Here is a 56160-nt window from a genome sequence, read left to right as displayed (position 1 = left end):
TAGCTCAGCGGGAGAGCACTGCATTGACATTGCAGGGGTCACAAGTTCAATCCTTGTCACGCCCACCATCCTACCATTAAATTAGCCGATCTCCGCCAGTCGACCCCGAGCACACCGGCTAGGTATATTGCAGCCTCCGCCCGGCTCTGGTCGCGCGGGCACGTCAGGCTAAGCTCCTCCAGCGCCACTGTTGCCGCTGTGTTACAGCGCAACCCTGAAAGCCATGCTATCAACCCTTAGGTGCAATGGCGGATCGGGAGCGACAGGCGAATTATGAGGAAAGTTCTACTCACGTCGGCAATGCTTGTTGGGTTTTGTTCGTCAGCCTTTGCTGCGGATGCATTGTCGGTCGAGCCCACGTCCTACAATTGGACAGGCGCCTATATCGGCGCAGTGGCCGGCGTCAATTTTCTCCAGGGCGATGTGACGATCCCCAACAACGATCCTAGCGAATACGATGGTGATAGCACCTCGGCATCGGTTGGCGGCCAAGTAGGCTATCAATACCAGTTCGACAACAATTTCGTTCTCGGAGCGGAGGCCCGCCTGGTTGCGGTGTTCAACAAGAAGACGGTGCCGACAATCGACACTGAAACGTTCGAGACCGCTGCCGATTGGCAAGGCGATATCGTTGCGAAGGCCGGATATGCGATGGGCAATTTCCTACCCTACGTTAAGGGCGGCGTGGCCTTCCTGCACCTGCACGATACCGGATATAGCGTTCTCGGTTTTGGCGATACCAAGTTTGATAGGACTTATACCGGCTGGACGATCGGTGTCGGCGCCGACTACGCGCTCAATGACAAATGGGTTGTCGGCCTTGATTACGCCTACGCGCATTTCTCGGATCATAATTTCCAAGACGACAGCGCGTTGGTTGGTCCAACATTCGTCAAGCCCAGCACCCATACGGTTTCTCTGAGTCTGAACTACCGCTTTTGATCTCCCCAATGCAGCCGCGGCAAAGACCGCAGCGGCGGTCCCTATATTCGAATCCCCGCCTTCCAGAGTCGCAGCCGCGCCTTCGCCAGAGGACCGGACTGAGGCGTCGTCAATGGCCGTATGTGCCGTTTGATTCTCTTGAACAAGGCATTGGCCGGTTCCGCATCCAGCGACTTCGCAATCATCCGCAGAGCCGGCTTCACCTTCCCGAATGTTGCATGGAGGATATGCGCCGAGCACGCCGCGGCGTAGGGATGCCCCTCTGCGGCCGCCGCGAAGAAGGACTCGAAATCTTTCGACATGACATCGCCGCGCCATGTCCGGCAGACCAGCACGCCAATCGCTCGCAACGGCATTGCGGAAGAGGCTTCGAACTGTCTTGTCATGAGCGCCTTCAAAACGGCCTCGCCGGACCGGTAGTCGCGTTCGTGAAAAAAAGCCGCCGCGATTTTGAGCGGATAGACGTCGTTGGGCGGATCCAGCGCGTGAGCCTTTTCCAGGATGTCTCTTGCTCGCGCGGGATTGATTTGATCCTCGAGATCGAGAAACGCGGTTTGATAGCCGAAGGCCGCCTCGAGCGGGTGGTAATCGCCCTGATGTCGGCTGAGTTCGGCCAGAATCATTTCCGCGGCTCTCGAACCGTCGAACAAGGTTTTCGGATGGACGAGACCGACATCGCCCATCATCGATGCGACGGACGCATAGACGCTGCCGCCTGCATAGATTTTCTGGCACCGCGCCATCAGCCTCATCTCGAAGAATGCCTTGAGCGTCTCATCTGCGAATTCCGCCGATCCCAGATCGTCGCCCAGCAAGGCTCCCGTTTCCGACCGCAGATATTCGAGCGTTTCACGATCCTGACCGATCAGAAGAGTTGTCAGGCCTTTTGACGAAAGCTCCGACGCGACAGCCTTGACCAAGGTCGAGGCCACTACCTTGTCGCTGAAATGCAGCATGAAGCGATACTTGCCGCGCACGATGTCGCCGCTGCGAAGATGCACAGCGGCGATCGGCCCCGGAAATGGGCACCTGTCGGCGGCGTCGAGCGCCTGATTCACGGCCTTGGAAAAACCGAAACCCCGCAATGTCTCCGATCGTCGGACGAGTTGGGGTCCGCCCTGAAAATGATCCGGTATCCCAAACTCGTTGCAGATCCAGCCGCGAAACCTTCGCCGTGCCGCCGCGGCATCGAGACTGGCATGGCTAAAGGCTACCTCGTCCAGAACATCGAAACCCAATGGTTCGACCGTCTCCCCCAGCCAGTGCTTCTCGATGAAATCGGCGGAGAATATCTTGTCGACTTTCTCGACCGAGTGAAATTTGTCGTCATGGATCGGCTTCCAGGCAAAGCCGAAGCGATAGCCGAGCGTGTCGGCAAGCGCCTTGGCGTTGACCATAGCCAGAAGCCGGCCGCCCAAGCCGTCCTCCCTGGTCGCCGCGATGAGTTTCGATTGAGAATCATGCAGCGCCAAGACGGATATCGCCTTTCTCGACATGGTCGAGGAACCAGGCATAGGTCTGTTCCAATCCATCTCGAAGCGAATAGGCCGGCCTCCAGCCGGTCTTGAACAGGCGCGAGACGTCCATCAGCTTGCGCGGCATCCCGTCCGGCTTCGTCGGATCGAACGCGATCTCGGCGCCGGCGCCGACGACCGATACGACGGTGCCGGCAAGCTCCGCGATGGTGATGTCCTCACCGCTACCGACATTGACGTGGCCGTCGCCGGAATAAGTCTTCAAAAGCCAGACAAAGGCGTCGGCGGCGTCGTCGACATGCAGGAATTCTCGCATCGGCCGGCCCGAACCCCACACCTGCAGGGTCTTTTGATTGGTTAGCTTCGCCATATGCGCCTTGCGCATCAGCGCAGGCACGACATGACTGCTGTCGAGGTCGAAATTGTCGCCCGGACCATAGAGATTTGTCGGCATGGCCGAGATGTAGTCGACGCCATGTTGGCGCCGGTAGGCCTGGCAAAGTTTCAACCCGGCGATTTTGGCGACGGCGTACCATTCGTTTGTGGGTTCGAGCGGGCCGGTGAGCAGCGCGTCTTCCGGGATCGGCTGCGGTGCAAGCTTCGGATAGATGCAGGACGAGCCCAGGAACAGGAGCTTCTGCACCCCGCTGCGAAAGGCGGCCTCGACGACATTGGTCTGCACGACGAGGTTTTCGTAAAGGAAATCCACCGGGAAGCTGTCATTGGCCAGGATGCCGCCGACCTTGGCGGCCGCCATGATCACCGCGTCGGGCCGCCGGTCCTCCATCCAGCGGCGCACGCCGGCCTGGTCGAGAAGGTCGAGCTCGCTGCGCGCCACGGTCACGATCTCGCAATCCTCGCCGGCCAGGCGGCGCACCAGGGCCGAGCCGACCATGCCGCGGTGGCCGGCAATGAAAATGCGCTTTCCTTTGAGATCGAAACTCTTGTCCATAAGCGCAGGTCCTAGGTTGAACGGCCGTTGCGTCAAGTAGCGCCGGCGGCGCGCATCAGATCGGCCCGAACCATTTCCGCCACCAGGTCCTTGAAGCCGATGGTGTGCGACCAGCCCAAAACCTTTCTTGCCTTGGCGGCGTCGCCGACCAGCGTATCCACTTCGGTCGGCCGGAAGTAGCGCGGATCGATCCGCACAAGCGCGGCGCCGGTGGCTGCGTCGATGCCGACTTCATCGGCGCCGCTGCCCTGCCAGCGAATGCGATGTCCGGCCTCGGCGAAGGCGAGTTCCACGAATTCGCGCACCGCATGCGCCTCGCCGGTCGCGAGCACGAAATCGTCCGGCTCGTCATGCTGCAGGATGCGCCACATGCCCTCGACATAGTCGCGCGCATGGCCCCAGTCGCGACGTGCGTCGATATTGCCGAGATAGAGCGTGTCCTGCAGGCCGTGATGGATCGCGGCAACGGCGCGCGTGATCTTGCGGGTGACGAAGGTTTCGCCACGCGTCGGGCTCTCGTGATTGAACAGGACGCCGTTGGCGGCGAACATGCCATAGGCCTGGCGGTAATTGACCGTGATCCAGTAAGCATAAAGCTTGGCTGCCGCATAGGGCGAGCGCGGCCGGAACGGCGTGCTCTCGTTCTGCGGAGCTTCGACCGCATCGCCATAGAGCTCCGAGGTCGAGGCCTGGTAGAAGCGCACCGATTTCTCGAGGCCGAGAATGCGGATCGCTTCGAGAAGCCTGAGCGTCCCCAGCGCATCCGCATTGGCGGTGTATTCCGGCGTCTCGAAGCTCACCTGGACATGGCTTTGCGCGCCGAGATTATAGATCTCGCTGGGCTTCGTCTCCTGCACGAGGCGGATCAGATTGGTCGCGTCGGTCAGATCGCCATGATGCAGAAAGAAGCGCGCGGCGCTCTCATGCGGATCGACATAGATGTCGTCGACGCGCTCGGTGTTGAAGGAAGACGACCGGCGTTTGACGCCGTGGACGACATAGCCCTTGCCGAGCAGCAGCTCGGCCAGATAAGCCCCGTCCTGCCCGGTAACCCCGGTGACAAGCGCAACCCTGTTTGCCAGGGCGACCTTGTCTGCCGGGGCGACTTTGTCCGCCATTGCCATGTGCGCCCGCGCCTATTTTTCGGCAAGCGAATACGATTTATCGCCGAAACGCAAATCCCCGCACGGGGAACCGGCTTAAACGCTCGCGACCGCCAGCAGGGTCTTCATCCTGGCGATGGCAAGATCGGGGTCGGCCAGCAGCCCGGCCTGATCGGAGAGCCGGAAGACATCCGCGTAGTGGCATATGCCGCGCGCCGATTGCATGCCGCCCACCATCGTGAAGTGGTCCTGATGCCCGTTCAGCCAGGCCATGAAGACGATGCCGGCCTTGTAGTATTCGGTCGGCGCCTCGAAGATTTTTCGCGACAGCGGCACGGTCGGCGCCATCAGCGCGTCATAGCCGGTCTTGTCACCTTCCGCCAGCTTCGCCAGCGCGGCATTTGCCACCGGCGCGATGGCGTCGAAGATGCCGAGCAGCGCGTGCGAGTGTTTCCTGCCGTCGCCGGCGATCAGTGCGGGATAGTTGAAATCGTCGCCGGTGAACATCACGACGCCCTCGGGCAGCCGGTTGCGCAGCAAGACCTCCTTCTCCGCGTCGAGCAGCGATATCTTGATGCCTTCGACCTTGCCCGCATGCCGCTCGATGATGGCGACGACCGTGTCGAGCGCCGCGTCGAAATCGTTGCTGCCCCAATAGCCCTTGAGTGCCGGATCGAACATGTCGCCCAGCCAGTGCAGGATGACCTTGCCCGATGCCTGGGACAGCATGCGCTCATAAACGCGGACATAATCGTCCGGCCCTTTGGCCACCGCCGCCAGCGCGCGGCTCGCCATCATGATCGCCTTGCCGCCCTCGCCTTCGATGAAGGCGAATTGCTCTTCATAGGCGCCGATGACGTCGTCGAGCGTCTTGGCCGCCGCCGGCGCCAGGTGATCGGTCCCAGCCCCCGACGCGAGGTCGGCGCCCGGCACCGTTTTGGCTTCCGCAATCGAGCGGCGGATCAGCTCCTTCGCGCTCGCCCAGTCGAAACCCATCCCGCGCTGGGAGGTATCCATGGCTTCGGCGATGCGAAAGCCGAGCCGCCACAGATGATGACGGAACGCCATTGTCCTGCCCCAGTCGACCGCCGGCCGCGACCACGGATCGGTCATGGCGATGGGATCGGCAACGACATGGGCGGCGGCATAGGCGATGCGCGAAAAGCGTGCGCCCTCGATCGGTTCGACCGGTTTGCCGACAAGCCGGTAGCTGACGCGGTCGCCGTTTGCCGCAGGCAAGGTGATGTCCATGGAACTCTCCCGTGCGGTCGCTATAAATGGAACGTTCCAATAAATCAAGAACCTTTAGATCCACGGCATCCAAGCCGGAAGACATTGTGTCTCCTTTGGGATAGCCCTTGCATTTGTTGACGTTTTGAACCGCTCCAATCAATTTTTCGAATCTCGGCGGAATCGTGATTGACTCGGATTTGGATCGATGATTAGAACGTTCCAATAGATTTTCTCGAAACTTGGAGGACATGACGAGGATGGCCAGCCGGGCCAAGGCGACGATCCTGGACATCGCTCGCGAGGCCGGCGTGTCCAAATCGACGGTATCGCTCGTACTGCAGGGCAGCGGGTTGATCCGGCCTGAAACCGCGGTCAAGGTGCGCAAGGCGATCGAGGATGTCGGCTATGTCTACAACCGCGGCGCCGCCAATCTGCGCAAGGCCCATTCCAATGTCATCGGCATGGTGATCAACGATCTCACCAACCCCTTTTTCGCCGAGCTGGCGGTCGGCATGGAGCGCGTCTTCCAGGCGGCGGGCGTCGTCCCCTTCATCGCCAACACGGCGGAAAACCCGGTGCGTCAGGAAGAGGTGCTGAAGTCGCTGATGGAACAGGGCGTCGCCGGCCTGATCGTCTCGCCGGCGCGCGGCACCACGCCTGGTACCTTCCGCCGCATCGAGACGGCCGGCGTCCCGATCGTCTTCACCATGCGCAGGCTGCCGGACAGCCGCATTCCGGTGATCGCGCCGGACAATCATCGCGGCGCGGTGCTTGCCGCCGAACATCTGATCCGCAGGGGCCATCGCCGCCTGGCCTTCTTCGGCGGTTCATCCGATCTCGTTGTTTATCAGGAGCGCCTGGGCGGCTTCCTTGAAGCCTGCGAAACGCTCGGCATCCCAGCTTCCGACCGGCTGATCGTCGAGGGCGAAACCAGCCGCAAGGGCGGCATAGCCTGCCTGGAGACGGCCCTTGCCGTGCCGCAACCACCGACCGCGGCGCTGTGCTTTAACGATGCGGTTGCCTTCGGCGTCATGCTGGCATTGCGCAAACGCGGTCTCGAGGCGGGCGCAGACTTCGCCGTCGTCGGCTTCGACGACGTCGCCGAGGCCGAGCACTACAGCCCGGCGCTGACCAGCGTCGCCGTCGACACCGCGGGCCTCGGCGAGCGCGCGGCGCACGTCATGCTGAAGATGATCCAGTCGCGCACCACGCGCGCCGAGAACCATATCGGTGCCGTCAGCCTGGTCGTGCGGGAAAGCAGCGGCCCGGACCGCAACAGCCAAGTGGGAGACGCGGCGTGAGCGTGCGATGGGGACTGATCGGCGCCAGCACGATCGCCAGACAGTTCATGATCGATGCCATCCGCGCGCAGGCCGACGGCGAGGTCGCCGCCGTGATGAGCTCCAGCCCGGAACGGGCCGAGACCTATGCAAGGGAAAACGGCATCGCACGCGCCGTCTCGTCTCTCGACGCGCTGCTCAACTCGGATATCGACGCCGTCTACATCTCGACCACCAACGAATTGCATCTCGAACAGGGGCTTGCCGCGATCAAGGCCGGCAAGCATGTGCTCTGCGAGAAGCCGCTGGCGCTGACCAGCGCCGATGCGCGTGAGATGGTTGTCGCCGCGAAAGCTGCCGGTATCGTCTTCGGCACCAATCACCATCTGCGCAATGCCGGCGCGCACCGCGCCATGCGCGAGGCGATCGCCGCCGGCCGCATCGGCAAGCCGATCGCGGCGCGCGTCTTTCATTCCGTCTATCTGCCGGAAAACCTGCAGGGTTGGCGCATAACCAAGCCCGAAGCCGGCGGCGGCGTTGTGCTCGATATCACCGTGCATGATGCCGACACGCTGCGCTTCGTGCTGGACGACGACCCCGTCGAGATTTCGGCCTTCACGCAAGCCGCCGGCATGGCCGGCGGCGGACTGGAGGATGGCGCCATGTGCATCTGGCGCTTCAAGTCTGGCGTCATCGCGCAGTCGCATGAGGGCTTCACCACGAAGTTCGCCGGAACCGGCTTCGAGGTGCATGGCTCGGAAGGCTCGCTGATCGCCGCCAATGTGATGACGCAGAAGCCGGTCGGCTCGGTGCATCTGCGCAGCGCGAGCGGAGAAGAAGAGCTGAGCTTCGACCGCGAGGATCTATACACCCGCTCGCTGCGCCACTTCCATGCCGCGATCCGCGGCGAAGGCCGGCCTGCCGCCACCGGCGAGGACGGCGTCTGGTCGCTGGCATCGGCCGAAGCAGCACTGCAATCGTCGAACACCGGCAAGGCCGTCGCCATCGACCCGCAACTTGGGGGCATCGCGTGAGCAAGCTCGTCTCGGCGGCCTATGCCGCCAGCCTGATCAAGGACGGCATGATCGTCTCGGTGTCGTCGTCGAGCGGGCTCGGCTGCCCCGACGCCGTGCTTGCCGCGATCGGCGAGCGTTTCGAGGCGGAAGACCATCCGCGGGCGATCACCACGCTGCATCCGATCGCCGCCGGCGACATGTACGGCATCAAGGGCATCGACCATCTCGCCAAGCCGGGCCTGCTTAAGCGCACGCTCTGCGGCTCCTATCCGTCCGGCCCGTCCTCTGCCGAGCCGCCGCAGATCTGGAAGATGATCGGCGACAATTCGATCGCCGCCTACAACGTGCCGTCCGGCATCCTGTTCGACATGCATCGCGAGGCCGCCGCCAAACGTCCCGGCGTGCTGACCAAGGTCGGCCTCGACACCTTTGCCGATCCGCGCCACCAGGGTTGCGCCATGAACGCCGCGGCCAGCGAGCCGATCGTCTCGGTTGAGCAGTTCGACGGCGAGGAATGGCTCTATTTCCGCGCCATCGTGCCGAACGTCTCGATCATTCGCGCCACCACGGCCGACGAACGCGGCAACCTCACGTATGAGCATGAGGGCGCCTATCTCGGCGGGCTGGAGCAGGCGCTGGCTGCCCGCAACAACGGCGGCATCGTCATTGCGCAGGTCAAGCGCGTCGTCGAGAACGGCACGCTGAAGCCGCACGATGTGCGGGTGCCCGGCGTGCTGGTCGACCATATCGTGGTGGCGCCCGAGCAGTTGCAGACGACGCAGACGCCTTACGATCCGGCGATCTCGGGCGAGATCTTCCGGCCGCTGTCGACCTTCCGCACGCCGGAGATGAACATCCAGAAGGTGATCGCGCGGCGCGTCGCCATGGAATTGCGCGACGGCATGGCCGTCAACATCGGCTTCGGCATCTCGGCCAACGTGCCGCGCATCCTTCTCGAGGAAGGCCAGCACGGCAAGGTCACCTGGGTGATCGAGCAGGGCGCGGTCGGCGGCGTGCCGCTGCTCGACTTCAAGTTCGGCTGCGCCTCGAATGCCGAGGCGATCATGCCCTCGCCGCACCAGTTCATCTATTTCCAGGCCGGCGGCTTCGACGCCTCGCTGCTGTCCTTCCTGCAGATCGACCGCCACGGCTCGGTCAACGTCTCGAAGCTCTCGGCGCGGCCGCATGTGACCGCCGGCGCCGGCGGCTTCGTCGACATCACCGCGCGGGCGAGGAAGATCGTCTTTTCCGGCTTCTTCAACGCCGGCGCCAAGCTGTCGCTGGCCGGAGGCGCCATCCGCATCGACCAGGAAGGCAAGGTCAAGAAGGTGGTCGAGGAGGTCGAGCATATCTCCTTCTCCGGCAAGCGGGCGGTCACCCAAGGGCAGGACATCACCTATGTCACCGAGCGCTGCGTGATGAAGCTGACGCCGGACGGGCTGATGGTGACGGAACTGGCGCCCGGCATCGATCTCGAACGCGATGTCTTGGCGCAGGCCGAGATCCCGCTCGCTGTGGCGAACGACCTCAAGGTCACGCCTGCGGCGCTCTATCAGGACCGGCCGATCGGCCTGTCGCTCAATGGCGGCGCTTCGCTCGGAGGCGCGCATGGCTGAGCTTGTCACCTTCGAGCGGGACGACGCCATAGGCATCGTCACGCTGCGCCGGCCGGAAAAGTTCAACGCCCTCGATATCCCGATGCTGCGCGCGCTCGAGGCGGCGCTCGACGAAGCGGAACTGGCCGAGGGCGTTCGCGCCGTGCTCATCCGCGGCGAAGGCAAGGGCTTCTGCGCCGGCGGCGACGTCGAGGCCTGGGGTGCCATGAGCGCCGCCGACTTCCAGGTGCAATGGGTGCGCTACGGCCACCGCGTCTTCGACCGGCTGGCGCGGCTCAGGCAGCCGACCATCGCCGTGCTCTCCGGTCATGCGCTGGGCGGCGGGCTGGAACTGGCCGCGGCCTGCGATTTCCGCGTCGCCGAAACGCAGGTGAAGCTCGGCTTCCCCGAAACCTCGTTCGGCGTCGTTCCCGGTTGGTCGGGCACGCAGCGCGCGGTACGCCGCTTCGGCGCACAGATTGTGCGCCGGATGGCGATCGGCGGCGAGATTTTCCTGGCATCCGACGCGCTCGCGCACGGCGTCGTCGACCGACTGGTCGAAACAGGCAAGGCCTTCGACGAGGCTAAAGCCTGGGGAAAGAAGATCGCCGAGCGCGGCCCCCTGGCGACCGAGGCCGCCAAGCTGATGATCGGCATCGCCGAGGGCGAGGAAGATGCGGCGGCGACCGAGGCGCTGGCCAGCGGCTTCATCGCGCTGACGGCCGACCTCAAAGCCGGCGTCGACGCCTTCAAGGCCAAGCAGAAGCCAGCCTTTTCGAGATCCTAGAGAAGAGATGATGAACGCACCGCTCAACATTGCCATGCCGGCTGAGGCGTCCCAAGCGCCGAAGGCCTATAAGCTGCTGATCGACGGCAGGCATGTCGATGCCTGCGACGGCCGCAGCGTAGAGCGCGCCAGCCCAGGCCACGGCTTCGTCGTGTCCCGTTATGCGCAAGCGGGCGCGGCGGAAGTCGAGGCGGCGGTGCTGGCCGCGCACAGGGCTTTCGAGACCGGTCCGTGGCCGCGCATGAAGGCATCGGAACGCGCGGCGGTTCTGCTGAAGGCTGCCGACCTGATCGAGGCGCGGCTGGAGCAGATCGCGCGGCTCGACGCGCTGGAATCCGGCAAGCCGATCGCCCAGGCGCGCGCAGAGATCGGCGGCGCGATCGACATCTGGCGCTATGCCGCCTCGCTTGCCCGCACGCTGCACGGCGAAAGCTATGCCAATCTGGGCGACTCCATGCTGGGCGTGGTGCTGCGCGAGCCGATCGGCGTCGTCTCGATCATCACGCCGTGGAATTTCCCTTTCCTGATCGTCAGCCAAAAGCTGCCTTTCGCGCTCGCCGCCGGCTGCACGGCGGTGGTGAAGCCGAGCGAGATGACGTCCGCTTCCACTTTCGTGCTCGGCGACATCCTGCTCGAGGCCGGGCTGCCGGCCGGCGTCGTCAACATTCTCGCAGGCTACGGCGCCGATGTCGGCGCGCCGATGGTCGCCCATCCGCTGGTCGAGATGGTCTCCTTCACCGGCTCGACCCGTGTCGGCAAGACAACCATGGCCGCCGCTTCCGATTCCTTGAAGAAGGTTTCGATGGAACTCGGCGGCAAGAACGGCCAGATCGTCTTCCCTGACGCCGACCTCGAGGCCGCTGCGGATGCCGCAGTGTTCGGCGGCTTCTTCAACGCCGGCGAATGCTGCAATGCCGGCAGCCGCCTGATCGTGCAGGAGGCGATCGCCGACGACTTCCTCAACGCGGTCAAGGCGCTGTCCCAGAAGGTCCGCGTCGGCGATCCGCTCGACGACCGCACCAAGGTCGGCGCGATGATCTCGGCCGACCATATGGAAAAGGTAGCCGGCTATGTGACAGCGGCGAAAACCGACGGCGGCAGCGTTTTCGCCGGTGGCGCGCGGCTTCCATCCAACGCCGGTCAATATCTCGATCCGACCATCATCCGTGACGTCACGGAGGATATGGCGATCGCGCGCGAGGAAGTGTTCGGACCAGTGCTGTCCGTGCTCACTTTTGAAACGATTGAAGAGGCATTGCGCATTGCCAACAACACGCCCTATGGTCTGTCTGCAGGGGTGTGGAGCGCCGGTATCGACACGTGCATGTCGGTGGCGCGCGGCGTGCGTTCGGGGACGGTTTGGGTGAATACGTTCATGGAAGGTTATCCCGAACTGCCCTTCGGCGGCTACAAGCAGTCGGGTCTGGGACGCGAACTCGGCAAACGCGCTGTCGAGGATTATACCGAGGAAAAGACTATCCAGTTTCATCGCGGCCAGCGCACCGGATGGTGGGTCGGCTGAGTTGGGAGACCCCGGCGGACACCCGCCGGTTCTGTGAATGCAACAAGGGAGGTAGTACATGTTGCGCAAACTGCTTATCGGAACGGCTCTTGCGACGAGCTTTGCGTTCTCGGCGCACGCCGCGGACGTCAAGGAAGTGCAGATGCTGCATTGGTGGACGTCGGGCGGCGAAGCGGCTGCTCTGAACGTGCTGAAGCAGGATCTGGCCAAGGAAGGCTATGCCTGGAAGGACGTGCCGGTGGCCGGCGGCGGCGGCGATGCCGCCATGACCGCGCTGAAGGCGATGGTCGCGGCCGGCAACTATCCGACCGCCTCGCAGATGCTCGGCTACACCGTGCTCGACTATGCCGCCGCCGGCGTCATGGGCGACCTCACCGAGACCGCCAAGAAGGAAGGCTGGGACAAGTCGGTTCCGGCCGCCCTGCAGAAGTTCTCCGTCTATGACGGCAAGTGGGTTGCGGCTCCGGTCAACGTCCACTCCGTCAACTGGCTGTGGATCAACAAGGCGGTGATGGACAAGATCGGCGGCACCGAGCCGAAGACCTTCGACGACTTCGTGGCATTGCTCGACAAGGCCAAGGCCGCGGGCGTCATCCCGCTGGCGCTCGGCGGCCAGAACTGGCAGGAAGCGACTATGTTTGACTCCGTCGTGCTGTCGACCGGCGGACCGGAGTTCTACAAGAAGGCGATGAACGACCTCGACGAAGAGTCGCTCAAGTCCGACACGATGAAGAAGTCGTTCGACAACCTCGCCAAGCTCGTCAAATATGTCGACCCGAACTTCTCGGGCCGCGACTGGAATCTCGCCACCGCAATGGTCATCAAGGGCGATGCGCTGGTCCAGGTCATGGGCGACTGGGCCAAGGGCGAGTTCCACGCCGCCAACAAGACCCCGGGCACCGACTTCCTGTGCTACCGCTTCCCGGGCACCGACGGCTCGGTGATCTACAACTCCGACATGTTCGGCATGTTCAACGTGCCGGAGGACCGCAAGGCCGCTCAGGTGGCACTCGCCACCGCCACTTTGTCGAAGAGCTTCCAGTCGGCCTTCAACGTCGTGAAGGGTTCGGTCCCGGCCCGCACCGACGTGCCTGATACCGACTTCGACGCTTGCGGCAAGAAGGGCATCGCCGACCTGAAGAAGGCCAATGAGGGCGGCACGTTGTTCGGCTCGCTGGCGCAGGGCTACGGCGCCCCGCCGGCCGTCGCCAATGCCTACAAGGATGTCGTGTCGAAATTCGTCCACGGTCAGATCAAGACGTCCGACGAAGCCGTGACCGAGCTGGTCAAGGCGATCGACGACGCCAAGTAAGCCGTTGCTTGAACTCGGATCTCCCCGCTTCGGCGGGGGAGGTCTCCCGTCCACAAAAAGTGCGGGAAAGACCCTGGCGCGTTTCGCGCCGGGCGGTTTCCGACCAACCGGTACTGGACGAGCCTATGAGCACAGTTGCCGAAACCCGGATCAAGCTGACACCGGAGCATGACGCCCGTCCTGGCGCGTCGGTCCGGTCGCGGCTGCAGGACCTGCTGCCGAAGATCGTTTTGGCGCCGAGCTTCGCGGCGACGATCGTCTTCGTCTATGGCTTCATCCTGTGGACGATCTATCTGTCCTTCACCAATTCCAAGACATTCCCGTCCTATGCCGTCACCGGAGCCCGCGCCTATCAGCGGCTGTGGCGCTGGACCTTCGAGAGCGACCCGCCGTCGAGCTGGTACACCTCGATCACCAATATGGGCATATTCGGCTTCCTCTATATCCTGATCTGCCTGGCGCTCGGCCTGTTCCTGGCCATCCTGCTCGACCAGAAGATCCGCGGCGAAGGCATGCTCAGGCCGATCTACCTCTACCCGATGGCGCTCTCCTTCATAGTCACCGGCGTCGCCTGGAAATGGTTCCTCGATCCCGGCCTCGGGCTGGAACAGACGCTGCATCAGTGGGGCTGGACGAGCTTCCATTTCGACTGGATCAAGAACAAGGATTTCGTCATCTACACCGTGGTGATCGCCGGTGTCTGGCAGGCTTCCGGCTTCGTCATGGCGATGTTCCTGGCCGGCCTTCGCGGCATCGACGGCGAGATCATGAAGGCCGCGCAGATCGACGGCGCGTCCACCTTCCAGCTCTACCGCCGCATCGTCATCCCGCTGCTCAGGCCCGTCTTCCTGTCGGCCTTCATCGTGCTCGCGCACCTCGCCATCAAGTCCTATGACTTGGTCGTGGCGCTGACCAGCGGCGGGCCCGGCGGCTCGGCCTGGCTACCGTCCAACTTCATGTATGAGTTCACCTTCAAGCGCAACGAGATGGCGGTCGGGTCGGCCAGCGCGGTGATCATGCTGATGACCATCACCGCCATCATCGTTCCGTATCTTTATTCCGAGCTCAGGGAGAAGTCGCGATGAGCGCTGTCGCTTCACCCGCCGGCCAGGCCGCAAGCGGCGCCCGCGCCAGGACGCTCAACCGCATCGTCATCTACGGCCTGCTGGCGCTGTTCGCGATCTTCTATCTGATGCCGCTCTTCGTCATGCTGGTCACCTCGTTCAAGACCATGGACGAGATCCAGAACGGCAACATGCTGTCGCTGCCGCATGCGCCGACCTTCGCGCCATGGATAAAGGCGTGGAGCGAAGTCTGCTCGGGCCTGACCTGCGTCGGCATGAAGGGCTATTTCTGGAACTCCATCAAGATGGTCGTGCCGGCGGTGGCGATCTCGACGCTGCTCGGCGCGCTCAACGGCTATGTGCTGACCAAATGGCGCTTCCGCGGCCATACGCTGGTTTTTGCCATGATGCTGTTCGCCTGCTTTATCCCGTTCCAGTCGGTGCTGTTGCCGATGGCCACGATCCTCGGCAGCCTCGGCCGCTTTGGCGTCACCCTGCAGAACGCGACCGGGTTCAACTTCGGTCTCGGCAATTCCACCGTGAACCTGGTCTTCGTCCATGTGGTCTACGGCCTCGGCTTCACAACGCTGTTCTTCCGCAATTATTACGAGGCCTTTCCGACCGAGTTGGTGAAGGCGGCACAGGTCGACGGCGCGTCCTTCTTCCAGATATTCCGGCGCATCATGCTGCCCAATTCGCTGCCGATCATCGTTGTGACGGTGATCTACCAGTTCACCAACATATGGAACGACTTCCTGTTCGCCTCCGCCTATGCCGGCTCCGGCGACGTGATGCCGATGACGGTGGCGCTGAACAATGTCGTCAACACCTCGACCGGCGTGGTCGAATACAACGTCAACATGGCGGCGGCGATGATTGCCGCGCTCCCCACCCTGATCGTCTATGTCGTCGCCGGCCGCTATTTCGTGCGCGGGCTGATGGCGGGCGCGGTCAAGGGCTGACCACATTCGGAAGGAACGACCATGGCTTTTCTGGAAATTGATGGGCTGAAGAAGCGCTTCGGGAATGTCGAGATCCTGAAGGGCATCGATGTCGAGCTCGAAAAGGGCGGCTTCCTGGTGCTGGTCGGCCCTTCCGGCTGCGGCAAGTCTACGCTGCTCAACACCATTGCCGGCCTGGAGCAGATCACCGAGGGCGAGATCCGCGTCGACGGCCGCGCGATCAACGACCTGCATCCTTCTAAGCGCGACATCGCCATGGTGTTCCAGAGCTATGCGCTCTACCCGAATATGACGGTTGCCGGCAACATCGCCTTCGGCATGGAGATGCGCGGCGTGCCGGCGGCGGAACGCCAGGCGGCGATCGACAAGGTGGCGAAGATCCTGCAGATCGGCCATCTCCTCAACCGCAAGCCCAGCCAGCTTTCCGGCGGCCAGCGGCAGCGCGTCGCCATGGGCCGGGCGCTGGTGCGCGACCCAAAGCTCTTCCTGTTCGACGAGCCGCTCTCCAATCTCGACGCCAAGCTGCGCGTCGACATGCGCATCGAGATCAAGCGCCTGCACGCCACGACCGGCACGACCATTGTCTACGTCACGCATGACCAGATCGAGGCGATGACGCTGGCGACCAAGATCGCCGTCATGCGCGACGGCGAGGTGCAGCAATTCGGCACGCCGGCCGAAATCTACAACAACCCGACCAACATCTTTGTCGCCGACTTCATGGGCTCGCCGGCGATGAACCTGATCCCGGCCAAGATCGATGCTAACGGCAGCGGGCTTTCGGTGGTTCTGGACCGCGAAGCGCGCCAGCCGATCGTGCTGCCGATGCCCGGCGCGCCCACCGGCCTTGCGGCCTTCAAGGACAAGCCGGTGATCTTCGGCGTGCGCCCCGAAGCGCTGACCGACCCGGAAGGCGCCGAGCGCAATGGCTCCAATATCGCCACCGCCGACTGTCACATCGAAGTGGTCGAGCCGGCGGGTTCGGACACTTTCGCCGTCACCAATCTGGGCGGCAAGGGCGTGGTGGCGCGGCTGAGAGCTGATGCGAATATCCAGCCCGGCACCAGCACGCCTTTGGCTTTCAACCTCAGCAAGGCGGTGTTCTTCGACCCTGCGACCGAGAAGCGCATCCTTTAAAAAGCAATGGCAAATCCGGATATCGTCATCATCGGCTCCGGCATCGGCGGCGCCACGATCGCCTCCGGCTTGGCCGGCAGCGGCGCCTCGATCCTGATCCTGGAGCGCGGCGAGCCGTTGCCGGTGACGCCGCATGCGCGCTCGACGCGCTCCATCTTCATCGACGAGCACTACCGGCCGAAGGAAATGTGGCGCGAGGCCGGCGGCGCTGCCTTCAATCCGGGCAACTACTACTATGTCGGCGGCAATTCAAAATTCTTCGGCGCGGTCCTGATCCGTTACCGCAAGGAGGACTTTTCCGAGCTCGAGCATTTCGGCGGCGTCTCGCCGGCCTGGCCGTTTTCCTATGACGAATTCGAGCCCTGGTATTCGAAGGCCGAGCAGCTTTTTCGCGTGCGCGGCACGCTGGGCGAAGACCCGACCGAGCCGTTTCATTCGATCCCATACGCCTTCGAGCCGGTGCCGGACGAGCCACCGATCGCGCGCGCCCGCGCCGAGCTGAAGAGCCTTGGACTGCACCCCGCTTCGCTGCCGCTGGGCGTCGACATCGAGACCTGGCTGAAGGAAGGCAAGACGGGCTGGGACGCCTTCCCCAACACCGGCCAAGGCAAGATCGACGCCCAGACTGGACCGCTGGCGGCAGCGCTTACAGACAAGAACATCCGCCTCGAGACCGGCGCGCATGTCGACTGGCTCGAAACCACGCCGGACGGCAGGTCGATCGCCGCCATCCACTACACACAAAACGGCGCACAGAAGACGCTGTCGCCGAAGCTCGTCATCCTGTCGGCCGGCGCGATCAATTCGGCCGCCATCCTGCTGCGCTCGCCGTCGGCGACGGGCAAGGGCCTCGCCAACAGCTCCGACCAGGTCGGACGCAATTTCATGAACCACAATTCGAGCGCGATGCTGGCGATCGACACGCGCCGCCGCAACGATAGCGTCTACCAGAAGACGCTGATGCTCAACGATTACTATCTGTCCGACGGCAAGGGCGGCAAGCCGCTCGGCAATGTGCAGCTGCTCGGCAAGATCGACGGCAACATGCTGAAGGCCAATGTGAAGAGGATGCCGAAATTCGTGCTCGACTTCATGGCCGGCCACGCCGTCGATTGGTACCTGATGTGCGAGGACCTGCCCGATCCCGAAAGCCGCATCATGGTCGACGGCAAGGAGATCATCATGCAATGGCGGCGCTCCAACATGCAGTCGCTGGACGGCCTGACCAAGGTCATGCGCGAGAACCTTCGCGCCTGCGGCTATCCGATCGTGCTGTCGCGGCCCTTCGACAAGCGCACGCCGTCGCACCAATGCGGCACCGTGAAGATCGGCAACGACCCCGCAACATCGCCGCTCGACCCCTTCTGCCGTGCCTGGGACCATCAAAACCTGTTCGTCGTCGACGGCGGTTTCCTGCCGACATCGGCCGCCGTCAACCCGGCGCTGTCGATCGCCGCGCAGGCGCTGCGCGTTGCCGACTATCTCCGCAGGACGGAGCTTGCCTCATGACCCGCCCGGCAGCCATCGTCACCGGCGGCGCGCGGGGCATCGGGCTCGCCTGCGCCGAGGCGCTGGCGGATGCCGGCTTCGACATTTTGATCGCCGATCTTGCGGAGAAGCCTGCAGCCGGACTTGCCGAAAACATCAATACGCGTGGCGCGAAGTTCGCTTACGCCCAATGCGACATCGCTGATCTCGCAAGCCACCCTGCGCTCGTTGATGCCGCAACCAACGCCTTCGGCCGCCTCGATTGCCTGGTCAACAATGCCGGCGTCGGCGCCGTCGTGCGCGGCGATCTGTTGGAGCTGAAGCCGGAGAATTTCGACCGCGCTCTGGATATCAACCTGCGCGGTACAGTGTTCCTCAGCCAGGCCGTCGCCAAGGTCATGCTTGCGGCACCCGCAAACGCCGTCCGATCGATCATCACCATCACCTCGGTGAGCGCCGCCATGGCTTCGCCGGAACGTGCCGACTACTGCATCTCCAAGGCCGGGCTTTCGATGTGGGTGAAGAACCTGGCGCTGCGGCTCGCACCCGAAAATATCGGCGTGTTCGAGGTCCGGCCGGGCATCATCCGAACCGATATGACGGCTGGCGTTTCCGCCAAATATGACGCGCTGATCGAGGACGGGCTGGTGCCGGCAAAACGCTGGGGCGAGGCAGGCGATATCGGCACTGTCGTGGCCGCGCTTGCCTCCGGAAAGTTCGCCTTTTCGACCGGATCGGTCATCGATGTCGACGGCGCGCTCTCCGTGCCACGCTTGTGAGGAACCATGGCTGACTACATCATCGTCGGCGCCGGTCCGGCCGGCTGCGTTCTCGCCAACCGGCTGAGCGAGGATCCGGGCAATTCGGTCCTGCTTCTGGAAGCCGGCGGTAAGGACTGGCATCCGCTGATCCATATGCCGGCGGGCTTTGCCAAGATGACCAAGGGCATCGCCTCCTGGGGCTGGTCGACCGTGCCGCAGAAGCACATGAAGGACCGCGTCTTCTGGTACACGCAGGCCAAGGTGGTCGGCGGCGGCTCGTCGATCAACGCCCAGATCTACACGCGCGGCAATGCCCGCGACTACGACACATGGGAGAAGGAAGAAGGCCTGACCGGCTGGGGCTACCGCGACGTGCTGCCCTATTTCAAGCGCGCCGAAAACAACCAGCGTTTCGCCAACGACTATCACGGCGACCAGGGTCCGCTCGGCGTTTCCAACCCGATCTCGCCGCTGCCGATCTGCGAGGCCTATTTCCGCGCCGGGCAGGAAATGGGCATACCGTTCAATCCGGATTTCAATGGCGCCAGCCAGGAAGGTGTCGGCTACTATCAACTGACGCAGAAGGATGCGCGGCGTTCATCAGCCTCCGTGGCCTATCTGAAGCCGATCCGCAGCCGCAAGAACCTGACGCTCAGGACCGATGTGCTCGTCACCCGGGTCGTCGTCGAGAAGGGTCGCGCCGTCGGCGTCGAGATCGTCGGCAAGCCGGGTGGCGAAAAGACGATCCTGCGCGCCGAACGCGAGGTGATCGTCTCGTCGGGCGCGATCGGCTCGCCCAAGCTCCTCATGCAATCGGGCATCGGCCCGGCCGATCATCTGAAGTCGGTGGGCGTCACGCCGGTGCATGACCTGCCCGGCGTCGGCTCCAACATGCAGGATCATCTCGACCTGTTCGTCATCGCCGAATGCACCGGCGACCACACCTACGACAATTACGCCAAGCTGCACCGCACGATGTGGGCCGGCTTGCAATATCTGCTACTCAAGAAGGGGCCCGTCGCCTCGAGCCTGTTCGAGACCGGCGGCTTCTGGTACGCCGACCCGACCGCCGCCTCGCCCGACATCCAGTTCCATCTCGGCCTCGGCTCCGGCATCGAGGCCGGCGTCGAGAAGCTGAAGAATCCGGGCGTGACGCTGAACTCCGCCTTCCTGCGCCCGCGCTCGCGCGGCACGGTGCGACTGAAGAGCGCCGACCCCGCCGACCACCCGCTGATCGATCCGAACTACTGGTCGGACCCTTACGACCGGGACATGTCGATCAAGGGCCTGCGGCTGGCGCGCGAGATCATGCGGCAGAAGGCGCTGCAGCCCTATGTGCTGCGCGAGGTGCTTCCGGGTCCGAACCTGCAGAGCGACACCGACCTTTTCGACTATGCCTGCCGCAGTTCCAAGACCGATCATCATCCCGTCGGCACCTGCCGCATGGGCCACGACGCGATGGCCGTGGTGACGCCGGATTTGAGGCTGCGCGGCATCGAAGGTCTGCGCGTCTGCGATGCGTCGGTGATGCCGCGCGTTCCCTCCTCCAACACCAATGCGCCGACGATCATGGTCGGTGAAAAGGGCGCCGATCTCATCCTTGGCCGCGAGCCGCTGCCGCCGGCGGTGTTCAAGGGCAACCAGGCGGCATGAGGCATCAACGATGATCCGGCATTGCGTCTTTGTCCGCTTTCGCGACGACGTCCCTGAGACCGAGCGTGCGGCGATTCACGCCGATCTCGAAGCCTTGCGCGCCATTATCGAAGGCATGGACAAGGTGCAGTTCAGCGCCAATGTCAGCCCGGAGCCGTTCGGGCGCGGCTTCGACCACGGCTTCACCATCGACTTCCGCGATGCCGCCGCCCGCGACGCCTACCTCGTTCACGAGGCGCATCAGCGCGCCGGCGCGCGCCTGGTCGCCGCGCTCGAAGGCGGCACCGACGGGCTGATGGTCATCGATCTGGAGGTGACGCAAATGTGACCGCTCGCCGGCTCAAATCCGGCGGCCGTCCCGTTCTCTTTTGCCCGCCCTGGAACATATCGTGCTTTCGGGGGAAGCAAAAGGAGCACTGCCTTGAACCTCACCCCCGAGCAGAAGAAAACCGTAACCGCATCGTTCCTCGGCTGGACGCTCGACGCTTTTGATTTCTTCCTTCTGACATTCCTGCTCACCGATATTGCCGCTGAATTCCAGACCGACGTGCCGGCGGTCTCCAAAGCACTGTTCCTGACACTGGCGACGCGTTTCATCGGCGCGTTCTTCTTCGGCGTGCTTGCCGACAGATACGGCCGCAAGCCCATTCTGATGCTCAATATCGTCAGCTATTCGGTGATCGGCGCCTTGGCCGCCTTCTCGCCCAATCTCGGCATATTCCTGGCGCTGCGTGCCCTGTTCGGCATCGCCATGGGCGGCGAATGGGGTCTGGGCAGCTCGCTTGCCATGGAATCCATTCCGCCGAGAGCGCGCGGCACGGTCTCGGGCATTCTGCAATGCGGCTATCCGGCCGGCTATCTGCTGGCAGCGGTGGTCTACGGGCTGCTCTACGGACAGAAGATCGGCGACTTCACCTTCGGTTGGCGCGCCATGTTCCTCCTGAGCTTCCTGCCGGCGCTGATCGTGCTCTTCATCCGCTCGCATGTGCCGGAATCGCCGGCCTTCGTCGAAGGCCGCGCCCAGACGCGGCCCGGCCTTTTGGAAACGCTGCGGAAGCACTGGCGGATCGCGCTCTACGCCGTGGTGCTGATGATGTTCTTCGACTTCTTTAGCCATGGCACGCAGGACCTCTATCCGACCTTCCTGAAGAAGCAGCACGGCTTCGACACGCACACGGTGAGCTGGATCACCATCGTCGCCAATATCGGCGCCATCGTCGGCGGCCTGGCCTTCGGCGCGCTATCGGAAAGAATCGGCCGCATCAACGCCATCACGCTCGCTTGCGTGATCGCCCTGCCGGCAATCCCGCTCTGGGCTTACACGACCACGCCCTTCATGCTGGCAATCGGCGCATTCATCATGCAGGTCGCGGTGCAGGGCGCCTGGGGCGTCATCCCGGTGCATCTCAACGAATTGTCGCCAGGCTCGGTGCGGGCGACGCTGCCCGGCTTCATCTACCAGGCCGGCAATCTCGCTGCTTCTTATGGCGGTCCCTATCAGGCCGGTATCGCCGAAGCGCCGGGAGGCAGCTACGGCTATGCGCTGGCCCTGTTTGCCGGCGTGGTCGCCGTCTGCATCATCGTCGTCATCCGCTTCAGTCCGGAAAAGCGCGGCCAGGTAATGACCGTCCTCGGCTGAGGGTCTGTCTTCAACCCATTCTGAGCGCCGCGACGCCGGCAACGATGCCGAGCGCCGCGGCCGCGCGCCAGACGGTCATCTTCTCGCCCAGCGCCAGCACCGAGATCAGCATGGCGAACAGGATCGAGGTCTCGCGCAGCGACGCGACCGAGGCGATCGGCGCCTTGGTCATTGCCCACATCACGATCCAATAGGCCGCGCCGCTGAGCACGCCGGTGAACAGCCCGGCCTTCCAGTCGCGCGCCAGCACAGGCAGCGACCGCAGCCCGCGAAAGAAGATGCACAGCAAAAGCGCCCACGTCGCGTCGCAGACGAACAGCCAGGCCGCATAGCTTTGCGCGGTTGCCGCCAGCCGCGCGCCGCTGCCGTCGGAGAGTGTGTAGCTGGCGATGAAGATCGAGGTGCCGAGCGCAAAGCCGACCGCGCGCAGATTGAGCTTCTCCAGATGCGCCCCGCCCCGGAACGACATGACCAGCGTGCCCGCCGACAGAAGCACGATGCCGAGGATGGCGAACGGCGCCGGGACCTCGCCGATCAGGACGATGCCGCCGAGCGCCGAGAGCAATGGTGCGGTGCCGCGCGCCAGCGGATAGGTCTGAGCGAAATCGCCGGCCTTGTAGGCGCCGATCAAGAAAGTGCGGTAGCCCATGTGGAAGATCAACGAGGCGAAGATGTAGGGCCAAACTTCGGCCTTTGGCACCTCGACGAAGGGAAGCGCGATCAGCGCCGCAAAGCCCATGCCGAGCGTCATCAGTGTGATCGACAGGAAGCGGTCGAGATGCACCTTGACCAGCGCGTTCCAGATCGCATGCATGGCCGCCGCCGAAAGCACCGCCAGGACGACGAACAGCGTCATGCCTGCCTCACCTGACCGCCGGGCCGGAGGCGATGCCTGGCATTTCAAGATCGATATCGACCCTCAGCGGGAAATGGTCGGAAGCCACCTCGCCGATATCGGCGCTCACAGAACGCACCCGCCCGGCCAGCATGCCGCCGACGAAGCAATGATCGAGCCGTCGTTTCGCCAGCCTGCCGTCGATGATCTTTTCGTGCGTATGGAAGTCCGGCCCCGGCTCGCCGGCGACGGCCGCGGCATCGACGAATCCGTCGATATAGGCAGCGCCGCGATGGTAGGGCGTATCGCCGACGATGCGCCGGTATTCGGCGGTGCCCGGCTCCATGTTGAAGTCGCCCAGCCAGATCGCCGCCAACGGGTTTTCCGGTTCCGGCTGGCCGTTCGACCAGTTGCGCTGCGGCTCGTCGTCGACGCCGCTCCAGGGGCCGCCGTCGGACGGCGCGCGGCGATGCTCGGCAAGCAGATAGTCGATCTGCTCCAGCCGCTCCTCGGCCGCGATGTGAGCGAGATGCAGCGAGAAAAAACGCACTGGCCCCGCCGGCGTGCGGATCATGCATTCCAGCGCCGCGTTGCGGGTGTTGAGCGGCCTCAGCGTCCGCCGCTGCGGCAAAGTGTGCAGGCGCGACCAGACGATGGGCAGCTTGGACAGCACCATCGTGCCGAATTGCCGCCGGCGGTTGACGACGCGGCCATCACGCTTCTCGCTGGCATCCATGTCGAAGGCCGGGCCGTAGGCCCAGTAATAGCCGGGCAGCAAGCTGGACAGGATCTCGGGCTGGTCGTCCTCGTTGCTGCGTTGCCAATGCCGCTCGACTTCCTGCAGCGCGACGATGTCGGCGCCGTCCACCAGCCTGGCGCAGCGGCCGAGATCGTAGCGCCCGTCGCTGCCGTAGCCATACTGGATATTGTAGCTGATCAGCTTCATTGATTAACCGGCTCACTTGGTGATCGCAGTAGCGCCCCGCCCCTTGCGTTGCAATGGACCGGCGGGGCAAGCGGAATAGTCCAGTGGAAATCGGCGAACCGGCGCTCTAATAAGTCGTCAGCGGCTGGAAGCTTCCGGCGGGCGACGCCGCAAGTTCCGACCAGTCGATCTCCTCCTCCAGCCGGTGATAGGCCTCGTCGCCGATCGTGCCGTTGCTGCGCAGTTCCTCCAGCGTGTCGCGCTGCCGCTTGATGGCGTAGAGGCGCAACCGGTCGTATTCCGTCGCGGCCTGCGCATCGTCGGGATTTTCGGCGATCCGCCGCTGCGCTTCGTACTGCTCGCGCACGACGGCGGCAGCCGACGAGGTCTTGCGGCTCAGCACATCGAGCGCGGCCTGCATGATGGCGACGCGCGCTTCGGCCACCTCGCGATCGATCGTCGTATCGCGCGGGAAATTGAGCCAGCGCAGCAGAACCTTCAGGCTCATGCCTTGCATCACCAGCGTACCGAGCACGACCGCGAAAGCGGCAAGCACGATCGGGTCACGCCCGGGAAAGCCGGCCGGCAAGGCAATGGCGGCGACCAGCGTCACCAGCCCGCGCATGCCGCACCAGCCGACAAGCGCGGCACCGGCAAATGTCGGCGCATCCTGCTTTTCTTCCTCGCTGTCGTTGCGGGCAAACCATCGGATGATCGCGACATACCCCGCCACCCAGACGAGGCGCGCCACGATGACGACGGTAAGAACCGTCGCGGCGAAGACGAATGCCTCGCCTTGCCCATCGCCGGCCAGCCGGCCAATGATCGACCGTGCCTGCAGGCCCATCAGCACGAACGCCAGCACGTTGAGCACGAACACCGCCGATTCCCAGACCGAATAGGCGCTGACGCGGCGTCTGGCCGACATGCGGCGCGGCGTGGTGCGCGCGATGGTGATGGCATAGACGACGATGGTGATGATGGCGGAGAGGCCGAGCTTGTCGGCAATGATCCAGACGGCGAAGGTTCCGGCGAACTGCACCACGGTGCTGCTTGCCGCGTCCTCGATGCGTGTCAGCGTGAGCCGCGACACTCGGCCGAACAGATAGCCGGCGATAACGCTGCCGACCGTTGCAAGCAGGATGACGGGCACTGCGTCTTTGAGCATGAGTGTGCCGATGGCGGCTGAAACCGATATCCGGTAGATCAGCAGCGCCGTGGCATCGTTGAGCAGGCTCTCGCCCTGCAGGATCGCAGTCAGACGGTGCGGCACCTTGAACTGATTGAGCACCGCGCTTGCGGCGACTGCGTCCGGCGGCGCGACGATGGCGCCGAGCGCGATCGCCGCCGCGATCGGCAGGCCGGCCATCTTCCAGCCGACAAAGGCAACGACCACCGCGGTGAAGACGACCGCTCCAAGCGCCAGCAGGGCAAGCGACAGCCGGTAGCGCTTCAGGTCGCGCAGTGAAGTGTCATAGGCGGCATCGAGCAGCACCGGCGCGATGAACAGCGCCAGCGCCAGTTCCGGATCGATCTCGATCATCGGCGCGCCCGGCACGAAGGCAAGCCCAACGCCGGCAAGCGCCAGCAGCGACGGGTAAGGTACCTCCAGCCATCGCGATACCGCCGTCAGCGCGACGGCGATGAGCAGCAGGACAAGGGTGAGTTCGAACAGCGCCATGGCTCATCGTAGCGGCGAAGCGCGAAGCTTGTCAGTACCCTGAGACAGGATACTGTTGATTTATCCGGCAAACCCGCGCCGCCTCATAGGGGTGCTCGCAGGACATGCCGATGACGGCCGTATATCACCGAGAACCGTCTGGCATGTCTTATCGGCATCAGGACGGGCCAGAGCCGTCAATGCAGAACCAACATGTCGCCCGATGAGAAGGAGATGTCCGCCTTGTCGCCTACGGCAGGGGGCGGTGTCGCCGAGTTGTTGAAGGTATCGAGCGATACCGTGTTGCCGCCGATGCCGACGCGCACGCGGATGACTGAGCCAAGGAAATGCACTTCGGCGATTTCGCCCGACAGGCTGGTGTCGTGGCCGGGCTGGCGCCCCAGCGAGATGGCTTCAGGCCGCAGCGCCAGCGACAGCGTGTCGCCTGACTTCGAACCGTTGAGCTTGCCTTTCAGCGAGACTTCCTGCGAGTTGACTTGCACCTTGCCGGAAGCGGCGTCGGTGACCTTGCCCTCCAGCACGTTGAGCGTGCCGACGAAATTGGCGACGAACTTGGTCGCCGGCCGGTTGTAGATCTCGAACGGCGTGCCCACCTGCTCGGCCCTGCCGCCATACATCACCGCGATGCGGTCGGAGATCGACAGCGCCTCTTCCTGATCATGCGTGACGAAGATGGTGGTGATGCCGAGCTTCTTCTGGATCGAGCGGATTTCCTCGCGCAGCGATACGCGCACCTTGGCGTCGAGCGCCGACAGCGGCTCGTCGAGCAAGAGCAGCTTCGGCTTCGGCGCAATCGCCCGCGCGAGCGCGATGCGCTGCTGCTGGCCGCCGGAAAGCTGGTAGGGATAGCGATCGGCCATCTGCGGCAGCTTGATGATGTCGAGCATCTCGGCGACGCGCCTGTCGGCATCGGCCTTCGGCATGCCACCTACCTTCAGCCCGAAGGCGATGTTCTGCGCCACCGTCAGGTTCGGAAACAGCGCGTAGGCCTGGAACACCATGCCGACATTGCGCTGGTTGGGCTTCAGCCTGGTTATGTCCTTGCCGCCGACGACGATCTTGCCGGCCGAGGGCTCCTCGAAGCCGGCGACCATACGCAACACCGTGGTTTTGCCGCAGCCGGACGGCCCCAGGAAGGAGACGAATTCGCCCGGCGCGACATCGAGATTGAAGTCCTCGACCACTGTTGTGGCGCCGAAGGATTTTCGCACATGCTGGATGGAGAGGAACGGCTCGGCCATGGCTTTTTTCTTTCGATGCTCTTCGCTCAGTTGGGGCGGTTCGCCGATCTTGGCGCGAAACGCGACAGAATCTGGATTAGGGACATGCAGCCCCAGGTTATCACGAAGGCGATGATGGACAGCGCGGCCGGTTCGTAGGCGCGATTAGCCACAAGGTTCTGCAGATACGGACCGAAGGCAGGGCGATTGAGCAGACTGGCCATGGTGAATTCGCCAATGACGATGGCGAAGGTGAGGAACGCGCCCGACAGCACCGCGATCAGCACATTGGGCAGAATAACCCGAGTGATGATCGTACCCCAGCCTGCCCCCAGAATCTGCGCAGCCTCCGTCAGCGTGCGAACGTCGATGGTGCGAAGACCGGTGTCCACGGCCCGATACATATAGGGCAGCGCGAGTGCCGCGTAGCCGATGACCAGCAGCGCGTTCGCCCCCAAATTCGACCCGAGAAACGGCAGCGGCGAATTCGAGCCATACATTCTGATATAGCCGAAAACGATAACGATGGCTGGGATAACCAACGGCAACAAGGTGATAAACTCGACCACCGGGCGCAATTGGGGCAGGCGCAGGCGGATCCAATAGGCGGTTGGCACCACGATCAGCACACCCAGGAGAATCGTGAAGATGGCGACGACCACGGAAAATATGAAGGTAGCCTGAAACTGGCTGTCGCCCAGCACGACCTTGTAGGCATCGAAGGAATAGACACCGCGCCGCATGCGCAGCGAGAACTCGACTGTCGCGATCAGCGGTATGAAGAAATAGGCCGCGCCGAGGATGAAGACGGCCCAGGCCCAGAATTTGCCAGCCTTCATTTGAGCCACCTCTCCGAGCGGGTCCGAAACCAGATGTAGAAGATGTTGGCAAGCCCGGTGATGAAGATCATGCCGAAGGCGATCGCATAGCCGAGATGGGCATTGTGCAGCACGTCGCCGCGGATCTGCGCATAGAGCAGGATCGGAACAATGTTAAGCGACGAGCCGGTCAGCGCATAGGCGGTTGCGATTGCTCCGAACGCATTGGCGAAGAGCAGGATGACGGTGCCCAGGAAGCTCGGCCAAAGCACCGGAATGACCACCATGCGCCAATATTGCGCCTGGGTGGCGCCGAGCGTGGCGGCGGCCTCGCCCCATTCCCGTTTCAGCCCGTCGATCGCGGGCACGATGATGACCACCATCAGCGGAATCTGGAAATAGACATAGGTGATCGTCAGACCCCAGAACGATAGCAGGTTGAAGCCATGCGCGTAGAGGTTCAGGCCGACCAGCGTGTTGAGCAAGACAGTGACGAGACCGACCCGCCCAAGCGTCGCGATGAAAGCAAACGCGAGCGGCACGCCGGCGAAATTGGATGCGACGCCCGAGAAGGTCAGTGTCGCTGAACGTATCCAGTCGGGCAGCCCACCGCGCACGATGGCGATGGCGATGGCAAGGCCGGCTAAGGCGCCGATGAGTGATGACGCCAGGCTGACCTTTATCGAGATCCAATAAGCGGCAACGATGTTGGCTGAAAAGAGCGCGACGATGTTTGCGAAGGTGAATTCGCCTGCCTCATTCTGGAAAGCGCCCAGCATCAGATAGAGCGTGGGCAGGATCAGGAACATCACGGCGAAGATGAAGAAAGGCGTGACGCCAAGCCACTGCGTCGGCAGCCTCAGGCTCCGAGCCTCTGCCGGCGGCGCGGTCTTTCCCGCAATAGCCTTGTTGGAGAGCGAGAGATCGGTCATGCGCCGGTTACCGTTCTGAATCGAGGCCGGGCGGCTAGGGCCGCCCGGTCGATATCACCCTGTTACTTCACATTGGCGCCGACAGTGGCGTCCCAATTCTTGGTGATGGTTTCTTTGGCCTTCCCCTGCTCGTCGAGCGTCGGGAACACGGCGGAAGCGTACGACTCCGCCGGCGGCAGCTTGGCCAGCACGTCCGCCGGAATCTTGCCGTTCTTGGCGAGATCGTTGAAGCGGATCGGATGGCAGTAGCCCTTCAGCCAGCCGATCTGGCCTTCGTCGGAATAGAGATACTCCATCCACAGCTTGGCGGCGTTCGGATGCGGCGCAAAGGCGCTGATCGCCTGCACATAGACGCCGGCGACGACGCCGGTCTTCGGCACGATGACGTCGACGGGCGGGTTGCCCTTCAGCGTGTCGCGGCCCGAAAGCGCGTTGTAGTCCCAAGTGACGAGGATCGGCGTCTGGCCCTGGGCGAGCGTCGCCGTCTTGCCAATGACCGGCACGAAATTGCCGGCCGCATTGAGCTTCTTGAAGTATTCGAGGCCGGCGGTGCCCGCGGCTTCACCAGCAGCGGCGCCACCGGAAAGGCCTGCAGCATAAACGGCCTGAATGGCTTGGTTCGAAGCACGCGGATCGCCGGCAAGCGCGACCGAGTTGGCGAATTCCGGCTTCTGCAGGTCAGCCCAGTCGGTCGGCGATTCCTTGACCAGATCCTTGTTCACCTCGAAGGCGAGCACGCCGTAATAATCGCCATACCAGGCACCATCGGCATCCTTGGCGCTGTCCGGGATCGAGTCCCAGGTCGACACCTTGTAGGGCATCAGTAGGCCGTCTTTCTTGGCGGTCGGGCCGAAGGACAGGCCGACATCGATGACGTCAGGCGCCTGCGGGCCCTTGTTGTCCTTGTTGGCCTTGATCGCCTCGACCTCGTCGCCCGAGCCGGCGTCGGGATTGAGCTCGTTGATGGTGATCCCCGGATACTTAGCCTTGAAACCGTCGATCACTGCCCCGTAGCCACACCAGTCATGCGGAAGCGCGATGGTGGTGAGCTGGCCTTCAGCCTTCGCGGCCTTGACGAGATCGTCCAGCGAATCCGCGGACGAAATCACCGTCGACGCAAAGAGCGCCGCGGCCGAGAGGGAAAGCACTTTCCCCGTGAACTTGAACATGTGTTCTCTCCGTTGAACTGGCGCGTTTAAGCGCCTGCGATGCGGGTATCGTTTTCGTGTGACAGCCGGATGAAGGCTTTTTGAAACCCGATCCCCGCGGCGAAAAAAGTTAACTCTTTTTAACGGACTGTAGCAATTAGCCCGCGCTTAATTTTCCGGCTAATGGTTATTCACCTTGCCCTTTGCCCTCTCCCTTCCCCTTTGGAACGCCTCTTCAGTCGACTCTTCGGCATTGAAAGCCGGCTCTCAGACGGAGCCGGCGATCGCATTTTCGAGCAGCGTCAGCGCCGCCTTCTTGGTGAGCTTGACCGGGTTGCCGCCGGCAGTCGGGTCGACTACCGCCATGTCGGCGATCAACGTCCTGCGCTTCTTGTCCATATCGAGGCCCTTGATCAGGCCGGGCAACGCATGCGGCACCTTGAGCTCCTTGCGCAGCTTGACGATCGCCTTGGCGAAGCCGTCGAAGCCGCCCTTGATGCCGCAATAGGCGGCGAGCCTGGCGATACGCTCGTCGATCGCCTCGCGGTTGAAGGCCAGCACATAAGGCATGAACACCGCATTGGTCATGCCATGATGGGTGTCGTAGAGCGCGCCGATCGGATGCGACAGCGAATGGATGGCGCCCAGCCCCTTCTGGAAGGCGGCGGCGCCCATGGCGGCGGCGCTCATCATATGGGCGCGGGCGACCAGATCCTTGCCGTTGGCAAAGGCCTTGGGCAGGTTCTCGAAAACCAGACGGATGCCTTCCACCGCGATGCCGTCGGCCATCGGGTGGTAGCCCGGCGCGCAATAGGCCTCCAGGCAATGCGCAAGCGCGTCCATGCCGGTGCCGGCAGTGATGAAGGCCGGCATGCCGACCGACAGCTCCGGATCGGCAATGACGATCGCCGGCAAAAGCTTCGGATGGAAGATGACCTTCTTGGTGTGGGTCTCCTCATTGGTGATGACGCCGGCGCGGCCGACCTCGGAGCCGGTTCCCGCCGTGGTCGGCACCGCGATGATCGGCGCGATCGCATCCGAGTTGGCCCTGGTCCACCAGTCGCCGACATCCTCGAAATCCCATACTGGGCGCGTTTGCCCGGCCTGGAAGGCGATCAGCTTGCCGAGATCGAGCGCCGAGCCGCCGCCGAAGGCGATGACGCCGTCATGCTTGCCCTTCTTGAACACGGCGATGCCGGCGGTGAGGTTGGACTCGACCGGGTTCGGCTTCACCTCCGAAAACACGCCGTAGGGGACCTTGGCCTCGTCAAGGATCTTAAGCGTCGATGCGACGACCGGCAGCTTCGCCAGGCCCGGGTCGGTGACGAAGAGCGGGCGCTTGATGCCCGCGGCAGCCAGCACGTCCGGCAGTTCCTTGATGCGCCCGGCGCCGAAACGGACGGTGGTGGGGTAGTTCCATTTGGAGATCAGCTTGGACATGTCTTGTCTTTCAAAAAGTCAGATTGCTTCGCGCAGGTGATAGGATTTCGGCCGGGTCAGATTGTCATAGCCTATGGCCGAGAGCGCGGCGCCCTTGCCGGTGTCCTTGACGCCGGTCCAGACCAGCGCCGGGTCGAGATAGTCGCAGCGGTTCATGAACACCGTGCCGGTCTCGACGCGGTCGCCGATGGCCACCGCGCGCTCCGTGTCGCGCGTCCAGATCGACGCCGTCAGTCCGTAGGGGCTGTCGTTCATCAGCGCGATCGCCTCCTCGTCATTGCGCACCTTCATGATGCCGACGATCGGCCCAAAACTTTCCTCGCGCATGACGCTCATCTGGTGGTCCACCCCGGTCAGCACTTCCGGCGCCAGATAGGGCGAGCCTGGCCTGTCGTTCTCGACCTTCATGCCGATGTGCGCCTTGGCGCCCTTGCGCAGCGCCTCGGCCTTTTGCTCGCGGATCAGATCGGCGAAACGCGCCTGCGCCATCGGTCCCATGGTCGTCGCCTGCTCCAGCGGATTGCCGACGACATAATTCCTGGTCGCTGCGACAAAACCCTCGACGAACTCGTCATAGACCTTTTCGTGCACATAGACGCGCTCGATGCCGCAGCAGCACTGGCCGGAATTGAAGAAAGCGCCGTCGACCAGATTGGCGACCGCATGATCCATCTTGGCGTCGGGCAACACATAGGCGGGGTCCTTGCCGCCGAGCTCGAGGCCGAGCGTCATGAAGGTGCCGGCCGCGGCCTTCTCGATGGCGCGGCCGCCGCCGACCGAGCCGGTGAAATTGACATGGTCGATCTTGCCGGAGCCGAGCAGCTTCTCGGTCTGGGCGTGGTTCATGACCAGGTTCTGGAACAGCCCCTTTGGCAGGCCGGCCTTGTCGAAAGCCTGCTGGAAGCGCTCGCCGACCAGCAACGTCTGCGCGGCATGCTTTAGGATAACGGCACTGCCCGCCATCAACGCCGGCACGATCGTGTTGACCGCGGTGAGATACGGATAGTTCCAAGGCGCGATCACCAGCACGACCCCGAGCGGCACCTTCTTCACATAGCGGCGGAAGCCGTCCTTCGGGTTGGAGGCCAGCACCGGCTTCAGCGCGGCTTCGGCGATCTCGACCATATAGTTGGTGCGTTCCTTGACGCCGCCGAACTCGCCGCCATAGCGCACCGGCCGGCCCATCTGCCAGGCGATCTCGGGCACTATCTCGCCGGTCATCGCAACCAGGGCTTCCAGCATCGCCAACATGTATTTGCCGCGCTCGACGACCGGCGTCTCGGCCCATTTTTCTTGCGCCGCCCTGGCGCGCTCAACCGCCGCGTTGATCGCCTGGTCGCTCGCGACCGGCCGCTCGGCATAGATCGATCCATCGATGGGGGATTTGAGTTTGACCGTTTCGGTCATTTCTTCCTCGCAGTTTTACAACAATCGAAAATCACTTGGCTTGGCGCCGCCCCTCATCCGCCTGCCGGGGAGAAGGGAGAAGCTCCTGCGCGGGCGACCCCCTCTCCCGTTCTTCACGGGGGAAGGGTAAGGGTGAAGGCGGCGCCGACGCTAACCCAGCCCCCTAGTACCTCTCAAAGCCCCTGTGCAGCTCCCAATCCGTGATGCGGCGATCATATTCGAACTGCTCCCAGCGGGCGGTGTGCACATAATGCTCGATCACGTCGTCGCCGAAGGCCTGCTTCAGCATCTTCGACTTCGAAAGTGTCTCGGTGGCGTCGCGCAAAGTCTTCGGAATCTCGGGCAGGCGCGAGGCTTGATAGGCGTCGCCGACGAACGGCTTCTGCAGCTCCAGCTTCTCGTCGATGCCGGCAAGGCCGGACGCGATCAGCGCCGCGAAGGCGAGATACGGATTGAGATCGGCGCCGCCTATGCGGCATTCCATGCGGATGCCCTTGGTGCCCTCGCCGCACAGCCGGAAGCCGGCGGTGCGGTTGTCCTCGCTCCACATGATCTTGGTCGGCGCGAAGGTGCCGGCCTGGAAGCGCTTATAGGAATTTATGTAGGGCGCCAGGAACCAGGTGAATTCCTTCGCGTATTTGAGCTGGCCGGCCGCCCACTGCTGGCCGAGGCTCGACAGCGTCCAGTCGGCCGTCTTATCGAAGAACAGCGGCGTCTTGCCGTCCGCGCTCCACAGCGAATTGTGGATGTGGCTGGAATTGCCGGCCAACCCATAATTGTACTTGGCCATGAAGGAGATGGCCTTGCCCTCGGAATCGGCGATCTCCTTGGCGCCGTTCTTCAGGATGACGTGGCGGTCGGCCATCTCGAGCGCTTCGGCATAGCGCACGTTGATCTCTTCCTGGCCGGGTCCCCACTCGCCCTTGGAATTCTCGATCGGAATGCCGGCGGCTTCCATCTCGTTGCGAAGGCGGCGCATGACGCCCTCTTCCTTGCTGGTGATGCCGATCTGGTAGTCGCCGATATAGGGCGAGGCGCTGTCGAGCCCCTGCCAGTGCTTCTTGCGCGCGGAATCGTAGGTTTCGCTGAACAGGTAGAATTCGAGCTCGGAGGCGAAATAGCCGATATAGCCGCGCTCCTGCAGGCGCTTGACCTGCTTCTTCAGGATCGCGCGGGGTGAGTGTGCCAAATCCTCATGGTCGTGATGGTCGAGCACGTCGCAGATGACCAGCGCCGTCTTCTCCAGCCAGGGAATGCGCCGCAGCGTCGACAGGTCCGGCTTCATGACGAAGTCGCCATAGCCCTTTGACCAGCTCGCCGCCTTGTAGCCCGGCACCGGCTCCATATCGATGTCGCAGGCCAAGAGATAGTTGCAGCCATGCGTCTCGCCATGCGCGGAATCGACGAAATACTGAGCCAAGAAGCGTTTTCCCGAGAGCCGGCCCTGCATATCGACGATGCAGGCCAGCACCGTGTCGATCTCGCCGTTAGAGACCGCTTTCTTCAACTGATCGAACGAGAAATTCCCGGCCATTCCTTTGGCACTCCAGCGCTTGTCGATTGAAAAGGGAGAAACAAAACCATGGCCGGCGTTGCGCCGGCCATGGCCATGAAGCGAAGTATCAGTGGCCGGTCTCGCCAACCGCCACTTCGGCAGCCGCAATTTCCGCCTGACGGCGAGCAATGTCGGCCCCGATCGGCGGGCCCTTGAACCGCTTGGATTCTATGCCGAACCACAGCACCGCAAGAAGGATGATCAAACCGATGGCATAGTTGATCAAGATATCGAAGGGCGGCTGGATACCCGCGTACATCAAAACCAGAACGCCGAGGATGGTGATGATGGCGAACGGCTTGGACCACACGCCCAGACGGAACGGGCCGAATTCGGTCCAGCTCTTGCCTTCAGCAAGAAGGCCAGCCGCCACCGGCATCGCATAGGACACATAGAGGAACAGGGCACAGCCGGCCGCCAAAGCCGCGAAAGCCGGCGAGTAAAGCGTCGCTGCGACCGAGAGGACGGCTCCAAGCCAGATCGCCGCCACCGGCGTGCGCCATGTCGGGCTGACGGTTTTCCACATGGAGGAGCCGGGCAGCCCGCCATCACGCGCGAAGGCGAATATCATGCGCGAGGTGGAGGTCAGTCCAGCCAGCGCGCAAATGTAGTTTGCTACCACGATCGCGATGGCGATGATGCTCTTCAACCAAAACGGCGCCGGCAGATTATTGAAGAGATTGAACCAGGCGTTCGCGCCGTCCTTGGCAGTCGCCGCCAGATCCGGGCTTGCCAGCACGAAAGAGACGGCCATGACGAAGCCGAAGACCAATGACCAGAGGACCGAATGGATCATGCCGCGCGGCACTGCCACCCGCGCGTTGTGGGTCTCCTCCGAGGTATGGGCGGAGGCGTCAAAACCGGTGATGGTGTATAGTGGGTAGAGAAGACCGATCAGGAAGGCGACCAGCGCCGTCCGTGCCGTCGGCACATAGCCGCCACCCGCATCGCCCGTGTTGTTGACGAAAGTGGTCAGTCGCGAGAAATCCCAGCTCGCGCCCCAGATCAGGAACATCGCGGTCAACACCACCGCAACGACCAGGATGAGATAGCCCGAAAAGTCGGTCAGCGCTGTGGTCAACTTGATGCCGAAATGGTTGAATAGCGCCTGCGTCACCGTGATGATCACGACCCCGATCACCTGCTCCTGATAACCCCAAGCCGACACATCGTGGCCGAACACGCCGGCCCAAACGAGGTCCTTGAAGAGCGCATAGACGCCGACATTGACCGAAGCGACAACGAAGATCAGCCCAAGCAGGTTGATCCAGGCCGTCGCCCAACCCCAGCCACGTCCGCCAAGGATTGAGGACCAGTGGTAAAGGCCGCCCGCGGTCGGATAGGCCGAACCGATCTGGCCGAGCGAAGCCGCGACCACAAGGGCGAACAGACCGCCTATAACCCAGCCGATAGTCGCCTCGAAACCGCTGCCGGTGGCCATGGCCAGCGGGAACGAGGTGATGCCACCCGCCAGGATGCAAATGATCGAGAAGGAAATGGCAAAGTTGGAGAAGCCGCTCATGCGGCGAGCCAATTCCTGGGCATATCCCATGCTGTGAAGGACTTTTACGTCCTCAGACTTGTCGATTTCTTCAGGTCTCATTTTGGAAGTCCCCTATCTGGTTCTTAGCTGGCCGATTGTACTGACTTTCCCATTGCGCGTTGTCGGGAGCCCCTGGCCTCGTCAGGCTCCAGATTCGAGAATATGCCGATGAGCAGATCCGCCCATTTCCGCTGCCCGGTCTCGCCGGAGATTTCGTCGTTGCGGATTTCGATCATCGCGCAGGCAAGGCCGCGCGAACGCGCGTGCCGTTCCAGCGTGAAATAGACGCGGTCGGCCGGCGAATAGGGTTCGTTCACGCCGACGGTGACGCCGGAGAGCCGCTGCAGCGCCGATATCAGCGGCGCCGCCAACCGGCGATCCTCGTCATGGATGATGCCTATATGCCATGGCCGGCTCTTGCCCTTGTAGACCGGCGTGAAGGAGTGCACCGACACCAGCCGCGTCTCTTGGCTGCGCGCCAGCCGCTCGTCAATGATCTGGGCGATCGTGTCGTGGAACGGGCGCCAGGCAAGGTCGACGCGAGCGGCGCGCTGCTTGTCGGATAGATCTGTGTTCCCAGGGATGGCCGTCGTCTCGCTAATCGGCGGCACGAGGTCCGGCGCGTCGAGCGGCCGGTTGCAATCGACGACGAGCCGCGACACGCGGGTCTCGATCAAAGTCGCATCGAGCGCTTCGGCCATGCGGCGGGCGACGGGAAGCGCGCCCGGGTCCCAGGCGATATGGCGCGAAAGCTCCGCAGCCGGCAGGCCGAGCGTCCCGAACTCGGCGGGGAGGACGTTGGAAGCGTGATCGCAGGTGAAGACAAAGGGGCTTGAGCCGCCGGGGTTCGTCACCCTCACGGTTTCAGACGGTGCAAGGCTGGCGGGCCGTGCTCTCTCCATACTGCGGTCCCCTGGGGGCGCTGTATCGAATGTTACGTATTTTGTCTCATTGCGTCCCTATGAATGATTTCATACAGTTTGACCGGCTTTGTCAAACGCGAATTCGGGGAAAACGGCGGCGACGGGCGAACAGGCGGGGGAAAACCATGATTTCCAGCATTGCCGAACTGATCTCGGACCGTATCGGTACGATGCCGGCCGGCGAGCGCCGCGCCGCCCAGACGCTGATTGCCAACTATCCCTTGACCGGGCTGAAGACGGTCGCCGAATTCTCGGCCGCGGCCGGTGTGTCCTCGCCGACGATCCTGCGCTTCGTCGCCAGGCTCGGCTTCCAGAACTACCCTGAATTCCAGTCGGCGCTGCAGGATGAGTTGGCGGCGCAATTGCAGTCGCCCGCTTCGCGAACGCTCAATCCAAGCTCGGTCGGCGGCGCCGTCTCGCCGATGCTCGAGGCAACGCTCGACAACATGCGCGAGACCTTCCGGCACCTCACCGACAGACAGCTGGCGGACATTGCCACGAGACTTGCCGAGCGGCGCGGCAAGACCTTCCTCATCGGCGGCCGTTTCACCGATCCGCTGGCGCGCTACATGGCCGCTCACCTGGCCATCATCCAGCCGGATGTCTATCACCTCGCCGGCCAGGAGAGCATCTGGCGCGACCGGTTGATCGACATGGGCAAGCGCGACGTTCTGGTGATCTTCGACATCCGCCGCTACCAGGAAAGTCTCGTCCGCTTCGCCGAAAAGGCTCATCAGCGCGGCGTGCAGATCATTCTCTTCACCGACCAGTGGCTTTCGCCGATCGCTCGCTTCGCCCGCCACGTGATCGCCGGACGCACCGCCGTGCCTTCGGCCTGGGATTCGTCAGCCGCTCTGTTCGTGGTCGCCGAAACGCTGATCGCCGCCGTGACGAGGCAATTGGAAGCCGCCGGCGCCAAGCGCATGCGCGACCTGGAGAGCTTGCGATAGAGCCGGATGATTTCAGGTCGGACAGACCTGAAATCTGAATCCGTCCCCAAGCCGCCTATATCAACGCGGAGCCAGCCGGGCAGCTACTTTACGATCCTGCCCTCGATCGACCAGCGCGCCGCCAGGAAATTCAGGACGGCGGCCACGGTGACGCCGACGATCTTGGCCGGCCAGACGCCGACAACCCCCGCCAGTACAGCGATCGACAGGCTCGAAACGCCGAGCGAAATCAGCGCCCCGAGCGAGACGAAGCGCAGGAAGGACCGATGCAGCCGGATGTCCGGGTCCCGCTCGAACGACCAGAAGCGGTTCGCCACGAAGGAGAAGAGCACCGCGACGAACCAGGCACCGACATTGGCGGCCAGAGCCGGCACCACGAGCTTGAGCAGCAGGAAGAATGCGGTGAGATCGATGCCGGTGTTGACCAGCCCGACCAAGGCGAAGCGGACGATCTTGTTGCAGGTCGAACGCCGCGGCTGGCCGGCGCTCATGCTTTGCCGTCCATGACGCGCACTCCGGCCCGTTCGAGGCTGGCGCGGAAATCCTCAGAACTGAGAATCGTGAACTCGACCTCACGCGCGCCCTGCATCGGGTCTCGCGCCCGTAAAATGTCATCGACTTGACCCGGATGACACATGAACACCCCTTGTTCGGGCAATGTGTCGACCGCCGCGCGCAGCGTCGGACCGAATTTTTGCGGCTGCCGCCAGTCATAGATGCCGCAGAGCGGCGTCATCACGTTAAAGCCAGCCCGCTGCATCGACCTGTTGAAACCCGCGGCCAGCGTGGCGATCGCCGCGATCTTGGCCGCCGCGTCCAGGCCGCCAAGCCCGGGCGCGCCGCGCAGTGCGGGCCTGCGCGCGCTCTCCCCAAACCGGGCGAGCAACCAATTCCGTACCACGGGAAGAAAATGCACGTGCTGGTGCCCGTCGATGTGATCGGGCGGGCCAGCCAGCGCGTCGGTGAAGAGGTCGTACTGGGCGTCGAGCTCGGCATGAATGTCCCGCTCGTCGATGCGCCCTCGACGGACCGGCAGCGCAAGAGAGGCAAGCCCAGGCAATTTGCCGTCTGGCGCCAGGCTGGACGAACCGGTTGCGGCGGTCTGATCGGTCAGGGTCAGGTGCAGCCCGATGGCGGCCCGTTGACGGAACGGCCTGATGCGCGCCGCCGCCTCTTCCCATTCGGCAAACCCGGTCATGCAACTGGTCCCGGTCAGGCGGCCGCGCTCGATGAGGTCGAGGATCGCGCTCGATACCCCCGGCGCAAGCCCGTAATCGTCGGCGATCAGGCGGATCGGCCGGGTCATTTGCCGGGGGCAACCTGCTCGGGGGCATTGCCATGCAGCACATCGCGCACGATATAGACGGGCCGGTCCTTGCTTTCGCTGAGCGTGACCCAGACATACTCGCCGATCAGGCCGAGCAGCGCCAGGTTGAGGCCTCCAAAAAGCACGACGGCGACCATGATACTGGGGTAGCCAGGCACGGCGATGCCGTAGAACAGCACTTCGAACAGCACCTTCACGCCATAGGCCAGGCCTGCGAATGCCGCGAGCAATCCGATGAGGCTGATGACGCGCAGCGGAATCACGGAAAACGAGGTGAACCCTTCAAGCGAGAACGCGATCAGGTTGAACCTTGTCCATTTCGACGTGCCGCCGCCGCGGTTTTCCGGCGAGTAAAGCACAGCCTTCTGGCGGAAGCCGGCCCAGGCGAACAGACCCTTGTTGAAGCGGCGCTTGTCGCGCACGCTTGTCAAGGCACGCGCCACCGCGCCGCGCATGACACGGAAATCTCCGGCATTTTCGGGAATATCGAAGCGCTGGCTGCTGTTGATCAGCCTGTAGAAGAGCCGCGCCAGCTGGCTGCGCCGCCAGCTCCCCTCGCGCCGGTCGTTCTGCGCGTAGACGACATCGATCTGCGGATGCTCGACCAGCTCGCCGATCATCCTCAGGCTGATATCCATGGAATGCTGGAGGTCCGAGTCCATGATCAGGACCATGTCGCCACGGGAATGATCGAGCCCGGCGAGCACCGCCGCTTCCTTGCCGAAATTACGGCTGAGCCGCACGATCTCCCAGGAGCCGGAGAGCGTGGCCGCGAACGTCTCGGCGCTGCCGTCGCGGCTGCCGTCGTCGACGAGTATCTTGCGGACTGTCATGCCGAAGCGCTCCGCCACGGCCACTTCCAGCCTGTCGAGCAGCCCGACAAACGCGATCGCGGATTCGGCCTCGTTGAAAAACGGCGCGATGATGTCGAGCATCTCAGCCATGCGCGACGGCCCCGGCGGCAGGCGCCTTCTGTCTGTCTTGCGTCCAGAACCAGCCGACGAGCACGCAGCCAATTATGCTGACGCTGATCGGCCGGAACCACGGGTGGAAAAGATCGTGCAGTTGCAGGTTGGCACTGGTCAGTCCGGTGACGAAGAGGAACGCCGCCAAGAACCAGCACATGGCCCCGGCTCCCTTCTCCCGCCAAAGCAAGGCGATGGAGAGACCGGCAGGCACCGCCACCATGGCGTAAGTGTTCTGCTCGACCCGCGGATTGAAGACGCACATGTAGAATGCCGCGGCGAGGAAGATGGCGAGTCCGCTGATGTTGGCGTCCAGCCTGCGATCGAGCTGGAGCACCAGCCAAAGCGTGAGCAAACCCGCGACGACGCGCACGATCGTCGCGTCAAACTCGGAAATCGGGATGCCAAATCGCATGAAAGGCGCCGTGAAGTCGGCCGGAACGAAGGGGCCGGTCGGGTCCACCGTCATCGAAGTCAGAAGCCGGAAGAAATCATGATATTGCGCGTTGACGTAGTCGCTCGACGCAAAGCCATAGGGTATCGCGAGCGCGACCAGCACCGCCAGCACCAGCACCGGTATCAGCCGGGGACGCAGCGCCCCCGTCAGAAGCAGCATGATGATCGCGGTCGGCTTGGCGATGATCGCAAGCATGGCCCAGAAGAAGCTTTCGGCCCGGCGCCCCTCGAGTGTCGACAGTGTAAGAAACCAGCATGCCCCGGTGAGCAGGATCGTCGCCTGGCCGTTGCGAAGCGCTGCAAGCGCCACCGGCAAGGCAAGGAAAAGACCGAAGGACAGCAGCCATGTCTGTTCCTGGCCGCCAAGCTTGCGCACCTGACGCATTGCGGCAAAGGTCAAGACGCTGAAGCCCAGCATGTGCCACAAGATATTGCCCAGATACGGCCCGAGCTTCAGCAGGGGAACATAGAGGACGGCGAAGGCGGGAGCGTATAGATACCCCATGGCAACTTCGACCTGATACAGCGGTTGACGATCCAGAAAAGCTTCACTGCCATGCCTGTAGATATGGACCACCGAACGCGCATCGGGCGACCATAGCGCCAGGCCAAGCACAAGCAGAAACGACCCGACCCAAAGCCAAAGCCCCAAACGGTCGAAAACCGGCTTGGTTACCATCATAGCGCACCCCGAATTCCGACCAGGACGGCTTTCCCATCGCCGCCTGGTTTTCGCCGCCGGCGAGATATCACATCGAATGGAATAAAACATCCGAACGTGGCTGTTACCGGCGCGAGGCAATGACGGCGCAACAGCGGCTTTTTTCCGCCGCTGTCGGGTCGATCACAGCTTTGTGTTCAAGGCTTTGGTCTGGTCTGAACAGCTGCGATCGGCGCTCGATTGCCTCACGGCCTGATGAACACCTTTCCGTTTGGCTTGGCGAGCTCGGCCGGCAGCCTCGCCATCGCTTCGTCGAGCGGCACGACCGCGGTGACGTCGGTCGACCAGCGTCCATCGGAAAAGCGCTTCTGCGCTTCCAGCACCGCCGGACCTAGCCTGTCGCGGAACTGGCGCATCCATTCGGCCAGCCAGAACCCTTCGACGCGCTTGTGCTGGAAGATCAGTTGGCCGGGCTCGCGGATCACTGTCGGCTCAGCGTCGAGCCTTCCATAGACGATCCAGCGCGCGCGTTTCGGCATGGCATTGAAGATGGTCGAAGCCAGCGGGCCGGTGACCGCGTCGAGGAAGATGCGCGGCTGCTCGGCCTTCATCGCCTCGCGCAACGCCGTCTCGAAATCCGCCGCCTTCTCGTTGAGCACATGGGCGGCGCCGGCCTCCGTCAGCTGCAGAATCTGCTCGTCGCGACGCACGGTGATGATCGGGCGGAAACCTTCCTCCTTCGCCAGCCCGATGATCAGCTTGCTGAGCTGGCTGGCGCCCGCGGTCATGATGAAGGATTTTTCGCCCTCCTCTCTGACGATGTCGAACATGGCCAAGGCCGTCAGCGGATTGACGATCATCGCTGCGCCGTCCTCGTCGCGCACGGTGTCGAGAAGCGGAATGCAGGACGCGGCCTCGGCAACCGCATAATCCGCCCATGCGCCCCAGTTCGACACGCCGGTGGCGAAGGCGACGCGTTTCCCTGCAAGGCTCCTTGCATAGGGATCGCCGCCCGTGGCGACGACGATGCCGACACCTTCGAAGCCCGCCGGCCGGCCCTTGACCCGCGGCTGGCCGTACTGGCCCTTGATGAAGGCGATGTCGGACGGGTTGATCGAGGCGAGGCTGACCTTGATCAGCGCCTGCGAGGGACCGGGCGCCGGCACCTCGATGCTGCCGGGCTGGAGGTAAGGCTCCATCGCCTCCAGCGCAGCCGCCGAGGGCGTCCTGGTGTAACCGTCGCCGACAAGCAGCAGACCCTGCATTTGCGAAGGAAGCGCCATGGCCGTCAGACCTTTTCCTGCGTGTATTTCTTCAGTTCCGTGCGCGCCACCTGCCGCCGGTGCACCGCGTCCGGCCCGTCGGCCAGCCGCAATGTCCTCAAATGCGTCCACGAGCGGGCGAGCGGCGTGTCCTGGCTGATGCCTTGCGCACCGAACATCTGGACCGCCTCGTCCGTGACCTTCAGCGCGACGCGCGGTGCCACCACCTTGATCTGGCTGATCCAGGGCGCGGCCGCGCGAGCGTCCCCCTGGTCGATCATCCAGGCAGCCTTGAGGCATAAGAGCCTCGCCATCTCGATCTCCATCCGGCATTCGGCGATGATGTCGAAATTGGCGCCGAGCTTTGCCAGCGGCTGGCCGAAGGCCTCGCGCCGCACCGAGCGTTGGCACAGCATCTCCAGCGCCATCTCGGCCTGGCCGATCGCGCGCATGCAGTGATGGATGCGGCCAGGCCCCAGCCGCCCCTGCGCGATCTCGAACCCTCTGCCCTCGCCGAGGATCAAATTCTCCGCCGGCACGTGCACATTCTCGAATCTCAGATGCATATGCCCATGCGGCGCGTCGTCGTCGCCATAGACCTGCATGGGCCGCAGCTTGGCGATGCCCTTGCTGTCGGAGGGCACCAGGATCATCGAATGCCGGCGATGTTGCGGCTCCTCGTCCGAGCCGGTCCTGACCATGACGATATAGATGGCGCAGCGCGGATCGCCCGCCCCGGAAGCCCACCATTTCTCGCCGTTGAGCACATAGTGCTCGCCGCGGCGCTCGCAGCGCATCGAAATGTTGGTGGCGTCCGAGGACGCCACGTCCGGCTCGGTCATCAGATAGGCCGAGCGTATTTTCCCCTCGAGCAGCGGCTCCAGCCAGTCGCGCTTGTGCGCTTCCGAGCCGTATCGCTCCAGCACCTCCATGTTGCCGGTGTCAGGCGCCGAGCAGTTGAAGGTCTCGGCGCCGAGATGCGCCTTGCCCATCTCCTCCGCCAGATGAGCGTATTCGACGGTGGAAAGGCCGTAGCCGCGCTTGGAATCGGTGAGCCAAAAGTTCCACAGGCCGCGCTCGCGCGCCGTCTTCTTCAAGCCTTCCAGGATTTCCGTCTGCCTAGCGGTATAGGTCCAGCGGTCGCCATTCTTGCCGACTTCGGCGAGGAACTCTTCGCCGAGCGGCGCGATCTCGTCGCGCACCATCGCCGCCACGCGCTGATGGAGCGGCTTCAGCCGCTCGGTCATGCCGAGATTCATGTCCGCCATCGCTTCCGGCCTTTCCGAAGATAAACCTTTACCCGTGGCAAGGATGACCGTACTTCGGCTAGCCTTGTCAACGCGAGTCCTTGGGCGGGTCCCGGCCGGCCGGATGCGGAGAAACACGATGAGCTATCTGGACAAGCTGTTCTCGGTCGCCGGCAAGACCGCGCTGGTGACGGGTGCGGCGACCGGCATCGGCCGCATGGTGGCGACCGGGCTGGTACGCGCCGGCGCGCAGGTGATGATCGCCTCGCGCAAGGGCGAGGATTGCGCGAAAGTCGCCAACGAATTGAACGCGCTTGGCGGCACCGGCCATGCCGAGGGCTTTGCCGGCGACGTGTCCAGCGAAGCTGGCATCGCCGCTTTAGTCGCCGAGGTCAAGGCGCGCACGGAACGCCTGCACATCCTTGTCAACAATGCCGGCATTTCCTGGGGCGCGCCGCTGCAGGATTTCCCCTACCACGCCTGGGCCAAGGTGTTCGGCGTCAACGTCACCGCCGTCTTCCACCTGACGCGGGAGCTCTTGCCGCTTCTCGATGCCGCCGCGAGCGACGAGGATCCTGCCCGCGTCATCAATCTTGGCTCGGTGATGGGCACCCAGCCGTTGGCCGACGACGCCTATTCCTACGCCGCCTCGAAAGCGGCGGTGCATCATTTGACGCGCACGCTGGCGATCGAGTTCGCCGCCCGCCGCATCACCGTCAACGCCTTTGCGCCCGGTCCTTTCCAGAGCCGGATGACGGCCTTTGCTACCGCGACCGAGGAGCAGGCGAAACATGTCGGTAACCATGTTCCGCTCGGCCGCATCGGCGTGGCGGATGACATTGCCGGCGCAACGCTTTATTTGTGCAGCCGAGCCGGAAGCTATGTCACCGGCGCCATCCTGCCTGTCGACGGCGGCCAGTCGGTGCAGCATGGTATGACTTTGTTCAAGGAATAAGGTGCCCGGTTCGAGGAATCGCGATCCGGGCGGGTTGCGGAGGACATCAGTGTGGAACCGATCAGTCTCGATACGCTTCTGGCAAGCGTCGGCAAGGAGGTCGGCGTCTCGCCCTGGCGAACGGTGACACAGCGCATGATCGACCAGTTCGCCGATGCGACCGACGACCATCAGTTCATCCATTGCGATCCTGAGCGCGCCGCGCGCGAGACGCCGTTTGGCGGCACCATCGCGCATGGCTTCCTGTCGCTGTCGCTTTTGTCGGCAATGACCTTCGAGACCATGCCGCCGCTGGAAAACAGCAAGATGGGCGTCAACCACGGCTTCGACACGCTGCGTTTCCTGGCGCCGGTGAAGACGGGTTCGCGCATCCGCACCCGCTTCGTGCTGGCGGACGTCAAGGTCAGGCCGTCCGGCTGGGTGCAGACCGCACATGACGTGACCATCGAGATCGAAGGCTCGAAGAAGCCGGCGCTGACGGCGCGCTGGCTGACCTTGACGCTGATTGAGCGCCAACCCGAGAACGCATGAGCGGCGAGGCCGGTGCCATAGACCAGGCGGCCCTTGCGCCCTACCTCGAGGCGCATATCCCGAGTTTTGCCGGCCTGTCGGCGATTGAAAAATTCAAGTCAGGGCAGTCCAATCCGACCTATCTTTTGACCGCCGCCAGCGGCCGCTATGTGTTGCGCGCCAAGCCCCCGGGACAGTTGCTGAAATCCGCGCATCAGGTCGACCGGGAATTCCGGGTGATGCAGGCGCTTGCCGGCACGGCGGTGCCGGTGCCGCGCATGCTGCATCTTTCCGGCGAGGACTCCCCGATCGGCCGCATGTTCTACGTCATGGAGTTCCTCGACGGCCGCATCTTCTGGAATCCATCGCTGCCGGACGCATCTGGCAATGACGAGCGCGCCGCGATTTACGATGCCATGAATGCGACGCTCGCCGCCTTGCACGATATCGATGTGGACGCCGTCGGACTTGGCGATTTCGGCCGGCCCGGCAGCTATTTCGAGCGCCAGCTCGCGCGCTGGACCAGCCAGTACAAGGCCTCCGAAACCGAAACCATAACAGACATGGACAGGCTGATTGCCTGGCTCGAAACGCATATGCCTGCCGATGAAGGCCGCGTCTCGCTTGTCCATGGCGATTACCGGCTGGACAACATGATGTTCGCGCCGGGCGCGCCGAAGATCATCGCGCTGCTCGACTGGGAGCTGTCGACGCTCGGGCATCCCTTCGCTGACCTTGCCTATCAATGCATGCAGTGGCGTCTGCCGCATGCCTCGGACTTTCGCGGCCTCGGTGGCATCGACCGCGCCGCTGCCGGCCTGCCTTCCGAGCAAGCCTATGTCGAGGCCTACTGCAGACGGCGCGGCATCGAGAAGATCGACAACTGGACCTTCTTCCTCGCCTTCTCCTTCTTCCGGCTGGCGGCGATCTGCCAGGGCGTCTACCGCCGCGCGCTGGACGGCAACGCCTCCAACCCGGAAAAGGCAAGGACCTACGGCCAGGCGGTAAAACTGCTCGCCGCGCTCGCGGTGGAACTGATTGACGAGAACAGCTGAACGCGGAGAAGCCGGGCAATGGGCCGTTCGATGGGATGACGGTGCTGATCACCGGCGCGACCGGCGGTCTCGGCAGCGGCGCGGCAAAGGCCTTCGCCGCGGAAGGGGCACGGCTGGTGCTCTCCGATCTCGACGAGGCTGCGCTCGGAAGTTTCGCCGCAACGCTCGACACCGAGACCGCTCACCTTGCCGGCAACATCGCCGACGAAAAACTCTCGAGGATCTTGTGGAGCTTGCCGTTCAAAAGTTCGGCCGGCTCGACATCGCCGTCAACAATGCCGGCATTGTCCACTCCTTCGTGCGCCTGCCGCAGGTCACCTCGGAGGAAGCGCGCCGCGTGGTGGAGGTCGACCTGCTCGGCGTTTTCTACGCCATGAAGCACCAGATTCCTCGGTTGGAACGGCAATTCAAGGAAAGCGGCAAGGGCGGCATCATCGTCAACATCGCCTCGGTCGCCGGACTCTCCGGCGCGCCGAAGCTTTCGGTCTATGCAGCCGCCAAGCACGGTGTCGTCGGGCTGACGCGTTCGGCCGCCGTGGAATATGCCAGCAAGGGAATACGCATCAACGCGGTCTGCCCGGCCCACACCCGCACCGCGATGGTCGACGGCTTCGTGCGTTCCACCGGAGCGCCCGAAGCCGAAGCGATGGCCGAGCTCACGCGCGGCGTGCCGATGAAGCGTGTCGGCGAAGTCGACGAGATCACCACCGGCATCCTGTTCCTCGCCGACCCGGCCAATTCCTTCATGACCGGCCACGCTCTGGCGCTCGACGGCGGCATTGGCGCGATCTGAGCAATTTCAGGAAAGTACCTTAGCGGTTCCATCCGCAATTGCGTCAAAACGCAGAGCGCACGCAAGGGAACCGGGGGCGCTCTTGTCCGTTTCCGTACAGCGTATATAATTTCGTCAGGCAACCAATCACAAAGGCAGGCGTATATTGGCGCTGAGCGTTCAGAAACGCCGCGAAAAACAGAAGGCGGAGCTTCGCTCCGAACTGGTCGCGGCGGCTCACAAGCTGGTCCAGGAAGAAGGCTATGAGGGCCTGACCATCCGCAAGCTGGCAAAGCGGGTCGGCTACGCGCCGATGTCGGTCTATTCCTATTTCGCCGACAAGCAGGACATTCTGTTCGCGCTGGCCGAAGACGCCTTCGAAACGCTCGCCCGTCGCATCGAGGAGCACCCCGCGGACGATCCGGTCGAGGCGCTCAAGGCGGTGATGACCGAATACGCGGCTTTCGGGCTCGGCAACCCCAACGAATATCGCACCGTCTTCATGACCGAGAAGACCAAGCTGCCTGAAGGACGCAGCTACGCGGACATGGAAGAAGGCAATCCGGCCATGAAGGTGCTGATAAGCCGGGTCGAGGCGTGCGTGGCCGCCGGCAAGCTCAAGGGCGACCCGCGCGCCATCGCCACCATGCTGTGGACCGTCGGCCACGGTACGATTTCGCTGTTGATCACCTTCCCCTTCTATCCGTTCGGTGACCCCCAGGCCTATGTGAAGCGCATGTGCGATTTCACGCTGGCGGGGTTGCAGGCGCAGGATATTCCGCCGCTGACCGCAACGCCCGTCAACTGCTGATCTCTTTGATCGTCGGCTCGCATCGATTCGCTTGATTTGCGGCGCCGAATTCCTGTGTTCAAAAAAATTTGTCGTACACGTACAGATTCCTCCTTGAATTCCGACTTCATTAACCGTATTTGTACGCCGTATCGTACATGTACGAAAAGATTGCCTGGAGACGGAAAATGAAGAAGACCATCCTTGCTCTCGCCACCGTGCTGGCTTTCTCGGGTACCGCTTTCGCTGGCGCAAGCCAGCCGGCCAAGCATGCCCCCGCGGCTTGCGCTCCGACCAACGCCAGCGCGAAGCTCGACTGCACCTCGACCGGTTCGGTGGAAAAGGCCGACGCCAACAAGACGACGAAGAGCCCGCGGCTCGGCATCGATGTCAGCCCATGGTTCGTGCCCGGCCTCTGAGCACTATTGGCAAGACTTCGAACGAAAACGGGCGGCATTTGGCCGCCCTTTTTCGTTTCTGCCCGCGCCCCTGAGAACTTGCTCGAGCCTATTTCTTGCGCGGTTTCGTTCCTGCCGCGGTCCTGGCCTTATTCTGCTTTGCCGGTCCGCCGGGGATGGAAGTGCTGGTGATCGATACCGGATCGCTGGCGGGAAATGTGTCCTCGAGGCCTTCCTCGAGTTCCTCTTCCTCGACCTGGTGGCGCCGCTCCTGCTCCAGCGAGCGGACTGCAGCTGTCTTCTTGGATGACTTCGGCGCGGATTTGGACGGCATCGGCAATCTCCCTCGCAAGCCGCAGAAACGACATGGACTGGCGATGGTTCCTTGAAACCGACGCCGCGAAGCTCAGTTCGCCGCGTCGACCGCCGCTTCCGACAGCAGAGTGAAGACATAGTCCGAGAAGGAACGCCAGCATTCCACCCGGAATGCATCGGCCGCGCTGCGCAGCAGCACGATCTCGGATTTGCCGAGAATGGTGCGCGAGGCAGCACCGACCGGGAAAACCTCGAGCGATAGGTCCTGCGGACAACCCGAATTGACCGTCGCCGCGGCGGCAGGTCCGACAACGGAAATCCCGACATTGCGGTGCGAGATGCCGACCGCCGAATGCAGCATTGTCACCTTGGCGCAATCGGCGAGCGGATCCTTGCCCGCCTCGTCGATGATCATCCATTCGTCGGGCCCGAGCCACAGCGCCGTGCGCCCGTCCTTGGTCGCCGAAGTCTTGGGCTTTGTCGGCAGCGTGAGGCCGAGCGCCTTGGAAAGCGCTGCAAGGGAAGCCTGGGGGGCGCGCAGCGAGATGCGTTCAGCCGGCGGCAGCATCTCGACCTTGACGCCCGGCGCCGACAGCGTGCGGCCGGCAAGCGCGGGCCGACGCTCAACGGAGGTGGAAGCAGCAGCGGCTTTTGTCTTGGCAGCGGCCTTAGCCATTGAGGCGTTCTCCCTTCTCGTCGACGAACACCATGCCGGTGACTTCCACCTCGATCGTGCCGTTCGGCATCGGCACATAGAGCGTCTGGCCCATGCGGTCGCGGCCGCCGGCGACGAGCGCCAGCGCGATCGAGCGACCGCAATTCTCCGACCAGTAGCTGGAGGTGACGTGGCCGATCATCTTCATCGGGATCGCCTGCTTCGGGTCCGCAACGATCTGCGCGCCCTCTTCCAGCACGACCTTCGGGTCCTTGGTCTTCAGGCCGACCAGTTGCTTGCGGCCCTTGGCTACAAGGTCCGGCCGGGTCAGGCCGCGGATACCGACGAAATCGGTCTTCTTCTTGCCGACCGCCCAGTCGAGTCCTGCATCGTTCGGCGTCACCGTGCCGTCGGTATCCTGGCCGACGATGATGTAGCCCTTTTCGGCGCGCAGCACGTGCATCGTCTCGGTGCCGTAAGCGGTCGCGCCATGCTTCTGGCCTTCGGCCCACAGCGCTTCCCACACGGCCTCGCCGTAATCGGCCGGCACGTTGACCTCGAAGCCGCGCTCGCCGGTGAAGGACATGCGGAACAGCCTTGTCGGCACGCCGCAGATCTTGCCCTCGCGCACCGACATATGCGGCATCGCTTCGTCCGACATGTCGATGCCCTCGATCAGCGGCGCGATGATGTCGCGCGACTTGGGCCCCTGCACGGCAATGACAGCCCATTGCTCGGTGATCGAGGTCAGCCACACATTGAGATGCGGGAACTCGGTCTGGAGGTAATCCTCCATGTGGTTCATGACGCGCGGCGCGCCGCCGGTGGTCGTCGTCACGTGGAAGCGGTCCGGCGCCAGCCTGCCGACGACGCCGTCGTCATAGATGAAGCCGTCCTCGCGCAGCATGATGCCGTAACGGCAGCGGCCGGTTTCGAGCTTCTCCCAGGGATTGGTGTAGAGCAGTTCCATGAACTTCGCCGCGTCCGGCCCGACCACCTCGATCTTGCCGAGCGTGGAGGCGTCGAACAGGCCGGCGGCCTTGCGCACCGTCACGCATTCGCGGTCGACGGCGGCATGCATGTCCTCGCCCGCTTTGGGGAAAAACCAGGCGCGCTTCCAGTGGCCGACATCCTCGAACACCGCACCATGCGACGCGGCCCAGCCATGCGTTGCCGTGCGGCGGGTCGGGTCGAACAAGGCGCCGCGCGCGTGGCCGACGATCGAGCCGAACGTCACCGGCGTGTAAGGTGCCCGGAAGGTGGTGAGGCCGACCTGCGGGATCGGCTTGCCGAGCGTCTCGGCGGCGATCGCCAGGCCGTGCATGTTCGACGTCTTGCCCTGGTCGGTCGCCATGCCGTTGGTGGTGAAGCGCTTGACGTGCTCGATCGAGTGCATGCCTTCATGCACCGCCTGGCGGATGTCCTTGGCAGTGACGTCGTTCTGGAAATCGACAAAGGCCTTGACCGTCGTGCCCGGGCCGGCACCGGGCGCGGCGCCCAACATACCGCGCGACCAGCTCTCGCCGGCGTCGACCTTGGGCTTGGCGCCCTTGCCAACCTTGCCACCGGCCTCCTTCGCCGCCTTGGCGCCCGCCGCGTAAGCCTCGTCAACTGAGGCGGCCAGCCCGTCGGTACCGTTGCAGGCGCCGACCGAGACGCAGTCCTGCGCGTAGGTGCCCGGCACGAAGCGCTTGGTCTCGTCGTTGAAGGCGACCTTGCCGCGCGATTGCGAGAACAGATGCACCGATGGCGTCCAGCCGGCCGACATGAGGATCGCGTCAACCGGGATGGTCCGCTCGCCGCCACCATTCTTCGGCTGCACGCTCATTGACGACACACGCAATTTGCCGCCGGCGCTGACCACCGCGCGGCCAAAATTGATCTCGATGCCGAGCGCCCTCGCCTCGTCGATCACCGGTCCGGCCGGGTTGTCGCGCAGGTCGACGATCGCCGCGATGTTGATGCCGGCCTTCTTGAGGTCGATCGCGGCGGCGTAGGCGGAATCGTTGGCCGTATAGACGCCGATATTCCTGCCGACCGCGACGCCATAATGGTTGAGGTAGGTGCGCGCCGCTGAAGCGAGCATCACACCCGGACGGTCGTTGTTGGCGAAGACCATGTGGCGCTCGATGGCGCCGGTGGCGATCACGACGCGTTTGGCGCGAACCTGCCACAGGCGCTCGCGCGCAAGCTCTCGGCCCGGGCTCTTGAGATGGTCGCTGACCCGCTCGACCAGTCCGACGAAGTTCTGCGCGTAATAGCCGAAGGCGGTCGTGCGCGACAGCACGCGCACATTGTCCATCGCCTTGAGCTTCGCGATCGCCGCTTGCGCCCACGCATAGCCGTCCTGGCCGTCGATCCTGGCGCCGCTCTCGAAGCGCAGGCTGCCGCCGAATTCGGCTTGCTCGTCGGCGAGGATCACCCGCACGCCCGTTTCGGCCGCGGCGAGCGCGGCCGCGATGCCGGCGGCGCCGCCGCCCAGCACCAGCACCTCGCAATGCGCGTAGCGCGCGGCATAGTGGTCGGGATCCGGCTTGTCCGGCGAAACACCGAGGCCCGCGGCAGCGCGGATCTTCGGCTCGTAGAGATCCTTCCAGGCCCATTTCGGCCACATGAAGGTCTTGTAGTAGAAGCCGGCCGAAAACATCGGTGATGCGATGTCGTTGACGGCGCCGACGTCGAAGGCAAGCGACGGCCAGCGGTTCTGCGAGTTGGCCGTCAGCCCGTCATAGAGCTCCTGCACTGTCGCCCGCACATTCGGCGTCTTGCGCGCATCGTCGCGCACGATCTGCACCAGCGCGTTGGGTTCTTCCGCGCCGGCCGACAGGAAGCCGCGCGGACGGTGATATTTGAACGAGCGGCCGACCAGGTGCACGCCGTTGGCGAGCAGCGCCGAGGCCAGCGTGTCGCCCTCGATGCCGATATACGGCTTGTCGTCGAAGCTGAAGGAGGCAGTCTTCGCCTGGCTGAGGCGACCGGCGCCGGAAATGCGGAAGGCGGCGTTCATTTTGAGGCTCCGGGCAGCTTCGCGGGCTTCGGCTCGCCGGCCTTGTAGGTCATGACGAACCTGTCGGTGACCGTATCGCGCACCGCGTTGAAGAAGCGGGCGCAGCCATGGATGTGCCGCCAGCGCTCATAGATGACGCCCTTGGGGTTGGCGCGGATGAAGAAGAATTTCTCGAAATCGTCGTCGCTCTCGGCGGCAATGTTGGTCGGGCGCGCAATATGCGCCTCGCCGGCATTGCGGAACTCGAGTTCCGGGCGCTCTTCCTCGCAATAGGGGCAGCGGATGAGAAGCATCTGGGTGATCCTAAAACTTGCCGTGACCGGCACACGGGCCGGCTAAGTGAAAGCAAATCGGCTGAGCCGTCATCAGTGCGCCACCGCCGCCGCGGCGGCCTCGTCGATGAGGCGCCCCGTGCGGAAACGCTCGAGCGTGAAGGGCGCGTTGATCGGGTGCGGCTCGTCCCTCGCGATCGTGTGCGCGAAGACATTGCCCGAGCCGGGCGTCGCCTTGAAGCCGCCCGTTCCCCAGCCGCAATTGACGTAGAGCCCCTTGACCGGCGTCTTCGCCAGGATCGGCGAGCGGTCGGGGGTCACGTCGACGATGCCGCCCCAGGAGCGCAGCATCTTCATGCGGGTGAAGATCGGGAACATCTCGCAAATGGCGTCGAGCGTGTGCTGCAATATGTGCAGGCCGCCGGTTTGCGAATACGAGACATACTGGTCGGTGCCTGCGCCGATCACCAGCTCGCCTTTGTCCGACTGCGAGATATAGGCGTGCACCGTGTTCGACATCACCACACAGGGCACCACCGGCTTGACCGGCTCCGACACCAGCGCCTGCAGCGGATAGCTTTCGAGCGGCATGCGCACGCCCGCCATGCTCATGATGACGGAGGAATGGCCGGCGGCGACCACGCCGACCTTCTTGGCGCCGATGAAGCCGCGCGTCGTCTCTACCCCGCTCACAGCGCCATTGGCCGCGCGCTTGATACCGGTGACCTCGCAATTCTGGATGATGTGCACGCCGCGCGCCGAAGCGCCGCGCGCATAGCCCCAGGCGACCGCGTCATGACGCGCCGTGCCGCCGCGGCGCTGCAGCGCCGCACCCATCACCGGATAGCGCGCCTCCCTGGAGATATTGAGCGGCGGACAGAATTCCTTCGCCTGTTCCGGCGTCAGCCATTCATTGTCGATGCCGTTGAGGCGGTTGGCATGGATGTGGCGCTTGAACACCTGGACGTCATGCACGTTGTGCGCCAGCATCATGACGCCGCGCGGCGAATACATGACGTTGTAGTTGAGTTCCTGACTGAGCCCGTCCCACAGCTTCAGCGCATGGTCGTAGATGCCGGCGCTTTCGTCATAGAGGTAGTTGGAGCGGATGATGGTGGTGTTGCGGCCGGTGTTGCCGCCGCCGAGCCAGCCCTTTTCCAGCACCGCGATGTTGGTGATGCCGTGCTCGCTCGCCAGATAATAGGCCGTCGCCAGGCCGTGTCCGCCGGCGCCGACAATGATGACGTCGTATTCCTTCCTCGGCTCGGGCGACGTCCACTGCTCTTCCCAGCCTCTGTGGCCGCGCATCGCCTCGCGGGCAATGGCGAATACCGAGTATTTCTTCACGTTAAGCCTCGCGCCAAAAATCGCGGATGTCGTTCGGGCCTCTCCCGTCACGCGAGGTGTATCACTAGCGAAACCGCGATGTCATCCTTGCGCTGTTTGCGACGGCGCTTGCCGTTTTGCGCCACGGTCAAAACGAAGCGTCTGCTCTGGCTTCCGAGATTCCGTTCGGCGACACTCCTGCCGCGTGATGCTGGAGGACGACAATGGGTAATGCCTGGTGGAATCTGACCCTGCGCTTCCTGCTGGAACTTGCAGCGCTGCTTGGGCTCGGCATGGTCGGCTGGAGCTTTGCTGTCGGTTTAAGCCGTTGGATTCTTGCCGTCGCCTTGCCGCTCGTCGCGGCGGTGCTGTGGGGCACTTTCGCCGTGCTCAATGATCCGAGCCGGTCGGGTCGAGCTCCGGTGCCTGTGCCCGGCGCCCTCAGGCTGGCGCTGGAACTCGTCATCCTGTGCGGCGGCGCCGCGGGATTCTATCTGATCGGTCACGCGGCCATTGGCATCGTTATGGCTCTGCTGATTGCCTTCAGCTACGCCTTCTCGCTGGATCGGTTGGCTTGGCTGTTGCGGCAGTAGGGCAATGGCGCCTTTGCCGGTTTCGGGTGGCCGCCGTAATCCTCATCTGCGACCAAGCATCCAACCACCGGCAAGCCCGGTAGAGAGGAAGGATGCAAAGACATGTTCACCCTTACAAACAAGGTCGCCATCGTCACCGGCGCGAGCTCCGGCATCGGCCGCGCCACCGCCAAACTGTTTGCCGAGCAAGGCGCATCCCTGGTCGTCGCGGCTCGGCGTCAGGCCGAGCTCGACGTGCTCGTCGGCGAGATCGAAGCGACCGGCGGCACGGCAGCTGCGCTTGCCGGCGATGTGAGGGAGGAGGCCTATGCGAAGGCGCTCGTCGAATTCGCCGTCGCAAGGTTTGGCGGCCTCGACATCGCCTTCAACAATGCCGGCGCCGTCGGCGTGATGGGACCGGTGACCGATATAGCGCCAGCCACCTGGCACTCGACGATGGACACCAATCTGACCAGCGCCTACCTCGCCGCAAGGCACCAGATACCGGCCATGCTGGAGCGCGGCGGCGGCTCCCTGATCTTCACCTCGAGCTTCGTCGGCTACACCGCCGGCATGCCGGGCATGGCGGCCTACGCCGCTGCCAAGGCCGGACTGATCGGCCTGACGCAAGTGCTCGCTGCCGAATACGGTCCGCAAGGGCTGCGCGTCAACGCACTGCTGCCCGGCGGCACCGACACGCCCGGCGCAACCACGACCACGCCCGAGGCGCGCGCTTTCGTCGAAGGGATTCATGCTTTGAAGCGCATGGCGCAGCCGGAAGAGATCGCCCGCTCCGCGCTTTACCTTGCCTCGGATGCGTCGAGCTTCACCACCGGAACCGCGCTGTTTGCCGATGGCGGTGTCTCGATCAACCGGACATGATCTATTTTGGCAGACGACAGACATGCCCATCCGCCAAAATGTTGGCGATGCGGCCTTGCATTCCCGTTCATTTTGACGATTTTCGTTTCCGTCGAAATCGGACCGGAACGATGCTGCTGATCAGAACCTATGTTGCCCAGAGCGCCATCGAAGGGGTCGGGGTCTTCGCCGCCGAGCCGATCCGTAAGGGCGCTTCGATCTGGCGCCTCGATCCGGATTTCGACCGGCTGATCCCGATGGATAAATATGAGGCGGCGCCGCCGCATCTGCGCGAGTTGCTCGACCGCTATGCCTATCCGAGCCCGGACAAGCCCGGCTTCATGGTTTATGAGGTGGACAATGGCCGCTTCATGAACCATTCGGAGCGGCCGAACACGGATTTCTCGCAGTATGGCGGCGCCACAGCCATTCGCGACATCGCTGCAGGCGAGGAAATCACCTGCGATTATGGTGAGTTTTTCGAGGACTTTGCGCGCCACCATCTGGCGACCGCGTAGCGCGAGCAAACATGCGCGCGCAGCGCTCGGGTTTTTGATCGCCGTTCGCGCAATCGGAGGTGGACATCCCAGCCTGATTCTGCTATCAGCCGCCACAATTCGCGGTGCAATTCGCCGCGGAGGCATGTCAGCTATGGCTGTTTGCCTAATGATTTCAAACCCGAAGACAGGATTGCCCGTGCAGGTACTCGTCCGCGATAACAACGTTGATCAGGCGCTTCGCGCGCTGAAGAAGAAGATGCAGCGCGAAGGTATTTTCCGCGAAATGAAGATGCGCGGTCACTACGAGAAGCCGTCCGAGAAGCGTGCCCGCGAGAAGGCCGAGGCCGTGCGCCGCGCCCGCAAGCTGGCCCGCAAGCGCGCCCAGCGCGAAGGCCTGCTGCCGATGACCCCGCGCCCGGCTCCGGCTGGTGCCGCCGGCGCATCGCGCTCGCCGCGCTCATAACGCCTATTTTTCGTCCTTTTCGAAGGATACCGAAGGTGGCGCGATGCGGAATCGCCGCCACCTTTTTGTTTATGTATTGGAGCCGGTTCGGAGAGGGAACGGACTGACGGCGCTGCGGCAGTGAGGACAAAGATGAACGCAATTACCGTGGAGCGCAAAACCGCTTTTCGCGGCTTCGCCCTGACGGCGGCCCTGCTTTCGGGTCTGACGCTTGCAGCATGCCAGACGACCCCGACGGGTGAGTTCAACTCGATCGACAAGGCGCAGGCGTCGAGCGAGAACATCTCCTCGCTTTCGGCGGTCATCCAGCGCAATCCGCAGGATCCCGAGGGCTATAACGTGCGCGGCTCGGCCTATGGCCGCGGCGGCCAGTACCAGGCGGCGCTCAAAGACTTCAACCAGGCGATCCAGCTCAATCCGAACTTCTACCAGGCCTATTCGAACCGCGCGCTGATCCAGCGCTTCCTCGGCAATCAGCAAGCCGCTTTGGCCG

The 56160-nt window shown here is 63.6% G+C and carries 53 protein-coding genes, 1 tRNA gene and 1 pseudogene (2 of these 55 cut by a window edge); 28 read left to right on the top strand and 27 right to left on the bottom strand.

What is annotated here, in order from left to right; genetic code table 11:
• Positions 1-68: transfer RNA gene (locus tag LB552_RS08195), tRNA-Val, on the top strand; it begins 7 nt to the left of the window's first position.
• A gap of 205 nt (positions 69-273) precedes the next feature.
• Positions 274-942: an outer membrane protein gene (locus LB552_RS08190; RefSeq protein ID WP_224603678.1), complete on the top strand. Its 669-nt coding sequence runs from the start codon at positions 274-276 to the stop codon at positions 940-942.
• 41 nt (positions 943-983) lie between these two features.
• Here the strand turns inward: LB552_RS08190 and LB552_RS08185 are convergent, their stop codons facing one another.
• From LB552_RS08185 to LB552_RS08170, 4 genes are all read right to left on the bottom strand, one after another.
• Entirely contained in the window at positions 984-2414 is a 1431-nt protein-coding gene (locus LB552_RS08185; RefSeq protein ID WP_224603676.1) for a hypothetical protein, read from the bottom strand.
• A complete protein-coding gene (gene fcl, locus LB552_RS08180; protein WP_224603674.1) occupies positions 2401-3369 on the bottom strand; it encodes a GDP-L-fucose synthase in 969 nt (322 codons plus the stop codon). The genes LB552_RS08185 and fcl overlap by 14 nt, the downstream gene beginning before the upstream one ends.
• Positions 3370-3401: 32 nt before the next feature.
• Positions 3402-4487, bottom strand: coding sequence for a GDP-mannose 4,6-dehydratase (gmd, locus tag LB552_RS08175; RefSeq protein ID WP_224603670.1), 1086 nt, complete (start codon positions 4485-4487; stop codon positions 3402-3404).
• A gap of 81 nt (positions 4488-4568) precedes the next feature.
• Entirely contained in the window at positions 4569-5723 is a 1155-nt protein-coding gene (locus LB552_RS08170) for a dihydrodipicolinate synthase family protein (protein WP_224603668.1), read from the bottom strand.
• A gap of 239 nt (positions 5724-5962) precedes the next feature.
• Here LB552_RS08170 and LB552_RS08165 point away from each other — a divergent pair, with 239 nt between their 5' ends.
• From LB552_RS08165 to LB552_RS08100, 14 genes are all read left to right on the top strand, one after another.
• Positions 5963-7006, top strand: coding sequence for a LacI family DNA-binding transcriptional regulator (locus LB552_RS08165; RefSeq protein WP_224603665.1), 1044 nt, complete (start codon positions 5963-5965; stop codon positions 7004-7006).
• A complete protein-coding gene (locus LB552_RS08160) occupies positions 7003-8019 on the top strand; it encodes a Gfo/Idh/MocA family protein (RefSeq protein WP_224603662.1) in 1017 nt (338 codons plus the stop codon). Before LB552_RS08165 ends, LB552_RS08160 begins: the two co-directional genes overlap by 4 nt.
• Entirely contained in the window at positions 8016-9617 is a 1602-nt protein-coding gene (locus LB552_RS08155; protein WP_224603659.1) for an acyl CoA:acetate/3-ketoacid CoA transferase, read from the top strand. Before LB552_RS08160 ends, LB552_RS08155 begins: the two co-directional genes overlap by 4 nt.
• On the top strand, positions 9610-10383 hold the full coding sequence (locus LB552_RS08150) for an enoyl-CoA hydratase/isomerase family protein (protein WP_224603657.1): 774 nt from the start codon (positions 9610-9612) through the stop codon (positions 10381-10383). The genes LB552_RS08155 and LB552_RS08150 overlap by 8 nt, the downstream gene beginning before the upstream one ends.
• A gap of 10 nt (positions 10384-10393) precedes the next feature.
• On the top strand, positions 10394-11905 hold the full coding sequence (locus LB552_RS08145; RefSeq protein ID WP_224603641.1) for an aldehyde dehydrogenase family protein: 1512 nt from the start codon (positions 10394-10396) through the stop codon (positions 11903-11905).
• Between the two features lie 58 nt (positions 11906-11963).
• Positions 11964-13217: an ABC transporter substrate-binding protein gene (locus LB552_RS08140; protein WP_140632473.1), complete on the top strand. Its 1254-nt coding sequence runs from the start codon at positions 11964-11966 to the stop codon at positions 13215-13217.
• A 125-nt stretch (positions 13218-13342) separates the two neighbouring features.
• Positions 13343-14302, top strand: coding sequence for a carbohydrate ABC transporter permease (locus tag LB552_RS08135; RefSeq protein WP_095766308.1), 960 nt, complete (start codon positions 13343-13345; stop codon positions 14300-14302).
• On the top strand, positions 14299-15243 hold the full coding sequence (locus tag LB552_RS08130; protein WP_224603637.1) for a carbohydrate ABC transporter permease: 945 nt from the start codon (positions 14299-14301) through the stop codon (positions 15241-15243). The genes LB552_RS08135 and LB552_RS08130 overlap by 4 nt, the downstream gene beginning before the upstream one ends.
• A gap of 21 nt (positions 15244-15264) precedes the next feature.
• Positions 15265-16380, top strand: a complete 1116-nt coding sequence (locus tag LB552_RS08125) for an ABC transporter ATP-binding protein (protein WP_095766306.1) — start codon at positions 15265-15267, stop codon at positions 16378-16380.
• Between the two features lie 6 nt (positions 16381-16386).
• On the top strand, positions 16387-17889 hold the full coding sequence (locus tag LB552_RS08120; protein ID WP_224603634.1) for a GMC oxidoreductase: 1503 nt from the start codon (positions 16387-16389) through the stop codon (positions 17887-17889).
• Positions 17886-18647, top strand: coding sequence for a 3-ketoacyl-ACP reductase (locus tag LB552_RS08115; protein WP_224603624.1), 762 nt, complete (start codon positions 17886-17888; stop codon positions 18645-18647). The genes LB552_RS08120 and LB552_RS08115 overlap by 4 nt, the downstream gene beginning before the upstream one ends.
• A gap of 6 nt (positions 18648-18653) precedes the next feature.
• Positions 18654-20282, top strand: a complete 1629-nt coding sequence (locus tag LB552_RS08110) for a GMC family oxidoreductase (protein WP_224603622.1) — start codon at positions 18654-18656, stop codon at positions 20280-20282.
• 10 nt (positions 20283-20292) lie between these two features.
• On the top strand, positions 20293-20610 hold the full coding sequence (locus tag LB552_RS08105) for a Dabb family protein (RefSeq protein ID WP_224603619.1): 318 nt from the start codon (positions 20293-20295) through the stop codon (positions 20608-20610).
• Between the two features lie 93 nt (positions 20611-20703).
• On the top strand, positions 20704-21921 hold the full coding sequence (locus LB552_RS08100) for an MFS transporter (RefSeq protein ID WP_224603612.1): 1218 nt from the start codon (positions 20704-20706) through the stop codon (positions 21919-21921).
• A 10-nt stretch (positions 21922-21931) separates the two neighbouring features.
• On the opposite strand, the gene LB552_RS08095 is transcribed toward LB552_RS08100, so the two are convergent.
• The 12 genes from LB552_RS08095 to LB552_RS08040 all read right to left on the bottom strand — a co-directional run bounded on the left by LB552_RS08095 (position 21932) and on the right by LB552_RS08040 (position 36327).
• Positions 21932-22777 carry an EamA family transporter gene (locus tag LB552_RS08095; RefSeq protein ID WP_224603608.1) on the bottom strand — a complete coding sequence of 282 codons (846 nt, stop codon included), beginning with the start codon at positions 22775-22777 and terminating at the stop codon, positions 21932-21934.
• Between the two features lie 7 nt (positions 22778-22784).
• Positions 22785-23702, bottom strand: coding sequence for an endonuclease/exonuclease/phosphatase family protein (locus tag LB552_RS08090; protein WP_224603605.1), 918 nt, complete (start codon positions 23700-23702; stop codon positions 22785-22787).
• A gap of 106 nt (positions 23703-23808) precedes the next feature.
• Positions 23809-25362, bottom strand: coding sequence for a cation:proton antiporter (locus LB552_RS08085; RefSeq protein ID WP_224603601.1), 1554 nt, complete (start codon positions 25360-25362; stop codon positions 23809-23811).
• Between the two features lie 176 nt (positions 25363-25538).
• Positions 25539-26603 carry an ABC transporter ATP-binding protein gene (locus LB552_RS08080; protein WP_224603598.1) on the bottom strand — a complete coding sequence of 355 codons (1065 nt, stop codon included), beginning with the start codon at positions 26601-26603 and terminating at the stop codon, positions 25539-25541.
• Positions 26604-26629: 26 nt separating this feature from the next.
• Positions 26630-27421 carry an ABC transporter permease gene (locus LB552_RS08075; RefSeq protein ID WP_224603595.1) on the bottom strand — a complete coding sequence of 264 codons (792 nt, stop codon included), beginning with the start codon at positions 27419-27421 and terminating at the stop codon, positions 26630-26632.
• Positions 27418-28332: an ABC transporter permease gene (locus LB552_RS08070; RefSeq protein WP_140842203.1), complete on the bottom strand. Its 915-nt coding sequence runs from the start codon at positions 28330-28332 to the stop codon at positions 27418-27420. Before LB552_RS08070 ends, LB552_RS08075 begins: the two co-directional genes overlap by 4 nt.
• A gap of 62 nt (positions 28333-28394) precedes the next feature.
• A complete protein-coding gene (locus LB552_RS08065; protein ID WP_140842205.1) occupies positions 28395-29501 on the bottom strand; it encodes an ABC transporter substrate-binding protein in 1107 nt (368 codons plus the stop codon).
• A gap of 246 nt (positions 29502-29747) precedes the next feature.
• Positions 29748-30920, bottom strand: a complete 1173-nt coding sequence (locus tag LB552_RS08060; RefSeq protein ID WP_224603577.1) for an iron-containing alcohol dehydrogenase — start codon at positions 30918-30920, stop codon at positions 29748-29750.
• 18 nt (positions 30921-30938) lie between these two features.
• Positions 30939-32327 (bottom strand): aldehyde dehydrogenase family protein, encoded by a 1389-nt coding sequence (locus LB552_RS08055; protein ID WP_224603561.1) that lies wholly within the window; start codon positions 32325-32327, stop codon positions 30939-30941.
• A 163-nt stretch (positions 32328-32490) separates the two neighbouring features.
• Positions 32491-33861 (bottom strand): glutamine synthetase family protein, encoded by a 1371-nt coding sequence (locus LB552_RS08050; RefSeq protein WP_140842215.1) that lies wholly within the window; start codon positions 33859-33861, stop codon positions 32491-32493.
• 88 nt (positions 33862-33949) lie between these two features.
• Entirely contained in the window at positions 33950-35485 is a 1536-nt protein-coding gene (locus tag LB552_RS08045) for an amino acid permease (protein ID WP_095766291.1), read from the bottom strand.
• A gap of 23 nt (positions 35486-35508) precedes the next feature.
• Positions 35509-36327, bottom strand: coding sequence for an N-formylglutamate amidohydrolase (locus LB552_RS08040; protein WP_224603551.1), 819 nt, complete (start codon positions 36325-36327; stop codon positions 35509-35511).
• Positions 36328-36473: 146 nt separating this feature from the next.
• On the opposite strand from LB552_RS08040, the gene LB552_RS08035 reads away from it, so the two are divergent.
• Complete coding sequence (locus tag LB552_RS08035) at positions 36474-37298, top strand: MurR/RpiR family transcriptional regulator (protein WP_224603549.1); 825 nt, start codon at positions 36474-36476, stop codon at positions 37296-37298.
• An 83-nt stretch (positions 37299-37381) separates the two neighbouring features.
• Here the strand turns inward: LB552_RS08035 and LB552_RS08030 are convergent, their stop codons facing one another.
• From LB552_RS08030 to LB552_RS08005, 6 genes are all read right to left on the bottom strand, one after another.
• Complete coding sequence (locus tag LB552_RS08030) at positions 37382-37789, bottom strand: GtrA family protein (RefSeq protein WP_224603546.1); 408 nt, start codon at positions 37787-37789, stop codon at positions 37382-37384.
• Complete coding sequence (locus tag LB552_RS08025) at positions 37786-38604, bottom strand: ChbG/HpnK family deacetylase (protein WP_224603543.1); 819 nt, start codon at positions 38602-38604, stop codon at positions 37786-37788. The genes LB552_RS08030 and LB552_RS08025 overlap by 4 nt, the downstream gene beginning before the upstream one ends.
• On the bottom strand, positions 38601-39569 hold the full coding sequence (locus LB552_RS08020) for a glycosyltransferase family 2 protein (protein WP_224603541.1): 969 nt from the start codon (positions 39567-39569) through the stop codon (positions 38601-38603). The genes LB552_RS08025 and LB552_RS08020 overlap by 4 nt, the downstream gene beginning before the upstream one ends.
• On the bottom strand, positions 39562-40728 hold the full coding sequence (locus LB552_RS08015) for a glycosyltransferase 87 family protein (RefSeq protein ID WP_224603526.1): 1167 nt from the start codon (positions 40726-40728) through the stop codon (positions 39562-39564). Before LB552_RS08015 ends, LB552_RS08020 begins: the two co-directional genes overlap by 8 nt.
• 224 nt (positions 40729-40952) lie before the next feature.
• Positions 40953-41990: a zinc-binding dehydrogenase gene (locus LB552_RS08010; RefSeq protein WP_224603523.1), complete on the bottom strand. Its 1038-nt coding sequence runs from the start codon at positions 41988-41990 to the stop codon at positions 40953-40955.
• A gap of 5 nt (positions 41991-41995) precedes the next feature.
• Complete coding sequence (locus LB552_RS08005; protein ID WP_224603520.1) at positions 41996-43237, bottom strand: acyl-CoA dehydrogenase family protein; 1242 nt, start codon at positions 43235-43237, stop codon at positions 41996-41998.
• A 118-nt stretch (positions 43238-43355) separates the two neighbouring features.
• On the opposite strand from LB552_RS08005, the gene LB552_RS08000 reads away from it, so the two are divergent.
• From LB552_RS08000 to LB552_RS07975, 6 genes and pseudogenes are all read left to right on the top strand, one after another.
• Positions 43356-44171: an SDR family oxidoreductase gene (locus LB552_RS08000; RefSeq protein WP_224603517.1), complete on the top strand. Its 816-nt coding sequence runs from the start codon at positions 43356-43358 to the stop codon at positions 44169-44171.
• A gap of 51 nt (positions 44172-44222) precedes the next feature.
• Positions 44223-44702: a MaoC family dehydratase gene (locus LB552_RS07995; protein WP_095766281.1), complete on the top strand. Its 480-nt coding sequence runs from the start codon at positions 44223-44225 to the stop codon at positions 44700-44702.
• Positions 44699-45736 carry a phosphotransferase family protein gene (locus LB552_RS07990; protein ID WP_224603514.1) on the top strand — a complete coding sequence of 346 codons (1038 nt, stop codon included), beginning with the start codon at positions 44699-44701 and terminating at the stop codon, positions 45734-45736. The genes LB552_RS07995 and LB552_RS07990 overlap by 4 nt, the downstream gene beginning before the upstream one ends.
• Positions 45737-45771: 35 nt before the next feature.
• A pseudogene (locus LB552_RS07985) lies at positions 45772-46529 on the top strand (SDR family NAD(P)-dependent oxidoreductase).
• Positions 46530-46674: 145 nt separating this feature from the next.
• A complete protein-coding gene (locus LB552_RS07980; protein ID WP_224603511.1) occupies positions 46675-47319 on the top strand; it encodes a TetR/AcrR family transcriptional regulator in 645 nt (214 codons plus the stop codon).
• Between the two features lie 167 nt (positions 47320-47486).
• Positions 47487-47717: a DUF680 domain-containing protein gene (locus LB552_RS07975; protein ID WP_224603509.1), complete on the top strand. Its 231-nt coding sequence runs from the start codon at positions 47487-47489 to the stop codon at positions 47715-47717.
• 88 nt (positions 47718-47805) lie between these two features.
• On the opposite strand, the gene LB552_RS07970 is transcribed toward LB552_RS07975, so the two are convergent.
• From LB552_RS07970 to LB552_RS07950, 5 genes are all read right to left on the bottom strand, one after another.
• Positions 47806-48030 (bottom strand): hypothetical protein, encoded by a 225-nt coding sequence (locus tag LB552_RS07970; RefSeq protein WP_224603507.1) that lies wholly within the window; start codon positions 48028-48030, stop codon positions 47806-47808.
• Between the two features lie 72 nt (positions 48031-48102).
• Positions 48103-48687, bottom strand: a complete 585-nt coding sequence (locus LB552_RS07965) for a sarcosine oxidase subunit gamma (RefSeq protein WP_224603277.1) — start codon at positions 48685-48687, stop codon at positions 48103-48105.
• Entirely contained in the window at positions 48680-51673 is a 2994-nt protein-coding gene (locus LB552_RS07960) for a sarcosine oxidase subunit alpha (RefSeq protein ID WP_224603505.1), read from the bottom strand. The genes LB552_RS07965 and LB552_RS07960 overlap by 8 nt, the downstream gene beginning before the upstream one ends.
• Positions 51670-51966 (bottom strand): sarcosine oxidase subunit delta, encoded by a 297-nt coding sequence (locus LB552_RS07955; RefSeq protein ID WP_140541913.1) that lies wholly within the window; start codon positions 51964-51966, stop codon positions 51670-51672. The genes LB552_RS07960 and LB552_RS07955 overlap by 4 nt, the downstream gene beginning before the upstream one ends.
• Positions 51967-52038: 72 nt before the next feature.
• The gene (locus LB552_RS07950) at positions 52039-53292 is read right to left on the bottom strand and encodes a sarcosine oxidase subunit beta (RefSeq protein ID WP_224603503.1); all 1254 of its coding nucleotides are present in this window, start codon (positions 53290-53292) and stop codon (positions 52039-52041) included.
• 203 nt (positions 53293-53495) lie between these two features.
• Here LB552_RS07950 and LB552_RS07945 point away from each other — a divergent pair, with 203 nt between their 5' ends.
• The 5 genes from LB552_RS07945 to LB552_RS07925 all read left to right on the top strand — a co-directional run.
• Positions 53496-53864: a YrdB family protein gene (locus tag LB552_RS07945; protein WP_224603501.1), complete on the top strand. Its 369-nt coding sequence runs from the start codon at positions 53496-53498 to the stop codon at positions 53862-53864.
• A 102-nt stretch (positions 53865-53966) separates the two neighbouring features.
• Complete coding sequence (locus LB552_RS07940) at positions 53967-54725, top strand: SDR family oxidoreductase (protein WP_224543451.1); 759 nt, start codon at positions 53967-53969, stop codon at positions 54723-54725.
• Between the two features lie 110 nt (positions 54726-54835).
• The gene (locus LB552_RS07935) at positions 54836-55222 is read left to right on the top strand and encodes an SET domain-containing protein (protein ID WP_095766271.1); all 387 of its coding nucleotides are present in this window, start codon (positions 54836-54838) and stop codon (positions 55220-55222) included.
• Positions 55223-55400: 178 nt separating this feature from the next.
• Complete coding sequence (gene rpsU, locus LB552_RS07930; RefSeq protein ID WP_027165252.1) at positions 55401-55667, top strand: 30S ribosomal protein S21; 267 nt, start codon at positions 55401-55403, stop codon at positions 55665-55667.
• A gap of 132 nt (positions 55668-55799) precedes the next feature.
• Positions 55800-56160: the 5' end (the start) of a tetratricopeptide repeat protein gene (locus tag LB552_RS07925; RefSeq protein WP_224603499.1), read on the top strand. The gene runs 491 nt beyond the window's last position; the window shows 361 of its 852 coding nt (coding positions 1-361); its start codon is at positions 55800-55802; its stop codon lies beyond the right edge, outside the window.

This window comes from Mesorhizobium sp. CA7, from assembly GCF_020165015.1.
Lineage (GTDB): Bacteria > Pseudomonadota > Alphaproteobacteria > Rhizobiales > Rhizobiaceae > Mesorhizobium.
The sequence above is the reverse complement of the archived record's forward strand: the minus strand, read 5'-3'. Positions and strand labels throughout refer to the sequence as shown.

Excerpts from the sequence above, each read along its gene's own strand:
- LB552_RS08190 (WP_224603678.1), top strand. The coding sequence starts at position 274 with ATGAGGAAAGTTCTACTCACGTCGGCAATGCTTGTTGGGTTTTGTTCG.
- fcl (WP_224603674.1), bottom strand. The coding sequence starts at position 3,369 with ATGGACAAGAGTTTCGATCTCAAAGGAAAGCGCATTTTCATTGCCGGC.
- gmd (WP_224603670.1), bottom strand. The coding sequence starts at position 4,487 with ATGGCGGACAAAGTCGCCCCGGCAGACAAGGTCGCCCTGGCAAACAGG.
- LB552_RS08170 (WP_224603668.1), bottom strand. The coding sequence starts at position 5,723 with ATGGACATCACCTTGCCTGCGGCAAACGGCGACCGCGTCAGCTACCGG.
- LB552_RS08165 (WP_224603665.1), top strand. The coding sequence starts at position 5,963 with ATGGCCAGCCGGGCCAAGGCGACGATCCTGGACATCGCTCGCGAGGCC.
- LB552_RS08150 (WP_224603657.1), top strand. The coding sequence starts at position 9,610 with ATGGCTGAGCTTGTCACCTTCGAGCGGGACGACGCCATAGGCATCGTC.
- LB552_RS08145 (WP_224603641.1), top strand. The coding sequence starts at position 10,394 with ATGAACGCACCGCTCAACATTGCCATGCCGGCTGAGGCGTCCCAAGCG.
- LB552_RS08140 (WP_140632473.1), top strand. The coding sequence starts at position 11,964 with ATGTTGCGCAAACTGCTTATCGGAACGGCTCTTGCGACGAGCTTTGCG.
- LB552_RS08135 (WP_095766308.1), top strand. The coding sequence starts at position 13,343 with ATGAGCACAGTTGCCGAAACCCGGATCAAGCTGACACCGGAGCATGAC.
- LB552_RS08130 (WP_224603637.1), top strand. The coding sequence starts at position 14,299 with ATGAGCGCTGTCGCTTCACCCGCCGGCCAGGCCGCAAGCGGCGCCCGC.
- LB552_RS08125 (WP_095766306.1), top strand. The coding sequence starts at position 15,265 with ATGGCTTTTCTGGAAATTGATGGGCTGAAGAAGCGCTTCGGGAATGTC.
- LB552_RS08120 (WP_224603634.1), top strand. The coding sequence starts at position 16,387 with ATGGCAAATCCGGATATCGTCATCATCGGCTCCGGCATCGGCGGCGCC.
- LB552_RS08115 (WP_224603624.1), top strand. The coding sequence starts at position 17,886 with ATGACCCGCCCGGCAGCCATCGTCACCGGCGGCGCGCGGGGCATCGGG.
- LB552_RS08110 (WP_224603622.1), top strand. The coding sequence starts at position 18,654 with ATGGCTGACTACATCATCGTCGGCGCCGGTCCGGCCGGCTGCGTTCTC.
- LB552_RS08105 (WP_224603619.1), top strand. The coding sequence starts at position 20,293 with ATGATCCGGCATTGCGTCTTTGTCCGCTTTCGCGACGACGTCCCTGAG.
- LB552_RS08095 (WP_224603608.1), bottom strand. The coding sequence starts at position 22,777 with ATGACGCTGTTCGTCGTCCTGGCGGTGCTTTCGGCGGCGGCCATGCAT.
- LB552_RS08090 (WP_224603605.1), bottom strand. The coding sequence starts at position 23,702 with ATGAAGCTGATCAGCTACAATATCCAGTATGGCTACGGCAGCGACGGG.
- LB552_RS08085 (WP_224603601.1), bottom strand. The coding sequence starts at position 25,362 with ATGGCGCTGTTCGAACTCACCCTTGTCCTGCTGCTCATCGCCGTCGCG.
- LB552_RS08080 (WP_224603598.1), bottom strand. The coding sequence starts at position 26,603 with ATGGCCGAGCCGTTCCTCTCCATCCAGCATGTGCGAAAATCCTTCGGC.
- LB552_RS08075 (WP_224603595.1), bottom strand. The coding sequence starts at position 27,421 with ATGAAGGCTGGCAAATTCTGGGCCTGGGCCGTCTTCATCCTCGGCGCG.
- LB552_RS08070 (WP_140842203.1), bottom strand. The coding sequence starts at position 28,332 with ATGACCGATCTCTCGCTCTCCAACAAGGCTATTGCGGGAAAGACCGCG.
- LB552_RS08065 (WP_140842205.1), bottom strand. The coding sequence starts at position 29,501 with ATGTTCAAGTTCACGGGGAAAGTGCTTTCCCTCTCGGCCGCGGCGCTC.
- LB552_RS08060 (WP_224603577.1), bottom strand. The coding sequence starts at position 30,920 with ATGTCCAAGCTGATCTCCAAATGGAACTACCCCACCACCGTCCGTTTC.
- LB552_RS08055 (WP_224603561.1), bottom strand. The coding sequence starts at position 32,327 with ATGACCGAAACGGTCAAACTCAAATCCCCCATCGATGGATCGATCTAT.
- LB552_RS08050 (WP_140842215.1), bottom strand. The coding sequence starts at position 33,861 with ATGGCCGGGAATTTCTCGTTCGATCAGTTGAAGAAAGCGGTCTCTAAC.
- LB552_RS08045 (WP_095766291.1), bottom strand. The coding sequence starts at position 35,485 with ATGAGACCTGAAGAAATCGACAAGTCTGAGGACGTAAAAGTCCTTCAC.
- LB552_RS08040 (WP_224603551.1), bottom strand. The coding sequence starts at position 36,327 with ATGGAGAGAGCACGGCCCGCCAGCCTTGCACCGTCTGAAACCGTGAGG.
- LB552_RS08035 (WP_224603549.1), top strand. The coding sequence starts at position 36,474 with ATGATTTCCAGCATTGCCGAACTGATCTCGGACCGTATCGGTACGATG.
- LB552_RS08030 (WP_224603546.1), bottom strand. The coding sequence starts at position 37,789 with ATGAGCGCCGGCCAGCCGCGGCGTTCGACCTGCAACAAGATCGTCCGC.
- LB552_RS08025 (WP_224603543.1), bottom strand. The coding sequence starts at position 38,604 with ATGACCCGGCCGATCCGCCTGATCGCCGACGATTACGGGCTTGCGCCG.
- LB552_RS08020 (WP_224603541.1), bottom strand. The coding sequence starts at position 39,569 with ATGGCTGAGATGCTCGACATCATCGCGCCGTTTTTCAACGAGGCCGAA.
- LB552_RS08015 (WP_224603526.1), bottom strand. The coding sequence starts at position 40,728 with ATGATGGTAACCAAGCCGGTTTTCGACCGTTTGGGGCTTTGGCTTTGG.
- LB552_RS08010 (WP_224603523.1), bottom strand. The coding sequence starts at position 41,990 with ATGGCGCTTCCTTCGCAAATGCAGGGTCTGCTGCTTGTCGGCGACGGT.
- LB552_RS08005 (WP_224603520.1), bottom strand. The coding sequence starts at position 43,237 with ATGGCGGACATGAATCTCGGCATGACCGAGCGGCTGAAGCCGCTCCAT.
- LB552_RS08000 (WP_224603517.1), top strand. The coding sequence starts at position 43,356 with ATGAGCTATCTGGACAAGCTGTTCTCGGTCGCCGGCAAGACCGCGCTG.
- LB552_RS07990 (WP_224603514.1), top strand. The coding sequence starts at position 44,699 with ATGAGCGGCGAGGCCGGTGCCATAGACCAGGCGGCCCTTGCGCCCTAC.
- LB552_RS07975 (WP_224603509.1), top strand. The coding sequence starts at position 47,487 with ATGAAGAAGACCATCCTTGCTCTCGCCACCGTGCTGGCTTTCTCGGGT.
- LB552_RS07970 (WP_224603507.1), bottom strand. The coding sequence starts at position 48,030 with ATGCCGTCCAAATCCGCGCCGAAGTCATCCAAGAAGACAGCTGCAGTC.
- LB552_RS07965 (WP_224603277.1), bottom strand. The coding sequence starts at position 48,687 with ATGGCTAAGGCCGCTGCCAAGACAAAAGCCGCTGCTGCTTCCACCTCC.
- LB552_RS07960 (WP_224603505.1), bottom strand. The coding sequence starts at position 51,673 with ATGAACGCCGCCTTCCGCATTTCCGGCGCCGGTCGCCTCAGCCAGGCG.
- LB552_RS07955 (WP_140541913.1), bottom strand. The coding sequence starts at position 51,966 with ATGCTTCTCATCCGCTGCCCCTATTGCGAGGAAGAGCGCCCGGAACTC.
- LB552_RS07945 (WP_224603501.1), top strand. The coding sequence starts at position 53,496 with ATGGGTAATGCCTGGTGGAATCTGACCCTGCGCTTCCTGCTGGAACTT.
- LB552_RS07940 (WP_224543451.1), top strand. The coding sequence starts at position 53,967 with ATGTTCACCCTTACAAACAAGGTCGCCATCGTCACCGGCGCGAGCTCC.
- LB552_RS07935 (WP_095766271.1), top strand. The coding sequence starts at position 54,836 with ATGCTGCTGATCAGAACCTATGTTGCCCAGAGCGCCATCGAAGGGGTC.